This is a genomic window from Legionella jamestowniensis (genome assembly GCF_001467745.1).
GTDB lineage: Bacteria > Pseudomonadota > Gammaproteobacteria > Legionellales > Legionellaceae > Tatlockia > Tatlockia jamestowniensis.
Genome location: NZ_LNYG01000013.1, coordinates 285,422 through 343,092 on the forward strand (window position 1 = coordinate 285,422; position 57,671 = coordinate 343,092).

Consider the following 57,671-nt stretch of genomic DNA (forward strand, 5'->3'; position numbering starts at 1 on the left):
AGCTCATTTTATTGATTCACCCCATTTTTCGGCAAAGCAAATCTCTCTTAATCGACGCCGACCTGCATATTTTTTATCAGTCCCCTTTCGCTTGCCTATACCAAGCAAAGCTACCACACGTATATCTTCTGGAATACCAAGCACATTTTTAATCTTATCCTCAAAAAAACCTTCCATAGGAGCCGTGTCATAGCCAAGCACTTCAGCCATCCACATCATTGTAGTAAAAGCAATCATGACATGACGGTTTACCCAGACGGCATAATCAGGGGCAAGTCCCATGGCATTACCTGCGGGGGCATTAAACGTTTTTTTAATGATTGCCCTTGTCTTTTCGTTTTGCTCTTGACTGAAACCATGTCTCTCTGCTTCAGTCAAAACCTCCTCCAGACTATGTCCACGCGGTGCATTTAAATCACCACAAAAGACAATCACAGCCCCCGCTTCTTCAACTTTAGACTGATTCATAGCAGCTTCGCATAAAGCATGTTTTTGTTTTTGATCTTGCACGACTATAAATCGCCAAGGTTGAAGATTATAGCCACTTGGTGCCTCTATACCTGCCTGCAGAATTTTAACAAGCACGTCATGTGGGACAGATGAGCCATCAAAACTTGCAGTAGCACGTCGTTCTTTAATGACCCTATAAAAAAGCTGGTCTGCAGATTTAACATTTTTTGATATTGTGTCCATACTTGCCTCATATATTTTCTTATCCATATATTTAGTGTATCAGAGTGAATAACATCCATTTTATTTGAATAATCTTCACCTACTTCATGGTCCCTATTTCCTGAAATTTAAGGGGATAGTAATCCCAAATTTTCAAAAACTGCAGAAAATAGGCATAAACCAAAATTCGCTTTTATTTTTAAATGGCCTAGACTGATTAAGGTTAACAAACAGATTATTTTTAAGGACTATACCCATAGGGAGATCATCATGCCTCATCAAAAATATCAATCTTGTATCGATGCTTGTAATATTTGTGCTGTAGAGTGTGAACATTGTTCAACGGCCTGTTTACAGGAAAGTGATGTAAAAAATTTAACTCGCTGTATTCAATTGAATAGAGATTGTGCTGCCATTTGCAGCTTTGCAGCTAGCTTTATGGCACGAGGCTCACAATTTGCTAAAGAAGTCTGCCGACTTTGTGCCGACATTTGCAAAGCTTGCGGTGACGAATGTGCGAAACATACACATATGGAACATTGTAAACGCTGTGCAGATGTCTGTTATAAATGTGAAGAAGAATGTCACAAAATGGCTGGTTCCCTTTGATTTCTATACTCTTTCATTCGCAATTGAGATTAAAATTATTTCAATTGCGAGTACCAGCGAAGCAATCTATTACGATTTTTTGAACAAAACGTTGTTTTAAACGCTTTACAAATAAAAAATTTTGTCCTGCACAGAGCATATTAAACAATTCTTAATCCGACTTAATATTTTTTTAAGTAATAGTCGCTATAGTTAAATAAAGTCTATTGCAATTGAATATTATGCCTAAATTTAACTATTCAACAAATGTGAATGAAACAAAGTTTAAACAATTCTTAGATTTCACGGCCTATAAACTGGATGAAAGTTCTACACTGTCTGATGAGTTTAGTAAGGCAGTTATTGCTTTGATGGTGGAAAGGCATGAACGAGGTACGCCCACAGGCTGTTCTAATCTGATTGAGCAATGTGGCTTTATAACCTCCCAATCAATTATAGATTTTTTAAGGGATCCTGCCATTTTAAGAGAGCTTAATGAAAAACTTGGCCCTCCTTTTCTATTACCCGCAGAGCTTTTAACCAAAATTCAGTCCACCTATGATGAAGCAAAATATCTTCCACCTGTGGATCTCCTTGGTAGAGCTTATGGATTGGATACTTTATCAACGCTATTTCCTGTTTTTGAATTAATCAAAAATTTATCACAAGATGAAATAGCGCTTCTTGATAAAACATATTCATCTACACTAAAACCTTATCTTCGGAATAACTCGCTGCTAACGTTTCATAATGATTTAAAAACGATGCCTTTACTTAAATTTGAGGAAAAATATGAGGGATGTTTCAATGGAATGTTAGACAATGTAATTGGTTGCATTTTAGACACACAAAAACTGTCTGCCATGAGGGATAACGCCACTAAATTAGCCCCACTTAATGAGTTTGTGAAAATTATTGATAACAAAATAAAGCAATTTGAACTTGCCAGAAATAGCGATGCTTTAGATGCAGCATGGGATCTTAGGCTTAAAATAGATAGTGCCATCAATGATTTTATAGCCGGTGAATTTACAATTAACGAGTTAGTCGAGACATGTAATACTGCCATTAGCGATTCTACAACTGAACTCAGTAAACATCGTGGGTGGCCAGGTATTTTTTCGGCCATCACACTTATTATTAGTAATCTTGCGTCTTTATGGAGGAAGAAAACAGACTCTGAGCTAATATTGAAAGAAATGAAAGAGGCAGTCGATGACTTAACGCAGCAGGAAACCACTCCTTCCCCTTCGCAGTTTAAAGGTTAATTTAAGCATCGAATAATCAGGCTAGGCTATAAAGGGATTTAGCTAAATTCAACCCTGGTTATTCTTATTTTAACTACACTTTGATTAAACCTGACCATATTACTATCCCAAACCTCTAACACCTATAAATAAAGTCATTCATGAATAATACTTGGACCCTTTTATTAGTTAAGGATTAGTCATAATGAAGTTATTCTGTTATATTTGCTCGCTAATTAATTTGTTTTATCAAATTAATTCTCTATCTGACTATTTAAAAGAGCTTCAAAATGAAAAATAAGTTACTTCAACTAAAATCACATTTGTATGATTTTAAAGAGAATCAATTCTTAACAGACCTTAATGTTGTACTTGAGTCAAATATTTCTGAAATTACTATTGAAACTGCCCTCATGGCATTAGATATTTTGGATTCCATTTTACTTAATAAGTTATCTTTAAAAAAAATTAACAGCACGTTGGAATATAAAACCAAAATTTCTGAATTTTACCTCACCTTAAAAAAGCAAATAGTTGATTCTCGTTTGCAAATAAGTCGAGATTTCTTTCTCGAAATCCCACTCGGTGAACTGAATACGTTAGATCCCAAAGCTGACAAATACACGAGTGCAATGGCGAAAGATCTTAACAATTTTTCCTGTAGCATGGTTCTTTACGTGATAAAAGACATGTCTTACGAAAGAGCAATTTTAAAAGTCAATCATTTGATAGATATACTTGGTATGGCGATAGAACAAAAAAACTTTCATGATGTATGGGCTATCTCTGCGGCACTCAACAATACCGCGATACAAAAATTAATCACTCAATATAAGTTCTCTGCCTCTCGTTTGAGAGTTTTAGAACGTATGGAAATCCTTGCGAATGAATATGACGAGTTCATGAATTTGCGCCACGTAACATTTGGAGCAGCTATACCCACCCTTAGCATCTATGGGGGACAAGTCACCAAGGATGAGTTAATGTCTGGAAAAATGGGTGACTCTTTGTTTAAGCCTGTTCTTTTAGGTTTGCAAGGGATAGTTAAGCAAGAGAAAACTGATAAAAATGTGGTGGCTTATCCTTCTCCTGAATTTAATAAAACGGACGCGATAAAAGAGTTAATTCATAATGCTGGTGGATGGGAATATATCGCCGCTCAAATAGACGATTTGCCTATTCCGGCTTACATCAAAGAAGACTCCAAAGATGTATTAGAGCAAGTAAGCAGCGAACGCATTTTAAAAGAACTCGCCGACATTGAATCCGACTTGATTTCAGTGCAAGCCGAATACCATACTGGACTCGAAGAGCTGTCAAAAGAGGATTCCAGTAAATCCTTGGATGACATGAAAAAAGAAGATGGTTTTGATGTCTACGCAAAAAAATATTATGAAATAAGAAGCAGATATAATCTTTCTACGCTCGATTTGCGAAATCAGATAAAAAGAAACCCAGACGATGAGTCTTTACAAAAAAAATGGAAAGAGTTTCAGGATAATAAAAAGCAAGAAATAGAACTGCTTAATAAAGCGACACTAAATGGTGCACGATTTCATCTCGTTGCAAAAATCTGTGAATTGGAAACAACGTTAAGGGAATTAAACAATAATAAAATTTCCTCTAGAGATAATCTGGATCAAACGCTAAATAGCTGTATATCAGCCATGTCACTTTTACTTAGACAATCCAGGCCTGATAGAAGGAAAATTATGTTCCTCGGTGGGCAACACCAACATACCCAACTAAATGCCTTGGAAAAAATTGTTAAATTACTCGATCCTGAAAATACATCGACTTACAAACCTTGCGATATGAGTTATGAAAAGGCTATTCATAAGCTACATTTACTTACTCGTATTAATTACATTGAAAAAGGAAAATCCAAAAAATTTCGCGATATCGAAAAATTAGTTGCAGCCTTTGGTGAATCTGGAGAAACCAAATTAGGCAGCCGCCAAGAGTTGGAATCACTACTCGAACGGTTATTAGCCAAAGATTTAAAGACCCTGGAATTCGTCAACCAAAAACTGGACATGACGCTTTCTTTCTCCCCTGAAAACCTCAGTAAGTTTTCTAAACTGCATGAATTGGTTTTCCAGCAATCCACCTTAAAGAAAGTGCTTCGCGGATTAGAGTTTCAGTTTACGATACAGGGTAAGATTCGATACCTTAGCAGTCTTAAGCAAAATGAAGACAACCTAAGTCAAAAAGCCTGGGAACAAATTGCATTGTTAAAAGACAGTCTTAAGTCCGGCAGCCCTCTATTAAAGCAAACTGTCTCCTACAAAAAAATATGTTATGAAGACGGATTTTTTCATTGTGCCTTGAAACCGGAAGCAGCTACTTCCTACCATATTTCCCCACGCGTGAGTTAAAGCTACTATTAGGCATTTTATAAGTGACAGCCAGACCACTCTGACTGTCACCTGCCACGCTTATAAAATGAACCTAATTGATTAATAACCGCGGCTTTCTTGGAAACCTCCAAAACATCCATCCAGGGCATATAGTTGTTACTTGTATCTATATAAGAGACTGGTCTTTGTCCCATAAAAGTTTTTAATTCTTTTAATAAATTTGAGCCGATCCCTTTAAAACGATGAATAGGAGTTACACAGAGATGATTAATAAATACTTCCGATTCAAAATCCGTGAATAAGACAATGCCAACAATGCTATTCTTTATTCTCGCAATAAAGGCATATTTATAATTTTCGGGTTTTATAATGTAAGTGGCTAACTCGGTATTCGTTATTAAAATTCGATTAGCTTTAATAAAAGCAGCTGTTTCATTAAAATCTTTTGAGCAAAACAAAGAGTAACTAATTCTCGCTTTATAATCCAAATAAGTGTCATCAAAAAACATAACATAACAACATAACAACCCGAATGGCAACTATTTAATCATAAACCTCGTTAAATGTACAATCAGGTGATTAAGAATATCCGCATTATTCAAGTATTGAATCTTTATAAAGTGTATTACCATTTGTTTTTGCTTTGCAGGTAGAACGTTTAACTCACCATTTAGCTTAAGCTTACGCTAAGCCTTTGGTATAATCGGCAATTTTTATTATTTAAGTTTTCGCAAAACCCAGCAGGAGAAGCCATTCAGTGCAAGCGTATATTAAAGCGAATATGTGGATTTTATCTATTGTTGCTACCTTATTAACTACGGGTTTTTTTCATTTGGTCGTAACTCAGGCGCTTCGTCATTTAACTAATAAAATAGGGCATACCAATTTAATCATAGCCCAGGCTTTCTTCGAAGCCTTGAAATTGCCACTAATTTTTTTAATTTGGTTAGTGGGTTTATCTTTTTCTTTTTCCTTGCTTTGTCTTCATTTTAAAAATTTATTGTTACTTTCCAGTTTTTCTGAAATCAGGAAGACAGGAATAATTTTCATGTTGTGCTGGACTTTGGTTCGTTTTATTCGAGGCGTTGAAATACGATATATAGAGGCCTGCACAAAGCGTGACAAAGAAGTAGATAAAACACTCGTTCATGCTGCAGCACAATTACTAACGATTGCTGTCTGCATCATTGGCATGTTACTCATCATGCAAATGATGAATATCCCAATAGGTGGTGTGCTAGCATTTGGTGGAATTGGTGGTGCTGCAGTAGCGCTTGCTGCTAAGGAACTTTTCGCAAATTTTTTTGGCAGCTTGGTAATCTATATGGACAGGCCTTTCAAAGTAGGTGATTGGATTCGTTCACCTGATAAGAATATTGAAGGTACAGTAGAGTTTATTGGATGGCGTATGACTCGAATCAGAACCTTTGATAAAAGACCTTTATACGTACCCAATGGTGTATTTTTGACAATTAGTGTAGAAAATCCCTCCCGCATGCTGCATCGTAGAATTAAAACAATAATAGGTGTTCGTTACCAAGATGCTGATAAAATTGATACCATCACTGAAGAAATCCGACAAATGCTCATCAACCAGGAAGAAATCGATGCTTCTCAATTGTTAACCGTAAGCTTGGTTGAGTTTGGTCCCTCTTCCCTTAATATTATGGTTTCCGCCTATTCAAATGTAACGAAATGGGCTGAATTTCAAAGCGTACAGCATCAAGTTTTAATGAAAATATTAACTATTATTTCAAGAAATGGCGCGGAATGTGCATTTCCATCACAAACCGTTTATTTAGAAACTTTTCCTACAAATAATCACACACCTCAAAAGCAAATGAAGGCTTTTAATGATGTTTTATTGCAACCGGGTTAATTTTTTTATTAATAAAGACAATTACATCTTAATTACAATGCTTATGGATTTTTATGCTTAAGCCGCCTTAGAACAGTCGTCCAAGTTAATGATAATATTCTGCTAATATTTATAAAGTAAAATAGGCATCCTAAGTTATAAATTTAAGAAATTTCTAATGACGCGCACTCAATTTACTCAAGTACCACCCTATTATTTACCGCAATCACTCTTAAGCAATGAAGAACATGAGCATTATGAAAACGCTGTAGAGGACGTTAGAAAAGCAGAAAAAGCATATGATAATCAATTAAACGTAGTTCAAAAACAGTTAAGAAAAATTGTTGAAAAGTTCACAGCGGACTTTTGGGACTTCGATGATCCACCCATCTTTCTTTTAAGTAGTTTCAGTAGTGATAGTGAACAACGGCATCCACTACGTCAACTTTGTAATCAACTTGTTTCCTCGTTATCCAATGAAGAAAGACTTGACCCACTGACGATTATTCGACTATTTAATACCTGCATTGAAGCCTATACACAAAATATGCTGCCACCAGATTTTGATAGGAATTGGGATCTTAGGCTACAGTATGGAAGTATAGTGAACACAGCCAACAGCTTTGGTGAAACTCTTCGTAGTCATTTAAAACCCTTTATTGAGCAACTAGATACTATTTATAATGAAGAATTGTCACCTTATGAAAAGGAACTCGAAGAATATAAAAAAGTTGTCGAATCCATAAATCCTGAAAAAAGAATCAGTAAAAACTTGAAAACTATTTTTCACGATGCGTTAGTCTCCATTAAAACAGAAGCAGAGAACAAAGCCCAAAGAAACGATCAAGAATGTAATCAAGCACGTGGAATAAAAAGCTTATGCACTGAGCTCATAATCTGTCACGAGAAAAGGAGGTTAAATATAGACTCTGTGGAACATTTTTTAAAAGATTATACGACGCTTGAAAATCTTCCTCCAAGAAGTTTTGCTGCCCGGTGTTTGGAAAGTATAAGGCAAATAGTTAAAGCTCACATTGAAAATCTAAATTTATGCTCCAAACCTGAGTTTATAGACTCCTTTTTATCTCAACAAAATCATTCTGGTGTTTCTAACTACCAACCTCATTATATAAGTTCACAAACACGAGCTGCTTATGAAAAAGTTTTTCAAGGAAAAGATTCGTTGGAATCAGCAAGAAATTTATTGAACGATTATACGAAAGGTAATCATTTATTTTCAGGAGTAATACGTCTTCTGCATGGTCATGCAAATCGTCATTATGTTACTGAGATCGCTCAACTCGTGCGTAAAATTGATCATGGGGATATAAAGGATATCAAGGAATTAGTAGAGAAAATTAAGCAAATTGAAATAAAAAACCCCATCGGTTCATTAGCTCGCCGCTTAGCATTTATTGAAGAAAAAATTGAAGTCGAAGAGAATAACACGAGCCAACCTTCTCTTCATTAGTGATGTAATAATCATCCGCAAATAATGGTTGGCCTGTTTTGTAGGAACTACTGGTTCTAATCGTAAAATTCAACCGAACCAGTTTCAAGGTGATACAATCCACCAATCATTGCTATTTGCTTCTTTTTTAATAAATTTCGCACAATTTCACTCTGCTGGGTGATTTGCTGCAGAGTATGCTTTATATTTTGACGTGAAACCTCATACAAGAACTCATTATTTTCGGCATTTTGATCGGAATCTGGCATTTCGACGTGTTGAATAACTGGTCTTATTTTCTCCAATAGAGAAGTAAGATGCCCGAGACGAACATCTTCGCACGCCCCTTTAATAGCGCCGCATTGGGTATGCCCAATTACAGCTATTAATTTTACTCCGACAACATGACATGCAAACTCTATGCTTGCCAATATATCATCATTTAAAATATTTCCTGCAATTCGAATGCTAAAAATATCACCAAGCCCCTGATCAAAAATTAACTCAGCAGGTGTTCTGGAGTCCATGCAACTTAAGACTACCGCAAAAGGATACTGTCCTTGAGATGTCTCGTTAACTTGCTGCAACAAATTACGATTGATCTTAAGATTATTAACAAAACGTTTATTTCCTTCCTTTAGTAATTCGATTGCTTGTGCTGGGGTAATAATTTGTTGTTGTTCTTTCGTCAATGTCCACACTGATTACACTCCTATTAATTCCACATTGATATTTCGTGTTTTTGCACCTAAAACAAAATGATGAATAACTTCCTTGACATCTGGATCGATGATTTTTGAACCAGAACCATCGATGACTACAGTAGCCCCCTTGGGAAGCTGTTTCAATTCATGGATAATACTTCCTTTATTTAAGAAAGAAACTTGTTCGGCCAAATGCAGGTAATATTTTGTATCTTTTTGGGTACGAATTTTAAAAAAATCATGAGAGTTTAGATAATGGTGTCGCAAGATGATAAAGAGAGCTAGGGCAAAGCCAATTGTAACGCCAAAGAGCAGATCGCGTATTATAATACCTACCACTGTCACCAGAAAGGGTAAAAATTGCTCCCAACCTAGACGATACATTTGTTTAAACACTTTCGGGGTTGCAAGTTTGTAGCCGATTATTGCAAGAATGCTAGCAAGGGAAGCAAGAGGGATTTTGTTTAATAAGGCCGGTATAGTAACAACGCTTAGCAGAAGAAAAAAGCCATGTAATATCGCTGATAATTTGGTTTTTGCACCAAAAGTTATATTCGCAGTACTACGCACAATGACCTGGGTAATAGGTAGCCCACCCATCAAAGAAGATAAAATGTTTCCCAACCCTTGTGCTTTTAACTCACGATCGGTGGGGGTAACGCGTTTATGAGGATCAAGTTTATCGGTAGCTTCCACACATAACAAGGTCTCCAGACTAGCAATTAAAGCAATAACGATTGCCACTTTATACACATCCCAATTAGTCCATTGGGAGAAATCGGGTAAAGTCACATGATTAAACCACTCTCCAGGTCCAGAGAATTGAGGTAATCGAACAAGCTCAGAAGGTTCGAGCACAAAAGGGAGTATTTTATAACCATACAATGTACTAAATAAAATACCAATAATGACTACCACTAGAGGTGCCTGAATGATTTCAAAAATTTTATATCTTTTCATTAGCACCTTTTCCCAGAGAATCATAAGGAATAAAGATACTACACTGATTAAAATCACACCTGGATTAATAGACTCTACGGTATCCTTAAGACGAGTGATATCGAATTCACCATCAGGCTCCATCAAAAGGCTTGAAGTCACATCATGACCTAGTAAATGAGGTATTTGTTTTAAAATGATAATAATACCTATACCTGAGAGCATCCCCTTAATGACTGATGAAGGGAAATAGTAAGCAATAATCCCTCCCCTTAGATAACCGGCAAATAATTGAAGAACACCTGCAATAACACCGGCCAGTAAAAAAGCTTCCCAGCTACCTAACAATTCAAGAGAGCTTACCACAATGGCAACCAACCCAGCAGCTGGACCACTTACACCCAGTGCTGAGCCACTTACGAGACCGACAACAATTCCCCCAATAACCCCTGCAATAACTCCTGAAAATAAGGGTGCATTGGAGGCCAGGGCTATCCCCAAACATAATGGCAATGCAACTAAAAAAACCACCAGGGAAGCAAACAAATCGTTTTTGAAATGAGCAAATACATCATGTTTCATAGAATTCCTTCCTAGGAACATGTTAAAAGACAAAAGCATAACATAATCGGAAAGGATTGTTTAAACCCTGGGAATCAAATTAGCTTATACGGACAGTTTTTCTTTTTAAAGAAAAAATAATGGTTTAAATTCAACCTGTAACTACCTTACTCACTTTTATAAAGCATGATACACACGCCAACGAATAGTAAAAGGACATTTCTCATAAGCTGTCTATTGTAACTAAACCTTTTTAGAAATATCTTTATTACCTCAATAGCTATACTTAATCATATTGGCGAACAAACAGCAGCAAGACCAATGGATGAAAATGTTTTAGAAAATTTTTTGAGACAATCCCACCTTACCAATGACTTATGTGAACCTTTGTTATTGAAGTATGGCGTGACTTTTTTCAAGTACATGGAAATTCACGGGAATGGGGATTTCATATGCTTAATGAATAATCTTGATTATTACGACTACTCAGCTACCCAGTTGCAAAAAAATGAGCTCTTACTTTCTTCACCCCTATGGGTGATAAAACAATATCCCCAAAGTGGCAACTACTTATCTTATCTTGGCGAACCCAATGAATTTAATGTTTTAGAGAATTTTCGTAAACAATTTGTTTTTGGCAATTTTTTTACAATTATTGACAAGGAAGTAACCAGGCAAGGGGTTGTAATTAAAATTTTTACTTATGGAGCAAATATCAATAATACAAAGATTAATCAATATTACTTAAGAGATCTTAAATTATTTCAGGAATTTAGCCATTATTTCCATAAACGAATGTTACCTTTGTTAAGTACAATGGATAAGGCTTCACCAGGTCAGCGTGTAAGAGCTTACATTAATAAAGAGGTATGTAATTTTGACTTTGACAAAGCTACACTCGAGACAATAAACGTCAAAGATAAAATTATAAAGATTAAACAAAATGTAAAGGATTTAAATTTAACACCGCGAGAGCTGCAGATTATCGCTGAATATATGAAAGGATTAAATCATAGAGAAACTGCAGGCAAATTATTTATCTCTAAAAAAACAGTTGAGAGACATTTTGAGAATATTAGAGCTAAGTTAAGTTGTAGTACTAAAGATGAAATTGTATGTAAACTGCTGGAAAAGGGATTTTTTTATATAGAAGAGTTTTATAACCCCCTTTAATCTCATAGTTATTTCAATATTTAATCCCGCTAAAAAACGGTCATTCAAATAAATGCTAGTCGAGAGTACAGTGAGCCAATATAAGCGCAGTCACTCGTAACTAATTTCTTATCCCCCAAATTGGGTAGGTCTACCCAAACACTATTTATAATTAATTTAATAATCACTAAGTACAATTAAATCTCAACAATGTTTTTTTTGATTATTTTAGGAGTCGGTGTATGAAAACTCATCATGATATTGAGCATACATTGCATGAAGATAAATTTGAGTTCTTTGATGAGTTACCTCTGGAGATACAACATGAAACAGCAAAGAATTTATCATCCCAAGATCTGCTAAATCTTTCTTTGATATCCAGGGGACACTGGGCATTCTTTAAACATGAAATTGCTGTTCGCAAACTATTACACCATGTTGTGCATGGCGAATATGAAGCCGTGCAATCGATACTAAGAAACGATATCCATTTAATTTTTAAAAGAAGCAAAGTGACTGATTGCTCTGGACGAGTTTTTGAGATGGTTAGTGCTTTTGAATATGCACTTTGGGCTTTAGATAAACACATGTGGGATGCAATGCTTGATTGCCTACCTCAAAACGAAGAAACCTATACCATACTAGAACTCTTAAATAAACAATATAACAAGGTAAACGAGGAGGGAGTCACTTACAACCTTAATGGAAAAAATACCACTGAAAAACATTTTGATTTTAAAAATACCATTATTAAAGAACTGCGAAGGCAAGTAAACCTAGCATCCTTGTACCGCTGGGGTCTAAATTTAGGCACCATTGAAAGGCAATGGATTGAAGATGTGGGTAGTGCACAAAAGCTTTTTCCTATGCATGTAGTCTATGAATACTGCTCTAATGAGCCCTTTTGTCCAGTGCCAAATTTTACCTTAAGGCCACCCTCATCAACACAATTTTATAATTGGATACCGGATAAAAAGGAAAACTGGTTCGGGTCAACCTCTAAATTAGGCCTTGATTTTTCTGTACTTAAAGGCGTGCTCACGGAAGGCAGAGCAGCAATAGTACCGTTTATTACACCCAACCTAGTTATGCAGGATTTAGCCGCCATGATGGCATTACATGAAATAAGAACAATGGACTTTATCCATCTAAAACTGCAACTTGAAACACAGTTAATTGCAAATAACCCCAAATTTTTAAAGTCGCTTGATTAGTAGGTGATATAAAGCCGAGTAGTATAGGCCATCGTCAATGTGGGTTTAATTTTATTTAACTATACTTTATTTATATTAGGAGATTACGATGCCAAACTTAAATTTTTTAAAGACAAATCGTCCAGATTTATACCTACGGCATATAGGTCTTACCAAAGAAGAATATCAGCAGGCTGAAGACCTTACCCAGGAAGAAAAAGCAGAACTTATAAACAAAATCATTGAAAAAGCCTCGGCTAATGAAATCATAGAGATTATAAACAAATTAGCCCCTTTAGAATTGGGTGCGGCGCCCAAAAACCCTTTTGGCCTTAGCGATCGTCTTGCCCCTGCACTATTGAGCGCCTTTATCGCCAAGGTAGAAAAAGATAATTTTAATGACTTTTTCTTCCAATTACTCAAGACTAATACTTATGAAACAAAGGGTGCAAAACGAATGCATTTAAAGGATTACCCTTTTTCAACCGCTACCTTAGCGATTTGGTATTGTTTAAACAGGTTTCCCGGTTTAGATGATTCCAATAAATTATTTGAACTACCTTTCTGTTACTTCCAACAATTATTGGAGACACACTCTGAAAGGGAAGAGCAAGAAACCAGAAAATTTCTCGGGAAACAAATTAATGAATTCAACACTGAGCTGTGTAGAAAGAGTGATCATCTTCCATTTTCATCAGAGGAGGAGGACTACAACTTAGGTGAATCAGAACCCGCTCTCCTAAAAGAAAGATTCACTAAAATTAAGGAGCAAATTGAAACAATTGATTGGGATATTCCAGGTAATAGGTTTTTTCAAGGCGGCAGAGATTACAACGGTAAACGCGTTCCTCATCGAATATATGAAATTATTAAAATAATTGAGAACGTGGAAAAAAATGAATATCAAATAACTGCAGAAGAAGCCTATAGAGAAATTATTAAGCTAGCCCAGGAAGCCATTGCTAATCCAAGAACAGGCAGAAGGCCTAGTACGACTGAAGTTTACCGGCGAATCATTAATCATTGCATCTTAGATAAAGATCCTACTTTACTAGATGAGACTCAAAGAGCTCAAAAAAAAGAAGAGAGTATGGATCAGCATAAGTTAACTTATTGAGTAATGATTTCAATAACAATTCCCTCAGACTAAATAAGGTAGTTTCTAAACTACCTTGTTTTTATTGTCCTAGATAAATGTCCAAAATCGTTTTTATCATAAAAGAATATTCGTTCGGAGAGTTTGGCTACAAAAAACATCCAATTCAAAAAACAATCAATTTGATTATTTATTAATCATTTCTTAATGTTGGTTTGATATAATTTTTTACAAATTCATTGCTTAAATTGAATTATGAAAGTTAAAGTTCAAAACATTATTGGGATAGGTTATAAAGGAGAATTTGATTCAATTCCTGCATTAGAAACAGGTGACTCACTTTCTCGTTTAATTTCTCACATTAAAAACTTAATTGATTATACCAAAATCAAGCACCTAGAGATCATAGACCAAGGAGACCGTTACGAGCTTATTACCCGACTTACCTTAAACGAGTTCAGTCTTTATACACATGAGCGTCCTCTTACTTTATTGGAGTATAAAACTATCATTTCGGAAATTTCAGCCTATTCGAAAACACTGCCTTCCAATATTCATTTGATCCTGTCTTCCTTGCCTATTTTATGGCCAGATGGGGAAATTCATAATACGGTTTTGCATGTACAATCCTCAAGAAAATGTGGTAGAAATCCAATTCTTCATCACCTCGATAAAAAAGTACCAGATTTAGGTGATGCTAGATATAAAAAAGAGGGACAACCATCCCCTCTCTATCGCGATAGCCTAATGGATGATGAGGCTTTTTTAGATATCTTTTTGACCGCAGATAAATTATATCAACTATTAGAGGGTAATGATTATTACCATACAGAGTATTCGCCTAATTTACTCCTAAAAGACACGGAGGTCAGAGTCGATGATATTAATCAACATCGAGGAGCATTAAGAATAAAAACGGCATCTGGGGAAATTATTTTAGTGACGATTGAAATTTGCGTTGAACATAGTGAAACAAACCGAATAGGAATTTCTGATACGAAATATTTAATACAGCAACTTGCCCAAGCTGGAAAAAAATTACCCTCCATAGGGAATCATGTCCTTACCTCTAATAGCATTGACATTGTCAAAGAAAATTTGGTTGCCAGGGTTATCCACGCCGATCCTAAAAACCCTCCCTTGAAATACAAAGAATCAGCCCGAGAAACTCTCTCTAACTCTACCTTTGGTAATCAATGGACCTTGTTTACTTACCAGCCTAAAAAACTTAAAGCAATTAAACAAAAAAACCTAGAGAGAGTCCCCGAAATTGTTGATACTGGGGACGATGAGATTGAAAATTCTCCTTATGTGAATCCCTAATCCAGACAGATAAAATTGGGTAGTCCTACCCAACTGCTATTTATAATTCCTTTAATAATACGTAAGTAAAATAAGAACCCATAAAATATTTTTTTGGGTAATTTATGTTTTCTATATTAAACAATTCTGATAAAAATATTCCTCAACTAACTGCTGAAGACGAAGTAGAACTGCAGTTAATCAAGAATAACAACCAAGGGGGGTTCTTTCCACAACAAATCCAGCTCGCTTTGCAACGGCTCTTTCGGGATCATCCTAGTATATATATTCCACGACTACACTTTCTGCTTGACAGGAATATTAATTTACCACTTTATAGTTTAAGAAATGATTATAAGTATGTCGGATTTACTTATCCAAAAAATGACGAACATCAGGTTGCTATCTGGATAGAGCTTAGCGACCCCATTAAATTTACCTTATATGATTCCTACGATTCTAATCAAACACGATGGGATGACGCACACTATTCACGTTTGCGACGATTTTTTGATTTATATCCCAATTGTGTCATTGAGGAAGCTACTTCACCCTTTAAGCATCAAGAGGATGATTGGTCCTGTGGCGTATTTGTAATTTCTCACTTACTTTACGCCTTTGAAAATAATCATTTAAAGAACCAAGAATTAATAACGTTAAATTTGGAACGGCTGCTGAAGCACTTTTACGTTGCCTTTAAAGACCAATATAACCAAAAAGAAGAAGAAGATTACCACCAAGCTATTGAACGGCTTGATCAAATGAAAAGAGAATTACTAGGGATAATCAAAGAGTCAAATATCTCTACACTTCATCCTCTGGAAGGATTTCTCGAAGAAGAATTAAAAACTGAATGCAATAGGACTCGATCTATACTGGATTCAATACACGAATACAAACAATTTTTTAACTCTACACGCCGTGATTCACAACGAATAATGCCTCAGCATGTAACAATTTTATTGTTACAAATGATTAAAATATCGTTCGAACATGAGCTCAATATCGAATCAGATAAAGTTAAACATATCATAAATTTAAGTAAACATAATCCAGATAATATCCAACATCCACCAAAGGGTTTAAAACAGTTAATGGAAGCATTTATTCCTCAGCTTAATATGGCTCTTCCTGAGCATAATATGGATAAAAAAGCATATATTAAAAACTTGATATATACATTGTTAAACGAAAACAATCCTAATGAAGTTATTAATGAAACATTATCTATTTTAGAATGTTCCTATTTCAATGATTACGATTTAAATAGAGCACTTTTTCAGGAATACCCTAACGAAATATTATATTTTCTTATTGGACTTATTATTAATTGGACATTTGAACTGGAAAAAGATCTCGCCAGTGAAAAAATTTATCTGGCAAAGGAAACAGAATCGCGACTAATAAGTTTAAAAACCTTGTTTAATGCTTATGATTTTGACGTGTCTGAAGAATTATATTTTAGATTATGCAAAAATCCTTTAGCGCAAGTTATCTTACAGCACTATGGCAACTCTATTTTGGAAATGGCTTGTAGCAACGCGGATAAACTACTTTGTTTTGAAGCAATCAGTAGATGCCAACCTGACCAATTAAATAAATTTGATTGTAAGCATGTACAATTAATTTTACCCAACCAAGAATTGCAATACCAGTTCTTTCTTAGAGCATTTAAATCCAAAAATAAAACTGACTTATTTAATCAATTAGCACAAATTCGACCAGAAGACAGGCTATTTTTCTTACAAAATCATTTGAAAGACACAATGGAAATTTCGCTTTTAAGTGCTAATTTATTAAATTTAATCATAGCCTCAGATAATTATGGACCTAAGGTACTTTCATTATTAAATTTCCTTAGTGCAAATCATTTGCATACTCAAGAAATTTTAGAATTGATAGAACAAAAATTTGAAAAAATTCCAAGAATTCTAATATTGTGCAAAGAAGCTAGATATTTCATGAGATTAGATGAATTACAATTTAAACTTTTGGTTGATATAGCCTGTAATAATAACTGTATTAACGAGTTCGAAAGATTACGCTCTTTAATGGGCACTTTTTCGAATTTTTTAACCCATAATGCCATCGAATGCTTGTCAGGGCAAACGGGATCTTTGCTATGTCCAAATTACAATTTATTATTATTCTCCTTCAGCTATCCTCATTTAAAAAATGTATTTAAACCCGTATTAAGCCCCTATTACGGAATAACTAATCAGCTGTATTATTTGTTGGTTGATTTAAAAGAGAATAATTTACTTTCCGAAAGAAATTTGTGCTTTGTACTCCAACATTTTACAAGAGAAGCAACTTACACTGGTCGGCATTCTTATCATAGGAGTGCACTAGACAAAACGGACAGTATCTTAAAATTAGTGAGCCCTAAAACCATAGCATTAATGCAAGCACATGAAGACAATGCATTACTGTTTCTTAAAATCATGTTAGCAGGTCCCGCCTGGACATATTCTTCTGAAGCCTTGTTTTTAAAACTACATAAAAAGGGGTTGCTCACTGGTAAATTTAGACAAATGTTAATGGAACATCCCGCTCATTTTGATGGGAATGCTATAAGGTTACTGGACTTACAATTTACTAAAATTAGTTCTTCACCCTATTTCGATTGGCTGAAAAATGTTTCTGGGGATAACAGTGAATTATTTTTTAATTTAGCGGAGGTGCTTGTAAGATTGTACTATGAAGACTTATTAAATGAAGAAATTTTAGAACTTATTCAAGCCAATAGAAAAGAGGCTAAATCATTGAGTACAGGCCTGATTAAATTAAAAGAAAATGAATTAAGCCAGTTTAATCCCCTACTGGTTAAGCACCCAGGGATTGCAAGCGATTTAAGTTCTTGTATAGTCTCGCTCAGTAAAAATAACTTACTGACAGATGTCAATGTGGAGATATTAATTGCCGCTGAAAGTTATTTATCATCCATTGATTTTCTCTTATTCATTTTAAATGGGCGTCATTTATTAAACGAAGCTAACTTTGGGTTATTAATGCAACATGTAGAACACGCTAATAACTACCAGTTTTTTGTTGAGCGTTTACTTATACTTGATGAGACAATGCTGACTGATGAAGTATTGATAAATATTATTCAAAGCGGAAAAAAGGCCAACAAAATAGATAGGCAGATCAGAAAACAAAATAATTATTCTTATGGCCGTTTTTTTGAAAGTAGTAGCGACGAAGAATCAGAAAATGAAGAGAATTATGTATCACGTTACAGGCGAGAGGTAGCAATAAATCGAAATATTTTTTAATGTCCCGCTGCAGTCATAGACATTATTGACACTGAAGAGCAAGCGTAGATACGTTACAATAGGCCATATAACCGATTCACCTATTTGACAGACGTTACCAACATACTATTTGTGCTCAATAGCTTTTGCCATTTAGTAAAAAGCGGGATGTGTTATCTTTTGCAGTAAGAAAATCTTTTTTATATTTCGCACTGCTTCAGCAATATATTCAAGTTGCAATGCAGAGATACTACTGTTAACCGTCATTCGTAACAGGGTTTCTTTGGGAGGGGTAGCGGGTTGGAAAAAAGGCGACAAATAAATATGTTTGCTGTCAAAAGCCAGTCGTAAGCAACGACAATCTTCTTCTTCCCCGCAAAAAATACTTACGATGGGGGAGCAATTATCCTTTGTGTATAGTTTATATTTCTCCTCAATTAAGTATTGTCTTAATGTCGCACTTAATAAAAACAGTCGAGTTCTCAATGCATCACCTTCTTCTGCTGTAAGAATTTGCATCATCGCTTCAATTCTCGCAATATCATAATTTGGCACGGCGGAGCTAAAGATCATTGACGTTGATTGTTCTTTCATGAAAAGAATAAAATCTTCGCTTCCACAAACCAGTCCAGCCCGGGTACAAAAGGTTTTTGACAAGCTTGCTGTAATACAGTCAACTTCCGACGTCAGATTTAATTGCGCTACCAGGCCTGAGCCTTTATTTCCAAATAATCCCAAACTGTGGGACTCATCTACTACCAGAAAACAATGATGGGCTTTTTTTATTCGAACTATCTGTACAAGAGGGGCTATAGTTCCATGGGCACTGTAAACCGAATCAACAAAAATAGGCCCTGCCCCATATTTTAAAATTTTCTTTTCAAGATCATCTAAATCATTATGGCGAAAGGGAATTATTTTTGCTCTGGCGAAGCGCAACCCAAACCAAAATGAAGCATGGGCTCTTTGATCAATGTAGACAGGTGTATCAACATTGGTAATTGTCTCAGTAACACTGACATTGGCGCAAAGCCCCGACTGAAATATACATGCCTTTGCTTTTCCAAGGTAATTAGCCAATTGCTGCTCTATATCAAATTGATAGCTTCCAGCGCTTAGGAAAACGCCAGACATCATAATTGTGATTTTTTCGTTACTGAGTGAATTTATCTGTGCTTCTAAAACGTTAGGATGGGAGGCAAGCCCTAAATAATCATTATGGTTTAACAGAATGGTATTCTCACTCGGGGCAGGTTGGGTTAGTAGATAATGGAAGACGCCTTTCTTTTCTTTTGTGCGGGTATTTCGGTAGTGGTCAAATGATGCTTTCAGCTGCTTCAAATAGGACTTTTTATCTGACATATTAATTCCACTGCTGGTAGAACAACCTAGAAATAAGTATAGACAAATTGTTCAACAAATATACTGCATGTGTTTTGTAGGGTTTTATAATTTACTGATTTGGTTTATGGATGCCTCATCTGCGCCGCAAGATATTTGAACTTAGTGTTGGTTCGGATTGAATACTGCTTGATTGGTGGGTGCAGGCTCTTCTTCTTTTTGCTCTTGTTGTAATTGAGAAAAAAATAACTGAGGTGCCTGCTGCTTAAAAGTGGCATTTTTGGCCAGAATGGACTGCAATTTTTCCTTTTGTGCGTTATCCATATAAGGGTGCAATTGTTCAAATTGTTTAAATGTTTTAAATTCGCTTTCATTATCTAAAGCTTTTTTCCAACGTTTCTTCCCTTCATCCGATAAAACCATCATTACAGCGTTTAAGGATGAAGTATTTGTCTCGACACTTTTTTTTCCGATATTTTTTTCTAAGATGTGTAACAAACTGGGAATAAATTGATCATGTAAGTAAGAGCTTGTAGCATAAGAGATTTCTGAGAGAAATTCACGGTTCTTCAGAAGATCATCGATATTAGCAGATTGTTTGCGCTCAATTTTGCCTTCTTTTTGTAGAATGACTGCTATCTCATCAAGTAAGTAGTCGTTATCCTCCAATAATTCCTGCAAAGCAGATTTTAATTCCTCCCCATTCTCACCCTCATGCTTTTCAAAAAAATCTACTACAATGGCTAGTGAATCATCTGCCGGGATTCCATATTTATTTTGAACATACGGGACCTGCCTCTCTTCAGGGATTAATCCTAAAGCTAAATAAAATAAATGAGAGTCCCATGAGGAGTCAGTTTTGAGGTTCCCTTCATAGCCTCTAGCAAAGCTTTCGTTAATAATATAGCGCATTGCTGCCGTTCCAAAGCCTGTGCCTTTTACTGTTGTTTCAATTCTATCGAGATAGATGCAATTATCCTGAAGATCATTGGGATTTAATTTACTAGAGCGATAAATTAAATCTCCAGTTTGCCTTAAATCCTGAAGAGAGCGAAGGGCTACTTTAGGCATTAGAATTCCTGTAGCAAAATTTTAATATAACAAGTGTAGTATAGAGGTCCCCCTTGTCAAAGCAGGGTACAGCTTAAGTATAGGCTATTTATCTTCTTATTAAGCAATTGTCCTTTCGTGTCGAAAACACTCAAAAGCTGTGCTATACAAACTCAAAACGACGGGAGGTTTGTGATGCCAAATCGCCATTTATCAGAACGTTTGAATAAAGAGCTTGATTCCATAGGAGTTCCGCTCGTTTTGCCGGAGCGAATTTCTGCATGTGCCAAAATATTTAAACTTCCTAAGTTTAAAACGGAAGCTGTCTTGCATGGCATTGAAATTGATAAACATTCATTACAATCCATTGCCGATGAATTAGAGGTGAATGTGGATTGGCTTTTGGGAAAAAAAACTCAAAAAAACCACTAGAAGAACTCTTCTAGTGGTTTAAGAAATTAACGTTGGTATCGACCTGGTTGGTCTTTCTTTTCACCTTGTCCAGGTTGATGACCTTGTTTTTGACCACCTTGGCCAGGGGCTTGTTTCCGTTCATCGGGATTTTGTCCCATATTGCGGCCGCCTTGACCTTGCTGGTTTTGATTCATGCGTTCTTTATCATCCCTGTTCATGATTATCTCCTTTTATTGATAGGGTGAATCAAGTATAGAACAGAAAAAATAGGCTGCTTTAACAAAATAGGACAATTTCTCTCGTATTTAAAAAAGAAATGAAGACATTCAAAGAGATAGCAAAGCTGGAAGAGATGAAAAAAAATTTACACCTGTCTTTTCTATTTGTGTACAAAGATGGCTTCTAAGGGGTTAAAACCATCTTTCACGGAAAACATAAAGGCAAAGGATCAAAAGAAAGTATGGTGAGCATGCTGTTCAATGTAAAAAAAGCCTAAAATATTTTTCGTGAACCCTACCTTAAGCGATGAACCGTTACATGTTCATAATTAAACTCATATAACTGGGATAACCCCTTGATACTTATAGCGCGTTTATTTTAATCGCATCGTAATCCGTATAAATTTCATGCAAAATCTCTTTTACATTAGCACCTTTAATTGGCCAACATAAGGTTTTCCAAAATGCCCATCCTAAAGCTCGCGTCCAAGTTTCATTATCCAGCTGAATTGCATTTTTAAATACTTCTCGTTCTTTGCCAGAAAAAAAATTCCACGCGATTACTAAATCACATGCAGGATCACCTATGGCAAGTTGTCCGAAATCGATAATAGCACACAGCCTTCCGTGACGAATTAAAATATTTCCAACAGCTATGTCTCCGTGAACCCACACAGGCTTTAAGCGCCATTCAGAAGAGAGCGCTCGTCGCCATAGTGATACTGCAAGTCTTTGTTCATGGACGTTTTTAATTTTAGGAATTGCAACCTGCATTTCATGATCATAGGCCTTTAATGAACTGCCCCGATAAAAATTATGTGCGCCAGCCAAAGGTCCATCCGTAGCATCTAAAGATTGAAATTCTTTTAAGCACTTACCCAATGCTTTCGCAAACCCTTTTTTATCATGAATATTCTGCCTTGAAGCAGTTTTCCCTTCAATCCAACGATTGATACTCCAATGCAATGGATAATCTGATGATGGTTTTCCAAGTGCAATCGGTTGCGTAATTTGAAATGAGAGCTGTTTAGAGAGCCACGGCAACCATTGATATTCTTTCTCTATCTGTGGCTCATACTTCTTATCACTAGGCAAACGAATTACCATTTCTTCACCTAAATGAAACGTTCGATTATCCCAACCACTTTGAGCAACTGGATGTATGGGCAATGATTGCCACTGTGGAAATTGCTCGGCAATCAGTTTTTGGACTAAACTATTGTCAATTTTTACTATATCCATAAGACCTCTATAGTTTCTTTATTGTAGGTTTTCTATGAAACTTGTGAACAATCCCTGCATGCTCAAAATCGAACTCAAATTTAAAACCTAATTTTTCATAACGCGCAATGATGGATAATTATGGTATACGGTAAAAATATCTTTCTGATAGCCTTGCGGCGTCTTCACGGGCGCACCACGAAGTTTGAACCATTCATGATAATCCCCCACGATTTTTTAAGGTCAGGATGAAAAATTCTCCAATATTCAGATCGCGGCTTCTGCTGCCTAATTTTATAATTTCTTTTATTTTAAATAATAAATTTCGAAAAATCATAGTACAAATACAAATAATTGATAATTTTAATTTTTCTGTTAAATAATTTTAAAATTTTTCTATATTTAAAATATTTTTAACCTTTTCAGAGGAGAAGCATGTAGTCATCCTGTATTCTTTTTTTGGGTCTTGTGGCATTCGAAATTCGACCAACAACTTAATAATAAATACATTAATGCACAATCTAAATACGCTTACCCTCTAATTTAGTCTAACTGATTTAATTAATTGCTTCATGCTATAATAATGACGTCAAAAAATGAAAAAAACTTGAAAACTTAAGAAAGCATTAAAAATCAGAAGATAAATGATGAATGTGTAGCTGATAATAACAATTGAGAAGGCGAAAAATTGTGCAAGCTAAAAAGGCATTTAGTTGTTATCTCATAGGAGATGATAATATAACCCTACAATGTGCTTCGATTATCTTAGCAAAAAATCATCAATTATTAGGTTTGATATCTTCATCAAAAAGCATCCAAAAATGGTGTCAAACAAATGCCATACCTTACATCAAAAATCTAAAAGAATTTGCAGAACATCATATGCATAACTCATGTGATTTCTTATTTAGTGTTGCCAATGGTTTCATTCTTCCCCCCTCCATACTTACCTACCCACGTTTTTACGCTATCAATTACCATAACAGCCCCTTGCCCAAATACGCAGGCTTATATGCCACATCCTGGGCGATTCTTAATAATGAAAAGGAGCATGCGATTAGTTGGCATATCATGGATGAGAAAGTCGACGCTGGGGATATCTTAAAACAACCCTATTTTTCAATCGAAGAAGATGAGACAGCGCTTAGTTTAAATTTAAAATGCTATGAACATGCAGTACGGGCATTTGAGGAACTTGTGGACGAACTCAGTATAAACTCTGTAAACCTGGCTAAACAAAATTTATCCTTTAGGTCTTATTATGGCTTGAGACATAAGCCAGATAATTTTGGTTTTATTTCATGGAATAAATCATCCAATGAGATTGACCGACTGTGTAGAGCTCTTACTTTTGGTCATTATAAAAATGAACTGGCCACCCCTAAAATAATTGTTAATGACGAGGTATATGTTATCAACTCCTATCGAAAGCTAGGTATATCTACAGGAGAACCGCCAGGAACAATAGTACACATCTCGTCAACTGATATACAAATCACCACACAAACCACTGACATTGTTCTTTATGAACTCATGAATCTTGCAGGTGTTATGGTTCCTATCGACCGATTGATTGAATTACATAAACTTGCCCGTGGCCAAAAACTTCCTGAAATTGATAAGGGTTACATTGAATGTTTAATGGCCCACCCTGCTATAACCAATCCTAAATATGAACAATTCTGGGTGAAAGAATACTTACAATGTATTCATGGCGGTGTTTCATTTTTATCCCCCCTCATAAAATTAGATGATGAACATTCATTGTCCTGTCAAACACACAAAAGGATAAAAATACCTGAAGAGTTACAAAAAAAGGTAACGTTGTACTCCCAAAAGAAAAATTCACAAGTGAAAACTATTATTTTCACACTTCTTTTAACTTACTTATACCGCCTCAATAATTATGTAAACTTTTCCTGGATCTATAGCTCTTCATCACTCAAAGAAAAGGTTGGCTTTTTAGGTAAAATTCTCGAAAACTATCTTCCCTTAACCTCACATTTGACCGCTGAGATGGTTTTTAGTGACGTTTTATCGTTTATTGAGAAGGAAAACGAACGACTTATATCACATGAAACTTACTGTAAGGACATTTTTTGTCGTTATCCAGAATTAAACGGATTAACTAATGAAATAGATATCAGTATTTCCTTTTTTAAGCCAAAGGATAGTCCTACCTTTCTTTCTAATAAAAAATTAAATTTCTACCTCTCAGAAGATGCCTCCTGGATTCTTGTCCATAATCAAACCAATTATAAAGTCCATGAAGAGTCGTTCGCTTTTTTTAATAACATGGAACAGCATCTTTGTTATTTATTAAAAGATGTACTGAATCATCCTGATAAAAAGCTTTTTGAATTATCGTTCCTCAGTGAAAATGAAGAAAATTGCCTTTTAAAGGTGTGGAATGATACCAAATGGCCCTATGATACCAGCAAATTGTTGCACCAATACATTGAAGCGCAAGTCGTTAAAACGCCTCATTCTTTAGCGGCTATTTTTAATGAGGAGACGATTACTTATGAAGAATTAAACAAAAAATCCAATCAAGTAGCCCATTGTTTGATTTCTAATGCAATAAAACCTAATGACATCATTGGAATTTATCTCCATCGAAGCATGAATATGTTAATTAGTATTCTTGGAGTTTTAAAATCAGGCGCAGCTTATCTGCCCTTGGATCCTCATTATCCTCATAAACGAATTAATTACATGCTGGAAAACAGCCAATCCAAAATTCTACTGACTGATGAGAAATCCGTTTCTAAACACATTCATGACTACAAAGGATTAATCATCGATGTGGAAAAGATTTTAAAAAATGAAGAGTACCCCTCAACTACTCCGCTCATTTCGACCAAATCTTCTGATTTGGCTTATGTCATTTATACCTCAGGAACGACAGGCACTCCCAAAGGTGTAGCGATTCCACAAAAAGCCACCTGCAATCATATGGTATGGATGAAAAATGCTTATGATTTCAATGAACAAGATGTTTTTTTGCAAAAAACTCCTTTTTCGTTCGATGCCTCCGTATGGGAATTCTTTATGCCGCTTTTGGTAGGCGGAAGATTAGTTCTAGCACCCGATGATTCGCATGCAAGCCCTAAGGAATTAATTAATCTAGTTATCAAACACAAAGTGAACATACTTCAGCTTGTTCCTTCAATGCTTCGTGAGATGACGCTGACAGAAGGATTTGATAAATGCACCTCATTACGACATATCTTTTGTGGTGGCGAGGTCTTGTTACCAGAAACCATCCATACCTTTTTTGAACACAATTGGTTTGGTTGTTTACTTCATAACCTTTATGGCCCCTCAGAAGCAACCATAGATTCAGTCACTCAAACCTGCTCACCTAACGATGCACTTCTACCTGTCAGTCGTATTGGAAAACCAATATCGAATGCGAAAGTCTTTGTCTTAGATGAAAAAATGCAATTGGTTCCTATGGGAATTTTAGGCGAACTTTACATCTCTGGTGATGGGTTAGCAAAGGGCTATCTCAATAATGAAGCACTCACCCAACAAAAATTCTTACCCAACCCATTTGGTACTCAACAGGATGAATTGGTTTATAAAACGGGGGATTTAGTCAAATGGCAGAGCCATGGGATTCTAGAATACCATGAGCGTCGAGACAGTCAGATAAAAATTCGTGGTTTTAGAATTGAGATTAGTGAGATTGAATCTTGTCTTGATAAAATACCTTGTATTTATCAATGTCTAGTTAAACCTGAATCAGCACCTAATGGTGCACTGACCTTATCTGCATACCTCGTTCTCATTGATAATGAACAAATAACAGCTGCCGAAATTCGTTCTTTTTTAAAAAGTGAACTTCCTGATTATATGATTCCAACGCGGTTTTTTGTTGTAGAAAAATTATTAACAACACCCAGTGGTAAACTTGATAGAAAACACCCCCCTACCCCTTTAAGACAACTCAACCTTGCTCAAGAACATCTAGCCCCTCAAAACGAACTAGAGAAAGGGCTACAAGAGATTTGGTGTTCTGTTTTAAAAACAAACGACTTAGGTATTTATGATGATTTCTTTGAAATGGGCGGCCACTCTTTAGCGGCGATGAATATTATCTCGCAGATTAAAGAGAAATTTTCCATTCACTTAAGTATGAGAAAATTATTTGATTTTTCAACCATTCATTCCCTGGCTATTGAAATAGAACAATTACTGCAAGTTAATGAGAATTGTAATAGTGAATTATCGCTTTCTGAACGTATTATCATCCCAATTAAAGAATCAGGGAATCAAACGCCTTTGTTTTTAATTCATCCTATTGGGGGAAGCATATTTTGGTATAAATCCCTTGGCAAATATCTTCATGAAGATGTGCCCTTATACGGTTTACAAGATCCTGGCCTTGAAACTCAAGACTTCTTTTTTCAAGATTTGGAGCAAATGGCAAATACTTATATCAAAGCAATCCAAACGATTCAACCTAAAGGGCCCTATCTTATTGGAGGAGCTTCCTTTGGAAGCACTGTTGCTGTTGAAATTGCCAAACAACTTCAAGACAAAAATGAGAAAATACTCGCAATCCTATCCTTGGATGGCTGGGCTGAATACCCTGCGTTACAAAGGAATGAGGAGCACTTTAAAGTGCTCATGCAAGAACAAAATAAACGAATATTAGAACAACATCTACAAAATAAAATTCAGCATCCTGAAAATTTATTAGAACTTCAATGGCAACGAGAAAAAATGCTGATGCATTATAAATTGCCTAGAATTAGGTCAAAATTCATTTTATGCAAAGCCGAAACACTGACTGATTTATTTAACTACGATGCACCTTTAAACTGGTGGGAAAATTATTCGGAAGAAAAAATCACCTGTTATTTGGTGCCAGGTGATCATGAAACTATGTTTTCTGAACCTCATATTAAAGTTTTGGCCAATAAACTGAATGAATTGTTAAACTCGATACATAATACTATGTTATAGAATAAGAATTTATTGATAATTCTTTCACGAATATTTACCTATTTCATGGAATTGATGCCTATGACTACTGTGGATGGACAAGCACTATCAACGCTTCTTCAAATGGCTCAAGAACCCATTCTTTTAGTATCAGAAGAGTATATTATTCTTGATGTAAATCACGCTCTGGAAGATAAATTAATCCTTAAAAAGAACCTTCTTATTGGAGCTTCGCTCACTAATTTCTGCTCGAAGGAGGATTTAAAGAAAATAAGTAAATCTAATCTTAAAAAAATTACCTTAAAGACAAAGAAAAATAAGTGTATTTGTTATGCCTTAATCATCGAATCACTCACCCAAGATAAAAAAGAAACTGTTGCTAGACCTCACGAGGGCAATTCTCAGGCGACACCAATTGAAAAGAAAATAGAAGATTACAGCAACACCAATTATCAATACCTTGAAGCAATCATTTCTGAAATTCCTGTGAGCGTGTACTGGATGAATAAAGATTATATCTATCTTGGCTGTAGTAATAGCATGGCAAAGCTACTTAATCTGCAATCACGGCATGATATTGTAGGTAAAACCTATGCTGATTTATATGATAAAAAATCGGCTGACTTTTATAAAAAATCCGATAAGTCAGTCATTGAGAAAGGAATTTCATTAAGCTTAGAAGAGCCGCTTTATCAACCAGATGGCACAAAACTTATTTATTTATCCAAGAAAGTACCCTTGCATGATAATAATAGGAAAATCATAGGTATGCTAGGAATTTCAACCGATATTACCGAAAGAAAACAAATGGAAATTGATTTAAAGTTGGCTAAAGAAGCCGCTGAAGCAGCAGATCGCGCTAAAACAGAATTTATTGCCAACATGAGCCATGACCTGCGCACACCGATTTCTGGGGTAATTGGTATGGCAGAAATTTTAGAAGACGCCTTAGATGACAACGAACACAAAACAGAAGCTCATATGATCCACGACAGTGGTGAAGAGCTACTGTCTATGTTTAATGATATTATTGATGATATAAAAGCTGGCAACATTAATTACGAAGAATTACAAGAAGAAGCATTTGATTTGTACGAAAGCATTAATGATTTAATCAAACTAGAGCTCCCTACTGCCATTGCTAAGCAGTTAGGGCTGCATTTAAAAATCGATGAAACAGTCCCACGAAATATTATAAGCGACCGTAAAAAAATTCAACGCATTCTTTTAAATTTATTAGGAAATGCCATTAAATTTACCAAAACAGGGAGTATAACTGTTGAAGTAAAATGTGTCGAACACAATAATGACCGGGCTAGGGTTCAATTTAGCGTGTCTGACACAGGTATTGGGATCCCGAAAGAATGGCACAGCAAAATATTTGAACGTTTTTTTCGTTCCACCCCTTCTTATAAAGGAATTTATAAAGGCTATGGCTTAGGGTTACACATAGCGAGCAGCTACGTTAAATTGCTAGGTGGACGCATAACACTAACCAGTATAGAAGGAAAGGGCAGTACGTTTCAATTTGAAATACCATGTCAAATAGCCAACATCTCTGATAAAAAAAGCAAACCTTCTCTACCTAGTACACAACGCTCCTCAAACTCTCTTCTTTGTTTACTGATAGAAGATAATGTAGCAGCTTTAAAAGTTTTGGAAGCACTAGTCACAAAAGCAGGTTTTAGCTATAAATCAGCTACAAGTGGTGAAGAAGCACTGAATTTAATTAAATTGATATCATTTGACCTAATCGTAACTGACATCGGATTACCTGGTATTTCAGGTACTGAATTTTGCTCACTAACCCGGCAATGGGAACATGATAACAAGAAAGCACCTCAACCTATTATTGGATTAACTGGTCATGCTCGTGAAACAGCCTATGAGGAATGCATTGCCTCGGGTATGAACGATGTTTTTACAAAACCAGCCAACTTAGAACTCATCCACAGTTTAATTAAACGATTCTCATTAGGAGATTCTTCGATAGAACAGGAAAAAATGGATACTACTCCTGATATTGTGTTGCATGACCTTCCCGCAACAGAAGATGAATTATTTCAATTAGAAAAATACGCATTGCTTGATGTCGAGGAAGCACTAATCAACTGCGGAAATAACAAGGCATTGTTAACTGAATTACTTACTTTAATGACTCATAAAGAAGTACCAGAAGATTTAGAAAAAATGAAGAATGCTTATGCTATCCACGACTTTTCTATGGTGGAAAAACTAGCTCATAAGATAAAGAGTGGTGCTGTTTATGTTGGCGCCACACGGATGAAATATGCTTGCCAATTTCTCGAGCGTTATTGGAAATCTGGACAACGCGATTTATTTGAAAAATTGTATCAACAAGCACTCTTGGTTATTGATGAGAGCATTCATGAAATTAGCCATTGGTTAGATAACCAATAATTTATTTGTAGTTAATAAAAGCTAATTAAAACACCATCTATTTGAAAGAGTAAAGATCTAGTTAGGTGGAACGAGGTTATCGTTAGTAGTATGCAGATTCTAGTTCTTTAAAAACGTAGATAGCAAACTATCTAATGTTGAAATCTTTTAGTGACTTCATTTTAAATAAATCCCATCTCTCCAATTGGAACCTATTAATTTATAGTTTATAAATTTTATGGAAAAATTATCGCTAAAAATTTATTAAAATCTTCCTTTCACTAAATTTTGACCAAATCTGTTTTAAACGTTAAAATGTGGCATTTATATGGGCACCTCGATCGCAAAATGTCTTTATTTCATGTTAAAGGATTGTAATGCGTATTAAGATTTCCGAACTAGAAACCCTGCAAGCTCCTGTTATTGCTAAAAAATACTCTCAGCCACTTTCTTCAACATTGACACTTATTGGAAATTTTGAGAATGCTACGGTTGCACAGAGCTTAGCAAGTCTTCCAAGAACTATAGCAAATGTTGCTTTCATCTATGAAGCGATTTACAAAGAGGAAACAGGTCGCATACAAGCGGGGCCTGACACTGATGTTGAGATACCCACGGGCTTTTACCTGGTTCATGTTAGCAATAACTTGCCCCTTTATACCGCCAATCTCCCTTTCACTGTCAAAAGCCTTACCATTAAATTAAATCACAATAACGGCAATTACCCTTTACATGAATTTGAAATTGATAATTTAGTGAAAGCAATTCAATCACTTCGTCCTACTATTCAATCCCTTGATTTATCAAATGTTTATTTAGATTTTAATCCTGGCAATAGCTCACACTCCTACTATGCAGAACTTTACAGACAATACCTGTTAAAAAGAAAGCAACTTTTCAAGGGCATCCCTGAAACGGTTCTTTCTGTAGCCCTTTCCTGGCCTGAAGGATTAAAATTTTTACACAAAAAAATAGAATTACTAACCCTGGTACAAGCTAATCTATTCAGCTTGCCTCAAAAAAAGCTAATCGAATTATTTGATTGTATAAGCCCGAACTTAAAATCCCTTAGTCTTAAAGGTAATCAACTCTATCGTTTGCAAAGAGAGCTCCTTTCTGTTCTTTTTCCTAAACTGCCACAAAATCTGCAACAGCTTGATTTAAGTGAAAACCAGTTATGGCAAACCACTCCAGACTTTGTGGTGACCTTATTTAAAAATCTACCCCCTGGTGTGCAAGTTTTGGATTTAAGCTTTAATGGTCCTTATGCTCCTGGTTTTAGACAGAATGAATTAATACGTTGTCTTAAAGAGATTCCAGAATCAGTGGAAGAGTTGGATATTAGCGGTAATGGCATTCTACAATTAGAGCAAGAGAAGGTTAAAATCATTTTTAACGCTCTTCCTAACACCTTAAAACGGCTACGATTTTCCGAACAAGGCCTTCCCGGTTTAAATCCAACACAATTAAAAGTCAGGTTTAGCCTTCTGCCAGCCCATATTGATACTTTAATTTTTAGTGGGAGCAATCTTTTTGGGCTTACCATAAAAGATTTCCTCATTTTATTATCGGAAGTTCCGAAAACAATCACTACCCTCGATTTAAGCAATACGAATTTAGGGGAAAAAACTCAAGAGGAGCTAACAGAATTATTGTCTAACCTTCCTCCTCATGTTAACAAAGTTAAATTGAATAACAACCAACTGATAAAGTTAGGGAACAGTCGCTTTCAGGCTGCTTTAAGTGCTTTAACTAAAACAGTCACTGACGTTGATTTTTCTGACAATGGATTTGATGCGTTATACCCTGAACAATTCGCACGTTTATCCAACGTTATCCCTCAAAACATTAAAAAAGTCACTTTCGATGCACACAAATTTGGGTTTAGGCTTGACGGCAGTTTAGTACCTTACTCCAACAACCGTTATACCCGCCTTTTTAAACCAACCAGTGAAGTAGTTCATCAAAAAGAATTTGCGCGACTTCGGATCGTATTAATGCAGTGGATGGAATTAGTCTTGGCCCATCAGCTCGATAATGACATTCTTTTCATCATATTTAAGCATCTTTTTAATGCATCAACGAAAGAGTTTTTACATATGACTAGTCAATTGTCAATAAAACTTATTTCGACCATTCCACCGGATAATATTAATGATGAAAAACAGCAAGAAGTAGTCAATGCAGCTCTTCAACGAATTCAGCTCCTGGAGGAAGAAGCCTATCATTTGGACTTGGGCCGTTGTGGGCTTAATAGGCTTGAGGAAACTGACCTTATTAAAACTGTGTATGATAAAATTCCTCAGCGAGTTTACTCAGTTAGTTTGAGAAGCAATGGCTTTCAATTTAATAAAAAAACAATGAAGCGGTTATTTGAAATTTTAGTACATCTTCCCAAAAAAATTAATATTTTAGACTTAAGCAACCACGGATTTGAAAAATTTCATGCTGCCCAATTAACCCTTCTTTTTTCTCATTTACCACCATGGATAAAACGGGTCTCTTTAACTGATGAAAAACCACTTAGCCCCAAATCTCAAGTCGCTCGAAGAGTTTGGCCGCAATCGTATCGCAAGTTAATCACTCAAATTGACGATGATTTATTGAAAGCTTATTGTATTCTTAAAGATTATACCAAAGACGACTCTCCTTTTTGGCGTTTCTTATATGGTCACTGGAATCGACATTTTTCGGCTGAAATCACAAATTTAGTAAAGAAAATTGAGTATGGTAACATTACCTCCCTGCCTCAATTGCTGTTTGAACTGGAACAAATTCCTTTACAAAATTTCGCAGGCTCATTAAGCAGAAGATTAGCTTTCTTAAGCTATGCATCTAAAGAGACATTTTCCTTTAGTGATGATCCAACGCATTTGGAGATGGAAACACTGGCCTTATGAGGATTCTAACTGATGACTAATTTCTATATTTGCCTCGATGTGACATCCGATGCTTCTCAGGCTACCATTAAAAATGCTTACCAGCGTCTACTCCTGCGCCACCAGCAAAACGAAGATACCGGCTGTGAATTTGAGTTAATCCAGGAAGCCTATGACACCTTAAGGGATCCCAAAAAGCGAAGACTTTATGATATTTCTTTGTGGGGCCCAGACGCTGCCCATTATTTGCGATTTGAACGCGAGGGGCTTCGTTTTGCGTTAATCACCAATCCTCAAAAATGTAATTACTATGCCTATATTTCTGCTGTATTTCGATTGCCAGAAGAGGAACACCTAATTCCAGGAACAAATCCTCCCTACATTTTTGACCAAAAGCTAGACTATGTCGCTTTTCGCATGTATGAAAGAGAAAATTATTTAAAACGCTTTCCCAAGTTAAATGCCAAGCAAAAAAATGAACTCGAAATTATTCGCCTTAATACTGAGTTAAACATTGCAGTCTCAACTGTTCTTTTTGGAATTAAAGAAACAAAGCAACTTTACGATTTATCACTTGGGATTGTTAGCAACTCGGAAATGGCTGAAATTGAAAAACTCGTTGGTGGACAGGATAAATTAGTTAAACACGTTAAAAAGGATCCTAAACTTGATATAACCCTGGGCGTTTTGGCGCTTAAAAAAGCCAACCTATTAAACCCTGAAAATTTTTTAAAACTCAGCCAGGCAAACGGTGAATTGGCATCAATTTCCATAGTTCTTGAAGACTTATATCAAGCAGGACTATTAACCCAAGCCAATTTTCAACTCTTGTTACAGCATGAAAAACATGCTCTTGCCTATGAAAACGGATTAAGCCGGATGGGACGAGTTGGGCTTGTCAATCAGAAATTTTATGAAGTATTAGTTCATACAAATCAATTCGCCGGGGAAGTAGGCACTGCCTTAGAGGATTTATCCATCCTAAGTATTTTTAATGAACTCACCTGGCAAGTCATTGCTTATAACATTCCAGGAGCGGGTATCTGGGAACCTCTTCGCCAGATGAAATATGAAGCAACAATTAAAGTCGCCTCACTACACTAAAAGATATGCCCTTCAAGGTTATCGATTTTATTTATTTTTTTCAGCGATCGGATTACCTCCAATAGCAGTATTAGGACGTTCATTATGGTAGCTTTTCGACGCTCTTCCGCGTAAATTTTTTAAACGGCTATTCTCTGCCCCACTGTCACTAAATCTTGATTTTTTCATGCAAAATCTCCTGCGTATAGATTACGAGAAAACTCTACTTTTGACAGCTGCTATTTTTCGGAAGGATTACCATATCTTCATCTGCGTCATCAGAAAAAAACCAATCTTTCAGGGAACTTTTTTCATTTAAATGTTTTTTCGAAATAGAGTATTGAACAGGAGTATTGTTTTCCTGATTATTCTTAATTAGTTTAGCAGCAATCAAAATTGTTTCGTTGTCTGTTAATAAATATTCTATGGTTTTAAGAAAATTTGTACGTTGTTCTTCAGCAAACATCCATTCGCCAATATTGCTTACATAGAGCGTATCAACTTGAAAGAAGTTAGTTATTAATATACTACGTATAGTAAAGAAAACGCTGTTATTGCATATGTCTTCTGTAATAATAGCGATTTTATCTTGTAAAGCTAGTTTTCTAATATGGGCATAACGCTCTTTTGTATATAACCAACTGGTTTCTCTTTTTTCTTCAAGGGCAATCTCTTCCAAGATAGAAGTATGATCAGAATAGGGATATTCATCGCTAACATTAAAGCTGAATTTAATACTCTTTGGACCTATAGTGCCCAGATAAGATTCTCTATCAACGTTAGTTCGGGAACCCTCATATTTATATTTTCTAACAAATTCTGTCATTTTAACAATGAACATTGATTTGTCTTCATATAACCTGATGTATTTTAATGCAGTAGAAAGGAAAAGCGTATTTTCTGGATTAACATCACAAATAAAAGCACGAGATGAAAGGCGCTTTGCCATAATGTCAAAATTGTGCCACCCAGAAAAACCGACGTGTACTGGCTCGGTAATAAAAGGAAAAAAAGTTAAAGCTTTGGACGTATTGACTACGCCACTTTCATTGGTATTGATATATATACCAGACGCATTAGGAAATGGGAATTTTATTGCAGGATTATCAAATTGGCGTAATTTTTTGGAGAGAGCATCTTCTTTTTTGATACCACTTATAGGTCTACGTAGAACAGGAATTTGGCTTTCAATTTTTTCTTTTGACATAAATAAAATCATCATTAAATTAAAATGTGTAAATTTTAACCTATGATGCTTAAGGAAATATTAGATCCAGTAAGCAAGATTAGGGATTAAGGGATACAAATAAATCCCTTAACACCAACTTACTGACGCCTTGCCCACCTATACACCATAAATAACTGCAGGCAGATTAAAAAGCACAATCTGTGGGCATTACTACTAAATCTCTAATACATATCCTCTGTGGTAACTTCCAACAAAACATAATTATCTCCGCTAACTCTTCTGGCATAATAAATGTCGGGTTACCTAACATTTCACAGTATGTTTCGAAACTAATTCCCATGGTGGAGTGAATATTGGTTTTAACTAACCCAGGAGCGATATTCATAATTCTGACATTATTTTTAGCTTCTGCCATTTGTAAGCTTTCGCTAATACAACGAACAGCATGTTTACTTGCATGATAAGTAACGCCCAAAGGGCTTGGCTTGCGATCGCCTATAGAACTAATATTGATAATGGTACCTGATTTTCGAGCGGACATATCAGGTAAAACGATTTTAATACCGTTAACAACTCCTTTTATCAATACTTCTATTTCATAATGAATTTTATCAATGGGAAGTTCTTTGAATTCTCCCACATTAATGAGACCAGCATTATTAATCAAGCATCCTGTTTTCCCGTATTTTTGCTCTGCCTTGCCTATTTCTGCTTCAAACCGCTCATAATCCGTTACATCCAATGCTGCATAAATAACGTCATGGCCCTTGAACTCAGCTATAGCTTCCATATGGCGACTTATTAAAAGACAAGGATGACCAGCTAACACAAATTGTTTCGCAAGGGCTAAACCAATACCTGCACTCGCACCCGTGATAACTATAAGAGATTTTTTAGAACTCATTTCTTCCCTTTTTTTACATGAATTCAAAGCTGAATATACACTATGTATAGGATCATTACCCAAATGGAAGCGAAATAAAAGGTGCTTAAATTATTTATTACATAACTATTCCCGGTTGCTGCAAGCGTCAACTAGGCTACGTATGCTACCTTGTCCTTGAGATAGAACCAACATGAGTAAATATTAAATCGGTCAAATTTCTCTTGTATTAAGTATGCTTTGCACTTCATTATCGATTACTAAAGCAGGGCTTAATTGAGACAATTGATATTTCTTACCTATCTTCTCAAACAAATCCTTTTGGTTCTTAAAAAATGCATTTAGTCCGGAAATTGAAGTACTATTTAAGGAGAGCTCATTGTTGCGTTCTGAAAGTTCTGCGATGGCATTTTCTACTGTTTTATGAAAAGAAATTTTTATATCTGTGTCAGATATAGATTCTCTAAAAAGATTTGCTGCATCGTTAAAATTCCAATAACGTAAAAATTTTACCACCAAATGATCTTCTGGATTCATAAATATCACCTAACTCATCAGTTATAAACATCGCCGTCACTGTATCATATAAATACATTTAATTTAAATTAAAAGCATCTTGTCCATGGTTCTCAATGTGGGAGAAAGACATTTGTCCATTATCGGGTATTTCCACTCGGTGTTCATCACGTTTAAGCATCGTTCGTATCTGTTTGCAAAATAAAGCTTCTTTGTAACTGTCATTGCTCGGATTAAGAAATGTATAAATGCTCAGAATATAATTGATACTTGTATCATCAAGCTCACTTAATTTAAACCCTGTATCTAATTTTATGAAACATCGATTAATAAACTCAACAGCAATATACTCCTTATTATCTTTAAATTGATTATACAAATGTTCAATAATGAGTTTTTTATCTTGCAACACGGCTTCTTTGTAGCTAGGGAACTCTTTGAAATTATCATTCGCCATTTTCACAATCGCTGAAAAAGGTGTGGTATAAAGCTGGTGAATGGTTTCAAAAATTTCGCATTTTATATGCTGTGATTGTAGGAACTGCCTAGGAAGAGGTGGTTCAACATATCGTTGCTGAGATTGATGATAAAGAGTCGAGTTACCTAAATTACTATATTGTTGAAATACCGCGTTAATAATATCGAAGGGATTTGTAAAATTTAACCAATCACTGTCTTCTTTAATTCTGGCGTTTGTTTGCTCTGTAAGTGTTGGAACTTGGACATCTATATACTCGACGCTCTCAGTATCCTCTATGCATTCCTCAACACAGTCTATCTCTTCTTTTGATCTCTTCAGTACTTCTTGATCCTGTTTATCTAAGTGAGTTGAACTAGTTTCGCTTGAAAAAAGAGTAAATTTAACAAGGCATTGCCCAAAATCAATTAAAGTAACTTGAAGGTGTGTGTCATATTCCACTATTCCCCAATTAGTATCTCCCCTATCCACTCTACCAAGAACTGTTAATAAAACAGCACATGTACCAAGTCCGCGTACAGGTTTTGTTTTTCCTGTTTGAAATTCAACATTACCTTCAGAATGAATTTTGTAGCCAAGGATTGTCTGCGCACTATGGTTATAGGAGGCCTTCCAGGTTTTAAAATGATCTATAAAATCTGATCCTAAGAACAATTCGTTTAAATCTTTTCCATAATACCGTTTATATTTAGGGGTGCAATACGGATTAATAGCACGTATTAAATCCCCACAAAATATCTCGCGTGAGATCGCAAATAGTTCTTCATTGGCTTCAATTTCATCAGCATATGAGCTGTCATAGAATGATTCATTACCACCAAGATCACCTACCTTTATCAAGGTTTTTTTTGCACTATTTTCCTTTTGAGCAAGACAAACAACGGAATTACCTTTAGGTCCATCTGAAAAACGAGTAAGGCGAGTTGTCTTTTGTGGATTTTTTTTAGATAGTTTAAAAAATTGCAAGATACACCTCTATACGTTAGCAATCTAATGACCCACTTTAAGTAGTGTTGCTAGTCAAATGCTTAGAGATGCGCAGCATAACAAAATTTTTTATATCGTCAAGGCTTCTACATTCCGCGCCGTCAAGGAGCGGAATGTGTAAATATTGGCTTTAAAACCCCATATACTAAGGGTTCAGAATCTTATTCTTAATATATACACCCGCTTCTTTTAAATTACTGTCTATCCATGCACCACTGGCACAGGTATTCGTTTTCCAAATTGCCCCTGAACGAAAGTCATCCGAATAATTCCAGTTTGTCCAGCCGATCTGCTTATTGGCCATAAGCTGCATGTAGCGATCAGACATGGCAAAATCATTCGCCCCATCCCCGCTAAAGGTTTGGGTGCCAAATTCGGTGACAAAGATGGGTAATACTTGGGAGGCATTATCCAATGCACCCAGATAGTTATCTCTGTGGGAAGCAGCATAAAAATGAAAGGTATACATCACATTAGGAAATTGTACGGGATTATTCACTATTTCTTGGTAAGTTTGCCCCTCTGATACCCCTAGAGAGCTCCATCCTCGAGTACCTATAAGAATGGGCGCTTTGGTGTCGATTGCCCTAATAACAGGAATAATTTGGTCGGCATAACTCTTAATGGTTGCCCAACTTACACCATTCGGTTCATTGGCAATTTCATAGAGAATATTATTTTTATCTTTATGAATAGTGGCTATCTCAGTAAAAAACTGCTTCGCTCTTGTGAGATTGTAATTCGGATCACCGGGGTTTAATATATGCCAATCCACTATTACATATATACCTCGGTTATAAGCCTCATTGATCAAAGCACTTACTTCCTGGGTGAATTTTGTTGGATTTGTTTCATAACCTCCTTCCTGGACGTACAAAGCGACTCGAAATACATTTGCTTTGAAGTTTTCAACCAGCACATCCAAGGATTGCGGAGTAATGCATTTACCTTGGCCATACCATTGCAAACCATGGGAACTCATTCCTTTTAGCTGAATAGGATTGCCATGCTTATTGCACAACTTGGTACCACAAACGGTCAATTGCCCATTTACTGCGACAGGAGTACCCGTGCTATCCGGACTAAGCGTTATGGTTTCTTGCGCATTAGCGACAACCGTTAATGGTTGAGGAGAAAACTCTATCGTATAACCTGCAACCGTTTCTGCGGATATTGTATAAATTAATCCCTCAGTAAGTAAGATTGAATTTGAGCCAGCTCCGTTATTTAAATTAATCGTTTCGATTACAGGAGCTGAGTTGTCGTTAGGTGTGAGGGTGATTTTCAAAGAGGCCAGCGTTGACGGTGCACCGGTTACATTGAAGGGAACAAGATGCTGATTAACCTGGATACATTGGTAGGTTAGCTGACTTGCCGGAGCGGTATTGGCATTGGCAGTTAGACTATCAGGCGTAAACGTTGGGCTACATGTATAACCATTGTAACTTATTGCCTCAGTGGAAAGATTATAGACACTTCCCTCTTTTAATTGAGAAACAGTGGTAGAAGAATTCCAGACTACTGGTTGGGAAATAGAATGACCTGTCTGATTTTGAGTCAACAAGACAGTAGGATTTTGCGTATAACCAGTAAGTTCAGAAGAAAGTTCTTGTACGTTAATTACTACTTTCCCCAACTGTTCGACAAGCGTGTAGCTCACTGTAGCGTTGACTGTTTGCTGGTTTTCTATATTGACATTACTGGGTTGTACTGTTCCCTGGTAATTATTGCCATTGGTAGTGGATACCGTTTCGGCGGATAAATGATAGTTTCCAGCAGCTACCCCTGGCAAAGTAGTGCTTGATGCCCAAGGTAGTTGAATAGTATTAACAACTTGTCCGTTCATGGATAAATGGACAAGCGCATAATTTTGCGCCACATCAGCCGGTTTATTCGAAGTATTGTTTAATACCAGTGTCCCTGCCTCTACTGTTGTACCTAAATACACATGAGCACTACCATCCACGTGGTTATCCGTACTAACACCGTATTTAATATGAATGGAGCTACCGGCTGGTAATTTGGAATTAGCCCCAGGATAAGAAGGAAAATGCAAATTGAATGTGGCTAAAAAAGTGCCATCACCTTGGTTTTGCGAGCTGATGTTTAATGCATTATCAGGATACGATAAAGGTGAAAATTCACCCCAAAATGAGGTGTTAATCGCTGTTGTACTTTTAAAAGTGACCGTTGTATTTTGAAAATCAACCGTTTGGCTGCAGTTATTGGTTAATTTTAAAGTAACGGTTTTCCAATACTGATCACCTATTGCTGTAAATTGTGAGGTAACACAGGGCGTGGGTTGAGCTATAGGGTGAGCGGAAGTCACTTGACTAAGCGCTAAAAAGCTTAAACCGAGTAAATAGTTTCTCAAGATATTGCTTCCTTTCAATAAATTGATAATCAATAATTCAGAATTTTAAAAGAATCTGAATTACCTGACATCGAAGTAAACTTTAAAAAGTATCCCAATTTTTACTTAAAGTAAATTCATAAGGATACAATTGTTAATATATAGTGGATTATTTTATCCCTTTATGGTTAAATATTGCTCATTCATTTAGAGCCATAGATAGATAGAATTATGCCAAACAACATACGAACTCCTCTCACTGCCCAGGACTTATTGAATTTTCATGGATGTTTAATTGATTTGCAGTCTAGGCAATTAGCGCAGCATTTTGCAAATTATCTAGAACGAAAGGCAACCCATCAGAATGACAATATTGATGATGCGGCTATGTTTGCCCCTTTTGAACATACAATTAACCATGTTTACCGAAAACTTGGTAATGATGTTGTAAGACAAATTATTGAAGACATTAAAGACAATAACGGTTTACTCATTGAAGAAATAGTAAAAAATAGCGACTTTCAACTACTAAAGAAAATACTAGAAGGTCAAATACAATTAAATACCCCTCTACCATTTAGTCCTTCAGTGACTACTGGTGAATCTTCAGATTCAACAAAACAATTACTAGCTCAATTAAACCAAAACTCTAATGCATTCTCTGAAGAGATTACAGATCTTGATAGTTTTAACCACAATTCTAATACACTCTCTCAAAATTTTTATGAAGAAATTACAGGTCTTGCTGATTTTAATCCCAGCTCTAATACATTCTCTCAAAATTTTTATGAAGAAATTACAGATCTTGATGATTTTAACCACCATTCTATCGATGGAATATCGAAATACCAAACCGTTAAGTTAATTGTTTGGTGTATCAATATGGGTGCAAGTGAACAGGCTATTATCGACAAAATACACACTAAGTTATCTGAACTATGTTTAGATAAAAACATTACGATTGAGATTGAAGCCAGATTCTTTTACGGTAGTTCCTTATTGGATGATAAAGGTCCTCATAAACCAATTATTGAAGATAATAAAATTTTTAAAGAGTATGGCATCACCATTGAGCAATTAAAAGACGCAGTTGCCTATGAATCTCAGAAAAACGATAATGTATTAGAAATAAAAATACTTTTTTCTCAAACTGCCTCATGCGGTGGTTATTCTTCTGCGAGCCGTGGTGCAAAAGATACCAAAAACGACGTCATTTTTATGCAAGATTTTAAAACCGCCTACGCACTCTTGTTGCCCGATATTGTAATTGCTGAAAATTTACCACAGGCAGCAACCCAAGCAAAAGTACATGAGCAGATCAGCGAATTATTTAAAGTCCGCGGCGAAAATTGGTTCTCCCAAAGCACTTCTTTCAAACACGCTGATTTTACTGCAACGGACCGTGAACGTAATTACGTTATTGCAACTAATTTTCTAATGAATAAGATAGAATTACATCCAAAACCGCGTCAACCCGAACAATATTTATTTTCGCAAAATGAAATTAAAAAATATGAACCATTACGTCAAATTATGACAGAAAAAACAAAAGTAACAGGGTTACGTTTACCAATTAATGATACAGAATCATTCCTTAAATTATTACGTACATTTCTTCTCTGTAAGCATAGAAATGATGATTTTAAAAAGCATTATCTGATTATTTCAGGCAGAAAATGTCTTGAAGTTTTTCCAAAGTTAAATGGTGAGAAGAGAAAAGATTCTAAACTACAAAAAGGCTTATCTGTTAAATTGAAACCAAAAACTGGACGTATTACCTTTACAGGTTATTTAAATGGAAAAAACAAAAAGACAGATATTTTTGAAAAACACCGATTGATGCACTCCAAATACAAGACTCCTACACTCTACGGTCATGTTTTAAATTTTAGTTTTTGGGACAAACTTCGTGCACCTTATATTCCTGAACTGTGTTTAATGCAAGGCATGTCAAAACGGTTCACTGAAAAATTGATGCTCTCGATAGAACAAGATGACAATTTTGAGAGTCCAAGCAATTTAATTGCAATGCTTAGTCATAGTTTATCACCTAAAGTTGTTACCCCATTATTATTACATTGCATTTTGCAAAAACTGGTATCCGAGAACATTTTACCGCCTGAAATAACGGAATTTAAAAAGCTCAATGATCAAAATCAAAACTATTCTGAAAACAATAACAATAATAACAACAACTCAAATAATAAACTACCAGAAAAAATTGAACCCTCAATTCTTTCTTTAAGTGAGGATATTGATCTCGATCAATATGACTTGGTTGAAGCTAATCTTTATGCCCAGGATCAACATGGAAATATTTTAAAAAATATAGAGGCAGAAACCATTTATTTATTACGTGATAAACGCAGTGGTAACCTTTTATCGAAAGATATATTTTTCTCGTCTAAACCATTACATGCTTTATTTCAGAAAGGATATTTAGGACACTATTCAGAAGAAACAGGAAGAAAAAGAAAAGCATCAAAAGTCATACCTCAGCTAATGATATCTCTTAAAGAGGATCAAAACGAATCTACCTTGTATAGTGAGACTCATCTCGCAAACGTGGAGCTTTTAGATGACGCGGAAAGAGATACTACGAGCATCGAAATGCGAAGTAGCCTTGAAACTGATCTTGGTTTTTTTAATAAACGTAATAGAACTGAAGCGAATAACAACAATTATCATTTGCAGGGGGACGATTTGAATAATCCCCCGATGTTCACGTAATTATGAGCTTTGGAGTGGGGTCTCTGCGTATTTGAGTTTATCGCAAAACCTTATTAGAAGCTGGCAAATACAGGCTCCAACTCCATTATAAGAAACCTTATTTCAGGCTGTCATTAAGTATGGGATGTTTACAATTATATGTTATTCCCTATAAAGCCTCTGCCTGATGCCTCAATAGAAACTGTTGCCGAAGAGTAAAAAATAAACTGAGTCGTTGCCTCAAAATAAGTGTTGCTTTTTAGAGGATTTACTTTAGTAAAAAATAATTGCTGTTGAGCCTGGTGGATATGTGGGCGAGAAGCCTGTGAGTGTGGGCAATAACTGAGAATAACGTTTTTTTGTTATTCATAGTTTTGCCCACACGTTCCGTAGGGCACAGGCTGGTACGAAGGACTCGTCCCATCATATCCACAGGCTATATTGTTAATTCCTAAGGTCTTCACTGCCGTTACAGAGCCTCTTTGTTTTATATTCTGAACATTCACCAATCTAAATAATAATTTTAGCTTTTTTTGAATCTTCTTTTGTAAAATAAACAGGTCGAGTGTATTAAATTTATCTTACAATTGCTTTTTCTGAATAGGATTAAGGCAATTAGAAGCCATCAATCGCTGATAAGGTGTTTGAGACGGGTCGTACTTTTTTCTCACATGAGATTGAATCCGTATCAGGTATGGGCAACTGTCTTAGCAAACGTGCTGCCGCTTTGCGATGATAATGATGAGTTTCGCAAAATTCATCCAAAATGCGTTTCTTTAACGCTCTATTGCCACCCTGGTACCGTATACGCTGTATTTTTAGATATAAATCCATGTTCCCTTGCCCCATTTCTGTCCCTCTCCTTCGGCAACAGCAATTTTGAGGCAACGAAGCAATTTATGCGCTTATTTAAGAGAGCATTCGGCAACAGATAATTTGAGGCAATTCGGGCAAATACAGGTTTCAACCCTATTAAGAAAACTTTAATTATTGGTTGCTATAATCTTTATTATCGAATTAAAGAGTATAATGACATGAAACTGAGTGAGTTAATTAGTAAGTATTTAAATAATTCCTATAGTAAGTCTGAAGCGCAGTCCTACATTAGAGGGTTAAGGATAGATACTCCAATTCCTGTAGAAATTACTACTTTTATAGAAAAATTTGCAAGCAAAGAATTGATTAGTGAAAAAGAAGCCCGTAATTTTTCCATGCAATTAACAACACTTAATAAAGAAATACAAAATTGCATTATTCATCTACTTTATAATATGAGCTTAAATATTTACAAGGAATACGAGCAAGAAATTAGGGAAATAGTTGAGAATGAAATTGATGGTAATTTGAAGAAAGGTAAAGAAATTCCAATCAGTTCCGAAAAACATGCTAAGAGCTATATAGGACTATTAAACTGTTATCAACTTTTTTCTTGTCCCCTCCCTAGAGGGGATTTTACTTTCTCCTATCCGGGAGTTTATGACCCACAAAGAAATATTATTAATTATGATGTTCCATTTGCAATTAATGCACTCCGGCTAGTTGGGAAATTGCCGACTACTGACAATTTTATGGGTATGGATTTAAGCAAACCGTTTTACCCTTTAAAATTGGAAGTCGTTAAACAGGAGAAAGTTCCTTTAAAAAAAGGTGTTAAAGAAGGTGACACTTTTTACCCTTACAAAGCGGTAAGTAAAATTGCCAAGGGAGATACTGGAGATAATACTTTTTTGGCCACTAATGGCAAAAAAATTCTTTTCATTCGCGGGGTAGAACGTTATTCTCCAAATGCTATTTTAGCCTCCAAAATTGCAACCTTAGTTAGCCCAGCTCACTTTTCTTCAGAACGCTTATTAGATAATCGTTTAGTTGGCTCTAAAGCAATTCCAAATTACGCAATTTCTGTCGCTGATCGTCGAACTCGGGATGCCCGAAAAGAGTATATAGAGACAAAAAAACAAGTATTTCCCGGCTCAGGGATTATTGACGAAGTGACTAATTACATTGTTGAAGGGGACCCTAATATTGAAAATTTTGGGTTTTCTTCTGAAGATGTAGCTAAAAGCCATCTATCAAAAATTGATTTCGACCACTGTGCTATTGCTTCGGAAACGTTACACGAAACTTATGAACGTGACGTATTAACAAAGCCCTGGGGAGGAATTTATCACGGAGCCGAACATGTGCAAATTGACCCCGACTACATCAAGGAGAAATTATTTGCCCGCTTAAAAGTGTCTATGCTTACCCCACCCTTGCTCAGTATGCTTGCAGACAAAGCCTATACACCTGAAGATGAAAAAGCTAAAAACAAGGCCGTTACACAATGTATTAATAGAAGCAATATTGCCTTGGACTTATTTTTTGAGCACCCATCAGTAAGAACGTTTCTTACTGAAAATCCTACGGTTCTTAATCAATGTTATCAAGAAATTGCCGTCTATATATCAACCCATTTTGAAGAAAAAGATCAAAACTTTTTATTAGAGTCACTAAGAAACCGCTTAGAAATTATTAAGAATAAAGTGAATGATAGATTAAATATAGATCTACCGATATCTGACTATTCCCCAGATACTCCCGTCGTTGAAGAGACACTATTTACCGTAGCACAAAAGCAGCAACCCAAGTCTTTGAAGGTAGAACCTTCTTTCGAAGTGAAGTCCCTAAACTTAAATCAAGACCATAATGTCGAAGTTAAAAAGCCAGAAACTACTTTTTTATCGCGCAATTGGCTAAAATTACTTGGTATAGCCACCCTCACATTAATCGGAGTGGGAGTTGGTGTAGCACTAACCGCTACAGGCGTTTTTGCACCGCTTGGGATTGGGATAACCGGATTTACAGTTGCTGCCGCAGTTGGTTTGGGTAGCGGGTTAGTCGTTGGAGGTGCTACTTTTGGTGCAAAAATAGCCTATGATGAATATCAATTCCAATCATCCAACCCTGTTGAGATTGTCGATGAAAAGAAAGGAGAATTGAGACCTTCACCCAGTGTTCAATCTTTGATAGAGCAAGTCCAAATAAGCCATCAAGCGATTGAAAAAGGAGCGGTTAAAGTAGAACAAACCCTTGATAGAGTCTTGGAAAAAACGCAACCTAAAAAGCCTGATGCAGAACAAACCCATGAATTATCTAAGTTTGAAATTAAATAGGATTTAGTATGAGTAAGTTAACATTTTTTAACAATTTTAAGCAAAAACTTCATGTCCTGGAACAACAAGCGACGTCTTTGGTTAATGTTGAGGATATTGCTCATTTACGCCAAATTAGCAATCAATTGCAAAGTGAGCTGGATAAATATAAGCAGTTAATGATGAATAGCTTTGATTTATTGTGGGAAAAGCGAAATCAATATAATCAATTATTAGCCGATAACCTTAATTCAAATCCTCTTAGTTCTGAAGAATACAAACAGGTGGCTAAAAAATTTAAACAATTTGATTGTGATATCGAAGCGTTAAGCAAACTCATCAAGACAGAAAAACCTCAAGAAACAATTGAGCTCTACGAGGCTAAACTAAGCACTATCAATGATCGAATTCATGAACTTGAACGAGGACTATCTCTCACAAGGTAAATTCCTGCGCACGCGAGTCAAATATTATCCTAAAATTGATAGAAAAATCAATTTATATGGAAGCGAAGCTATCATTGATGAATGAGGATCGGATCAAACCATCCCTTGATTAGAGCTGATAGTTTTAAGCAATAAATTATCCATATTTAATAAAATGAATTTAGTTTCGACTTAATCTGAACCATAAAGCTAGCTGGGCGCTTAGTCTCTTTGGAAGAAGCTCAAATTCATAGATTTCGGATAACTTATTGCTTTTGAGTTATTTCCAAATATGTTCAACAAAGGATTAAACAAAAACAATTTTAAGATTACTTTTTTGGGCAGAACAACTGATACCATTCAAGTAGGTACAGTAATAATTGGTCTTGCGAAACTAACTTTTCTGTCTAGAGAGCCCTCTATTCTTCTATTTAAATTAACTTTACCAATCATACCTCTATGTATACCTTCAACTACTGCTTCAATAAGTGTACTACAATCGAAAACCTCGCGAACATGTTTTAAATATTTTTCAACAGTGTAGGGACTAATTTTAAGAACTTGAGCAATTTGTTTCGCGGAGTTACCTTGTGCAGCCAGCCATAAGCATTCTTGTTCACGAACGGGTATTGATGCTTTTTCAGAGTAACCGCCTCTTATTACTGCATGCCGATGTGCTTTATTAGTCAAAATAAAAGAAAATTTGTACTTCGCATTGCAGTAAGTAATTAATTCAAGAAAAGTATCAACAAAATTAATACAGAAATTTTCAAAAGATCGAATTGTTTTCTTATAAAATTGTTCTGAATCTGTCAGAGTATTCCGTATGGCACTGAACACAAAAGTACATTCTGCGCAGCGTCTAATAATGTTATAAACTGGATAAATATTATATTGTTCAGTTAATATAGTTTTTAATCGAGGAGAAATAAATTGGACTTTATCACATAAATAAAAATCACCTTGCGTAAAAGTAATCATTCCAGGCGTGTACGTATAATCCTCTTTATACAAAGCTTCCTGATAATAGGATAAAATAATCGGATAGACATTTGATAGAATTAGCAAATCCCCATCATTGAAAATCAGATACATTACAAAATGTTTAAGCCCCATACTTCTTAAAGGTCTACACGCCTCATCAATTTGCTTTCTATAAGCTAGACTTAAAATGTAGGGTACATCCTTCATAATTCCATTTCCTTTTTAAATTTATGACCTCAAAATTAATACAAGCATCGCCATATAATTAATAGTGATATGTCAGCAATTATAATTACACTTTTTATCAAGTCAATGGTGTATTTACACTTTATGCGCACTTTTTTTGTTAATTAGTTCTACTAGGAATTATTTCATATATAATGGCTCAATTTGAATGTAAGATTTTTAGAGAGACTAAATGTTAGCAATTGCAAAACCTAAAATAGTCTTATTAGATGACGATCAATCCTTATTAGAAGTTATCTGTTATTATTTCCATGAAAAATTTAAAGAAACCGTTTTGGTGGAGATCTTTTCGAAAAGCCAGGACTTTTTTCTTTATATTCAAGAAAATTGTTATTTATCAGAGTCACCCTCCGATATATTAAATTCATTTTATGCTAACACTAAAAGCAAAGAACAAATTAAGAAAACGTTGAAAGATTTATCAGAGCTATCAGCAATACTTGTGATAGACCAAGAGCTCAGAGAGGAAAATGTTACAGGAATAGAATTAAGCAACCAAATTAGGCAATACTTCCCATCGGCTTATATTAGTATGCTGACGAGCAATATTCCTACCGATAAGGCGGTCGAGTTACATAATAACCACAGTATAGACTTGTTTATAGATAAAAAAGACATTAATGCCATACATAATCTATATGTATATCTATCAAAACAAATAGATGAAATCAAAAATGAATACATGATAGACCCAATAGATATTTTTGAGTATGCAGATATCTTTGAGAATGACGAATACCTAAACAATAAAAATATACTACTAGAAAGAAATAACCCTATATCATTTTTAACCCTTAATAATGATGGCGATATTGCGTTTATGAAAAAAAATAAACAAATATCTTTCTGGAAATATAATTCTCAATCGAAACAATTTACTGAATATGAATAGTCAAGAAATCTCAAATATCTTAATAAATCTTTCACCTGCGAAAAGAATTAAATTTATTAGGCAAAAACTTCTTAAGCAGAATCAACAAACGTTTTGTGAAGACGGCATTATTAGATCTGGAACTTTAAAATCAATCGAAATAGAAAGAATCAAAGTTGGTCCTAAAATCGCCGAAAGACTTGTGCATAAATTAAATCTTGAGGGTATTATATGTGATGTCAGTCTCTTTTTAGAGCAGAATTCCCCTTGTACGATAAAAATCGACTCATCCAAAAAAGAACTTGCAGGTAGCTCAATGAGCTACTTAGAAGAAATTAGACAAAAAATAACCCAGCTTACTCCGATAAAAATTTCTACTAGTGAATACGCACCACAGTTTCCAGCCCAATCTACATTACTAGCATATGAAGCAACAAAAGAACATTTAAAGGACTTTGACAAAACTTTATGTTTTATTCAAGGTAATAAATCTTCCTTATATTATTTGACTTATCTTAATGAACATGAGCTAGAAGGAGAAATAAATAACAAAAAAATTAAAATCTCTACTAACATTATTGAGTTCTGTACAATATTTATTGTTGAAATAATTTATTTGATAAGCAATAAAAAATCAAATTTATAGATTTTTAATAACCTTTTATACGGATTATACTAATTGAAAATATCTTAAGATTAGAGAAAATTCAAATAAATCGACTTTTAGGTTCTCAACAAATCAAGGACTAGAAATCATATCGAATAAAGTAATGATACTCCTTCCAAATAATCTTGATTTTAAGTATTTCATTTACTACCATCCCGGCAACACAAAATGTCTAATTTTTGGTTTTCTCATGATATTAAGGTATTTCCTTTATAGTATTATAATTTTTTTTTAAGCAACCCGCATATGGAGAAGCATTACTAATAGTTCCTTTTGACTCGAAAAAAGGCCAGCAATATTTGCTAACTAGCAATCTAAATACTAATTTTTTTAAACTTATTGAAAACTACACTAGTCAAAAAAATCAAGTATATTGTGGTATAGCCAGTGCTGTTATAATTCTTAATTCACTTGAGACTATCCCGGATTCGTTATTGTTTGATAAATATTATTTTTTTACTCAAGAAAATGTTTTTCTTTCTGACTTTAAAAACAAAAAATTTATGGATGAAATTTATAAGCATGGAATAACATTAGATAAATTAGGAGAAATGCTAAAAGAAAAAAAAGTTGATGTCATAATCAAACATGCTAGTAGTAAAGGATATTTTAACTTTATTCATGATATTGAAAATACTTTACATCATCAAAATTTTATTATAGTGAATTTTTTTAGGCCAAAAATAAATCAAGAAGGAGGAGGACACTTTTCTCCTATAGCCGCATACAATAAAAATAAAAACTCTGTTTTGATTTTAGATGTGGCGAGATATAAACAAAAACCTTTTTGGATTAATGCAGATAGATTATGGAAATCTATGAATACTTTAGATAAAAGAGCTCATAAAAGCAGAGGTTATTTAATTATAAAAGGTGTTCCGCATGAAAAATAAAACAGTTATTATTACGGGGGCAAGTAAAGGTATTGGGGAAGAATTAGCAAAATATTTTGCTCAGAAAAAATATAATCTTTTTTTATTGGCAAGAAATGCTTTATTGTTACGAAACTTAAAATATAGCTTAGAAGAACAATATGCTGGTGCTTGTGTTGAATATCGAGAATTGGATATCACTGATACAGATGAATTAAATTTTGTTTTAAAAACATACTGCAAAACACATGAATCTATTGACGTTCTAATTAATAACGCTGGTTTTGTAAAAAGAGGAACCTCTGAAATTGATAATTCTGATTTAAATGAAATGGTTGAGGTTAACCTAAAAGGACTTATGAATACAACAAATATTGTTGTTCCGTTCATGAAAAAGCAAGGATATGGGCAAATTATTAATATGTCCTCTAGAAACGCTAAAATATCACGCGTTTTTTTAGGTGTTTATGCTGCAACTAAAGCTGGTGTACTAGCTTATAATGAAGCCTTATACAAGGAATTGATGGAGTATGGCATTAAAGTCACTGCCCTTGTCCCTGGATTTGTAAATACTCAAATGACATCGGATGTTCCTTTAGATAAAAAATTGCTAATTCAACCAGAAGATATCTCATATTTTGTAGATTTTATTCTGGGTTTACCTGATAGAGTCGCGTTAAAAGAAATATGCTTTGAAGCAAAACCTCAGGTTGGCAAGTATGCGTAAGTTATTATTGCTTATAACTATTTCTTTGGTAGTTATTAGTCACTATGGTTTCTCCCAGCATCTTCGAATAGGAATCTTAGATAGTTTCTCATATCAAAAATATGTTTCCGTAAATTATGAAAAATATTATATGGATGGCTTTAACCTTGCCAGAGTAAATGCTTTAAAAAAAGGAGTTGAAATAGAATATAAAATTTTTCGATATCGATACGATGGACTTTCAATAGTTAATGCTATAAAAAACTGCAAAAGTGGAAGCCAGATGCCATTATTGGCCCTCGAGACTCTAAAAGTTTTCTTACTTTGGCTGGATATTTAAAAAATACATTATGTGTATCCCCATTCGCAACCTCCCTTAAAATTAAATCATTACCATCTAATTTTCACAGCATGACCTATCTTGATGATTATACTTCTCAAATATTCATTTATTTCTTTGAAAAAGAATTCAAATCAAAACCGATTTATTCTTTAGTTGAATTAGATTGTCGAAGTTGTAAAGATTTAGCAGACGAAGTTGAAAGGAATTATCATGGTGCTTTTAGAAAAAATTATTTTCTAAAAGCAGATATTGAAGATGACGATCTGGAAAAATTATTGACGAATTATAACGGAGAAGATTACATATTTCTTCCCGATACAGCACACTCTACAGCCGTTTTAATGATAAGGCTATCTAATTATCTGAAAAAGAATTTAATTTTTATAGGTGGTGATGGTTGGGGTACATGGGGAGACTCAGAGGTGGGGCGCACAAGTTTAAAGTATCCTATGAAGGCATTCCATATTACTCCTTGGTCTCTAGAAATTGAAACGAAAAGAACAACGCATTTTAAAAAGAATTATTCTAAATTTTACGGAAAGAAGCCAGAAAATAAATTGTCATTTATTATATATGAAACAACTAACTCTCTTGTTGAATCATTTTTACTTATTCCTTCGAACTGCAATCAAAAACTTAATACCCAAGAACAAATAAAGTGCTCATATAATTCCAAGCTCATTCATAAACCTGCTTGGCGCAAACCTGATGGATATGCGGTTTTCAAAATAGAAAACAATATTAATCAATTATTTGCTGTAATCAATAAGGATGTTTCATATGGAAGTATCTTTAAAAAAGAAAATTAAACAGAAAATTAGCTCACGAATAGGATTTAGTCTTTTTTTGTCAGCTTTGCTGATGATGTCGTTAACTATCTCTGATATACACAATGTCTTAATTAGTAAAGAACATGATTTAAAAAGATTTTCTAGAAACTTAGATAATTATATTGTCAGTCAGTTAATTATAGGAAATAAAGAAGCTATTCTTTATAAATTGAAAAAAGAGGAAGATAAAAGCCACATATTTATTCATTGGAAAGAAAACTCTCAAGAGAATAATAATAAAATCTCATTTGTGTGGCCATACAATTGGAAAATAATTCATCATATTGAATCAATAGTTGATGGTAATTTTGGAGAATACATAATTCGGGGATCGCTTTTAGATGATAAAGAATTGATTAGAAGTATTTTTACCCGATTTTCTGTATTTGTATTTTTTCTAATATTGGTTGTATGGATTTTATGGCCATTATATTACCGAATTCCTCATAATATCATTTTAAAACCAATAGCAGAGTTGTTAGCAACCATTGATGAAACTGAAAAAAATAATGCTCCTTATGGAAAGAGTGAGCCGAATATAATAGAAATAAATTTGCTTAAAAATAAAATTATTTCAATGGTAAATGAAATAAGATACAGAACACGTGAAAGTGTAGCTTTAAATATTGCTCAACAGGTAGCGCATGATATTCGTTCACCTATATTGGCTTTAGAGTCATTACACTCTATTTCATTTGAGTTATCCTTAGAAAAACGCAATATGATACGCACGATTGTGAAGAGAATGAATTCAATTATAAACAATTTATCTGACATCACCCATCATAGCGATTTATGTATTGATCCTCAGAACAATAATGATTGTTTTATTTATAATCTATTAAGTAATATTCTGGAGGAAAAAAAATTAGAATACTATAGTCGAGATATTATTTTTTCAATTAATATTTCTCGTGATTTGATTGGTGTATCCTCTAACATTGACGAAGAAAAATTTGAACGCTGTATTTCAAATATTTTGAATAATTCAATTGAAGCCTTAAATCCTGGCGGCGTAGTTATCTTGGCAGCAGACCTTCACAATGAATGTATACATATATCTATATCTGATAATGGAAAAGGTATTCCTGCTGATCAAATAGATAATATTTTTTTAAAAGGTTTCAGTTTTAATAAAAAAAATGGCAAAGGGCTAGGTTTAACATTTGCTAAAGAATGTATTGAGAGTTTTGGAGGAAAATTACAGATAAAATCTTGCTTTGAGCAGGGAACTGTTGTTGATATTTTTTTAAATGCCCGTCCCTCTCCTGATTGGTTGTGTAAAAGAATTGATCTCTCAAAATACAATCACATATGCGTTCTAGATGATGAGGAAGAAATACATGAAATATGGTACAAAAAGTTGGTAGGTTCTATTAATAAAGAAAAAATTATGTCTTTTTATGATAGTTCAAAATTTATTAGGTATTTAAATAAAATAAATAAACATGAGACTTTATTTTTAATTGATTATCAAATAGCGAAGAATGAATTGACTGGTTTGCAGATTATTACTGATTTTAATCTACAAGATGATGCTTTTTTGGTAACAAGTTATTATGCTGATAAACGCATAATCAGTGAATGCGTTAAAAACAATATTAAGATAATTCCTAAAATTTTATTAAGTTATATTACAATTAATTGAATTAGGTACTGAGGTGGACTAATAGATTTATTTCTTATATAGAGAGGTTCTTTTATAAAAACTTCATGTATTCCAAAATGGAATTTCATACCCCCCTTTATTCGTTTGCCCTTTCAAAAATAGAGCGATTAAAATGTAAGCTATTAGATAAATATTAGATCTATTTTGAGTGAGGTATCGCCATGAAAATTGAAGTATATAATGAATTAATCCGGTTACATCGAGTAGCCAATGATGCCAATCAAACCGCTGACGTTCGAAGGCAAGCAACAGAAGATTTTGAGAGACTTTTTCAAGCTAGCGATGAGACGATGAAACAAATCGTCCAAGATGCCATTGCTCCCGCTTCCTCTACACAAGGTTCACTACTATATACCTATCGCGCTGCCCTAACAGATTATTCAAGAAGTCATTCCATATTTTCAGCGGCGGATACTTTTTTTCGTGTAGGTGGTACAAGATTGACAAATCCCGAAGAACCCACTCCCGGAAGCTCCTTTTCTCCTAATAATTAATAATTCTCTCCTTATAAATTAGTGAGTTTACAAAAAATCAGATAGTAGATTTAATTTAATAAGCGCCTGATTTAGTTAAGAATAGAGTATCCTTGCTATAATAACTTTTAAACTCTCTCATAATTTGGAGACTGAAGTGAAGGAACTTGTAAGGAAATTTGAGGCTAAAAGTGATGAAGGTAAATCTGTACTCATTTTAGAATATCGAGGAATTAAAGATATCCTCATTCCGCCAGATAAGGAAGAGATGCCTATGTATGGTCTACCTACTTATACAACGGCTAATGGACAAGAAGTCATTAAAGTAAATGGAGGGTATCAAATCCTTGGTCTTGATACGCTTTTTTATGAAAATGATTAATTTGCATGGTTCTCTACTGCATGCAACAACAGCCTTCAACTGATGTCAATAACCTACATTAATCTATGCATTTAAATCTGTTATAATTAAGTCCTTTTTGTATCAATACTAACATAGGATCTTTCCATTGAACGCCATTCGCTGGACAGAAAAGCAAAGTCTTGTTCGCTTGTTCCCGTTAATTATCAGCATTTCTTTTGCGATGGATGTTTTTGTGCCTGCTATTCCGGAAATGAGTCATTTTTTTAATACCACAAATAGAACCATGCAAGCTAGTCTTTATATGTTTATGCTCACAGTCGCGATCGGTCAGTTGCTAGTAGGTCCGTTAGCAGATCGTTTTGGTCGCAGACGTGTTGCCCTTGGCACCGCAATTCTTTTTTTTGCAGGTTCCCTTCTTTCATCGCTGGCTCCTTCTGTCCCAACATTGATCATCGCACGAGTCATTCAGGCCGCTGGAGCCTGCGGTACTTATTTGTTGTCTTTCATTATAGTCAGGGATAATTTTTCAACCACGGCCTGTGCTCGACTGTTTAGCATGCTAAATGGCACTAATTCGATAATAGCGAGCGCTGCTCCCATAATAGGTGGATTATTGCTTGATTTAACCCAGGATTGGCATAGTGAATTTTATTTTTTAACCTTGCTCGGATTTTTGATGAGTATTGTCGTATTTCGCTATATCCCTGACTACAATTATCCTAAGGCCAATCAATCAAAAGCAAATTTATACAAAACTATCAGAAAAATGATAGTTAATCCTGATTTTCGCAAGTATACGCTTATTGCTGCTTCCTCTTTATTGGGTTTGTATTTATTCTGTGCTTTATCACCGGAAATTCTAATCACAAAACTTCACCTGTCACCAACAACATACGGCCTTTTTTTTGGTCTGAACGCAGTGACGGTTTGTTTTTCCAACATGATTGCAGCACGTCTCACTTATTCTTATCCATTGGAAAAAATTGTCTTTTGGGGGTTAGTATTGATGCTACTTGCCTGTTTTTTCATGATAATTTTTAACTTGCATCAATCCAGTGTTTTAACATTTATGCTCCCCATGCTTTGCCTAACGGTAGGGATTGGTACGTGTATGGGTTCGGCAGCAGCGCTTGCATTAAAGGATTTTGAACAGCAAGCCGGGATTGCTACTGCTTTATTAGGTTCCTGTCAATTTGGTTTGGCAGGTTTAATTGGCATTCTGGTCGCTCAACTAATACCAGGACCATTGAGCCTTGCGATTCCTGTCTTTTGCTTCAGTGCAATAGGATTTGTCAGTCTCACCAAATTTAACCTAAAACTCTTGCGGGCATAATCAATATCAATTGAAAAAGAGCTTCTTGAATCAAGAGAAAAAATAAACCGAGTATCGCAAAGCTTTTGTTGTTAATGAGGGAAGTTACCCAGGTCATCATGGGGAATCATCGCATACCAGTAAAGCCTCTCTTAGCAAATATAGCAATATCTGCAACAGGAATAGGGTTACTCTTTGTCATTGGTAAATTACTGGCCACCGGAACCGGCGTTTTCTCTGAAACAAAGAGGCAGGCAAAAATTAACTCTATTAAAGATGCCTTGCAAGAAACTGAAGCGTTTTCCAAAAAGCATCGATGAATTATGCACTATGTTTAAATGACGGCGCGACACTCAAAAACCCAGTATCACTAACGTCGCTTATAATCTTCCCGTTGCATGGAATATTAAAGTTGAGAATACATCCCCTTAGAGTGTACACTGAATTTTTTATTAAACATTAAAGTTAATGAATAAATCCGATTCTTTTTATAACCTTGAAACGATTGGAGGTCTTCTTTTATTTCTTGCTGCCGTGTTAGCAATTATCGTAGCTAACTCACCCTATCGCACTGTATATGACCATTTTTTAACCATTCCTGCCAGTGTTACGATCGGTAATTTCAACATTAAAAAGCCCTTACTTTTGTGGATTAACGATGGATTAATGGCTATTTATTTCCTGTTAATCGGTCTTGAAATTAAACGCGAGATCAAACGCGGTATTCTAAGCAGCAAAACCAATCTTTTAGTACCGGCTATTACAGCCTTAAGTGGTTTGGTTTTTCCTGCCTTGATTTTTGTCGCGTTTAACAGACACGATACAGTATTTTTACACGGTTGGGCGATACCCACTGCCACAGATATTGCTTTTACACTAGGTATTATCTCACTTTTGGGTTCCCGTGTGCCCCTTTCTTTAAAAATTCTGCTGACTGCCATTGCTATTTTTGATGACATTGCCGCTATTGTGATCATTGCCCTTTTCTATACGCAAAAGCTTTCGCTCTTTTCTTTGTCATTAGCACTATTATTCGCCTTCATTTTGGGGGCGTTAAACTATTTTAACTGCCGTCGTGTGTCTGTCTTTATGTTTTTTGGCATTGCCTTATGGATTGCGGTGCTTAAATCCGGAGTTCATGCTACCCTGACAGGAATCATCCTGGCCCTGGCTATTCCTGATATAGAAAAGAAATCCATGCTTAGCCGTCTTGAAGACAGTCTTCACCCGTGGGTTGTCTTTTTTATTCTACCCCTTTTTGCTTTTGCCAATGCAGGCGTTACTTTTATTGGTCTTAATCCCTCTATGTTTGTTCATCCCATTGTCTTAGGGACAGCCTTGGGTTTATTTATTGGCAAACAAGTTGGGGTATTTTTACCGCTAGCCTATTTTGTTAAATTTAAACAACTTTTACGACGGGATAAAATTAATTTCACACACCTCTACGGTATAGCCTTAATTTGTGGTGTGGGCTTTACCATGAGTTTATTCATCGGCTCACTCGCTTATTACAATAATTTAAACTTAATTCCCATGGTAAAAATCGGGGTGGTTTGCGGCTCTTTAATTTCCGGGATAGCAGGTTTTTTTGTTCTAAAACGAGCAGTTACAGGATAATTACTTATTAAATTTTTTAAGTTTTAACCCATCCAGGGTATAAAAGTGAATATATCCTTTATAAGGTATATCTATAAAAATTCAGTTCATCTCTAAACTACAAATCAT

The 57,671-nt window shown here is 35.1% G+C and carries 47 protein-coding genes (1 of these 47 cut by a window edge); 30 read left to right on the plus strand and 17 right to left on the minus strand.

Annotated elements, in window-relative coordinates; all coding sequences use genetic code 11:
- Positions 1-3: 3 nt before the first annotated feature.
- Positions 4-693, minus strand: a complete 690-nt coding sequence (locus tag Ljam_RS05675) for a nitroreductase family protein (protein WP_058449157.1) — start codon at positions 691-693, stop codon at positions 4-6.
- A 249-nt stretch (positions 694-942) separates the two neighbouring features.
- Between Ljam_RS05675 and Ljam_RS05680 the strand changes: the two genes are divergently transcribed.
- The 3 genes from Ljam_RS05680 to Ljam_RS05690 all read left to right on the plus strand — a co-directional run bounded on the left by Ljam_RS05680 (position 943) and on the right by Ljam_RS05690 (position 4,885).
- Positions 943-1,281: a four-helix bundle copper-binding protein gene (locus tag Ljam_RS05680; RefSeq protein WP_058449158.1), complete on the plus strand. Its 339-nt coding sequence runs from the start codon at positions 943-945 to the stop codon at positions 1,279-1,281.
- Between the two features lie 221 nt (positions 1,282-1,502).
- Positions 1,503-2,528, plus strand: coding sequence for a hypothetical protein (locus tag Ljam_RS05685; protein ID WP_058449159.1), 1,026 nt, complete (start codon positions 1,503-1,505; stop codon positions 2,526-2,528).
- 269 nt (positions 2,529-2,797) lie between these two features.
- Positions 2,798-4,885: a RasGEF domain-containing protein gene (locus tag Ljam_RS05690; RefSeq protein ID WP_058449160.1), complete on the plus strand. Its 2,088-nt coding sequence runs from the start codon at positions 2,798-2,800 to the stop codon at positions 4,883-4,885.
- 47 nt (positions 4,886-4,932) lie between these two features.
- Here the strand turns inward: Ljam_RS05690 and Ljam_RS05695 are convergent, their stop codons facing one another.
- Positions 4,933-5,376, minus strand: coding sequence for a GNAT family N-acetyltransferase (locus Ljam_RS05695; RefSeq protein WP_058449161.1), 444 nt, complete (start codon positions 5,374-5,376; stop codon positions 4,933-4,935).
- A gap of 248 nt (positions 5,377-5,624) precedes the next feature.
- On the opposite strand from Ljam_RS05695, the gene Ljam_RS05700 reads away from it, so the two are divergent.
- Both Ljam_RS05700 and Ljam_RS05705 read left to right on the plus strand, forming a co-directional pair.
- Positions 5,625-6,746, plus strand: coding sequence for a mechanosensitive ion channel family protein (locus Ljam_RS05700; protein WP_238583699.1), 1,122 nt, complete (start codon positions 5,625-5,627; stop codon positions 6,744-6,746).
- A 157-nt stretch (positions 6,747-6,903) separates the two neighbouring features.
- Positions 6,904-8,196, plus strand: coding sequence for a DUF5617 domain-containing protein (locus Ljam_RS05705; RefSeq protein ID WP_058449162.1), 1,293 nt, complete (start codon positions 6,904-6,906; stop codon positions 8,194-8,196).
- 56 nt (positions 8,197-8,252) lie between these two features.
- On the opposite strand, the gene Ljam_RS05710 is transcribed toward Ljam_RS05705, so the two are convergent.
- Both Ljam_RS05710 and Ljam_RS05715 read right to left on the minus strand, forming a co-directional pair.
- Positions 8,253-8,876 (minus strand): carbonic anhydrase family protein, encoded by a 624-nt coding sequence (locus Ljam_RS05710; RefSeq protein WP_058449163.1) that lies wholly within the window; start codon positions 8,874-8,876, stop codon positions 8,253-8,255.
- Between the two features lie 3 nt (positions 8,877-8,879).
- A complete protein-coding gene (locus Ljam_RS05715) occupies positions 8,880-10,400 on the minus strand; it encodes a SulP family inorganic anion transporter (protein WP_058449164.1) in 1,521 nt (506 codons plus the stop codon).
- Between the two features lie 300 nt (positions 10,401-10,700).
- Here Ljam_RS05715 and Ljam_RS05720 point away from each other — a divergent pair, with 300 nt between their 5' ends.
- The 5 genes from Ljam_RS05720 (at position 10,701) to Ljam_RS05740 (ending at position 18,400) form a co-directional block, all read left to right on the plus strand.
- Positions 10,701-11,552 carry a helix-turn-helix transcriptional regulator gene (locus Ljam_RS05720; RefSeq protein WP_058449165.1) on the plus strand — a complete coding sequence of 284 codons (852 nt, stop codon included), beginning with the start codon at positions 10,701-10,703 and terminating at the stop codon, positions 11,550-11,552.
- Positions 11,553-11,773: 221 nt separating this feature from the next.
- Positions 11,774-12,745, plus strand: a complete 972-nt coding sequence (locus Ljam_RS05725) for a hypothetical protein (protein ID WP_058449166.1) — start codon at positions 11,774-11,776, stop codon at positions 12,743-12,745.
- 88 nt (positions 12,746-12,833) lie between these two features.
- Positions 12,834-13,841 carry a hypothetical protein gene (locus Ljam_RS05730; RefSeq protein WP_058449167.1) on the plus strand — a complete coding sequence of 336 codons (1,008 nt, stop codon included), beginning with the start codon at positions 12,834-12,836 and terminating at the stop codon, positions 13,839-13,841.
- Between the two features lie 234 nt (positions 13,842-14,075).
- Positions 14,076-15,143, plus strand: coding sequence for a hypothetical protein (locus Ljam_RS05735; protein WP_058449168.1), 1,068 nt, complete (start codon positions 14,076-14,078; stop codon positions 15,141-15,143).
- Positions 15,144-15,247: 104 nt separating this feature from the next.
- Positions 15,248-18,400: a hypothetical protein gene (locus Ljam_RS05740; protein ID WP_058449169.1), complete on the plus strand. Its 3,153-nt coding sequence runs from the start codon at positions 15,248-15,250 to the stop codon at positions 18,398-18,400.
- Between the two features lie 132 nt (positions 18,401-18,532).
- Here the strand turns inward: Ljam_RS05740 and Ljam_RS05745 are convergent, their stop codons facing one another.
- On the minus strand, positions 18,533-19,741 hold the full coding sequence (locus Ljam_RS05745) for an aminotransferase class I/II-fold pyridoxal phosphate-dependent enzyme (protein ID WP_058449170.1): 1,209 nt from the start codon (positions 19,739-19,741) through the stop codon (positions 18,533-18,535).
- A 141-nt stretch (positions 19,742-19,882) separates the two neighbouring features.
- A complete protein-coding gene (locus Ljam_RS05750) occupies positions 19,883-20,791 on the minus strand; it encodes a hypothetical protein (protein ID WP_058449171.1) in 909 nt (302 codons plus the stop codon).
- Between the two features lie 174 nt (positions 20,792-20,965).
- Here Ljam_RS05750 and Ljam_RS05755 point away from each other — a divergent pair, with 174 nt between their 5' ends.
- Positions 20,966-21,202 (plus strand): hypothetical protein, encoded by a 237-nt coding sequence (locus tag Ljam_RS05755; protein ID WP_058449172.1) that lies wholly within the window; start codon positions 20,966-20,968, stop codon positions 21,200-21,202.
- Positions 21,203-21,228: 26 nt separating this feature from the next.
- Here Ljam_RS05755 and Ljam_RS15145 read toward each other — a convergent pair whose 3' ends face one another.
- Positions 21,229-21,402: a hypothetical protein gene (locus Ljam_RS15145; RefSeq protein WP_156411911.1), complete on the minus strand. Its 174-nt coding sequence runs from the start codon at positions 21,400-21,402 to the stop codon at positions 21,229-21,231.
- Between the two features lie 363 nt (positions 21,403-21,765).
- Positions 21,766-22,644 (minus strand): aminoglycoside phosphotransferase family protein, encoded by an 879-nt coding sequence (locus tag Ljam_RS05760; protein ID WP_058449173.1) that lies wholly within the window; start codon positions 22,642-22,644, stop codon positions 21,766-21,768.
- A 669-nt stretch (positions 22,645-23,313) separates the two neighbouring features.
- Here Ljam_RS05760 and Ljam_RS05765 point away from each other — a divergent pair.
- From Ljam_RS05765 to Ljam_RS05780, 4 genes are all read left to right on the plus strand, one after another.
- Positions 23,314-27,597, plus strand: coding sequence for an amino acid adenylation domain-containing protein (locus tag Ljam_RS05765; RefSeq protein ID WP_058449174.1), 4,284 nt, complete (start codon positions 23,314-23,316; stop codon positions 27,595-27,597).
- A 69-nt stretch (positions 27,598-27,666) separates the two neighbouring features.
- A complete protein-coding gene (locus tag Ljam_RS05770) occupies positions 27,667-29,997 on the plus strand; it encodes an ATP-binding protein (protein WP_218151924.1) in 2,331 nt (776 codons plus the stop codon).
- Positions 29,998-30,353: 356 nt separating this feature from the next.
- Positions 30,354-32,876, plus strand: coding sequence for a DUF5617 domain-containing protein (locus tag Ljam_RS05775; RefSeq protein ID WP_058449176.1), 2,523 nt, complete (start codon positions 30,354-30,356; stop codon positions 32,874-32,876).
- A gap of 12 nt (positions 32,877-32,888) precedes the next feature.
- Positions 32,889-33,959, plus strand: coding sequence for a J domain-containing protein (locus Ljam_RS05780; RefSeq protein ID WP_058449177.1), 1,071 nt, complete (start codon positions 32,889-32,891; stop codon positions 33,957-33,959).
- A 27-nt stretch (positions 33,960-33,986) separates the two neighbouring features.
- On the opposite strand, the gene Ljam_RS15150 is transcribed toward Ljam_RS05780, so the two are convergent.
- From Ljam_RS15150 to Ljam_RS05805, 6 genes are all read right to left on the minus strand, one after another.
- Positions 33,987-34,127 carry a hypothetical protein gene (locus Ljam_RS15150; protein ID WP_156411914.1) on the minus strand — a complete coding sequence of 47 codons (141 nt, stop codon included), beginning with the start codon at positions 34,125-34,127 and terminating at the stop codon, positions 33,987-33,989.
- A 34-nt stretch (positions 34,128-34,161) separates the two neighbouring features.
- Positions 34,162-35,145, minus strand: coding sequence for an LIC_10091 family protein (locus Ljam_RS05785; protein WP_131762428.1), 984 nt, complete (start codon positions 35,143-35,145; stop codon positions 34,162-34,164).
- Between the two features lie 166 nt (positions 35,146-35,311).
- Positions 35,312-36,031 carry an SDR family oxidoreductase gene (locus tag Ljam_RS05790; RefSeq protein ID WP_058449179.1) on the minus strand — a complete coding sequence of 240 codons (720 nt, stop codon included), beginning with the start codon at positions 36,029-36,031 and terminating at the stop codon, positions 35,312-35,314.
- Between the two features lie 192 nt (positions 36,032-36,223).
- Positions 36,224-36,547, minus strand: coding sequence for a hypothetical protein (locus Ljam_RS05795; RefSeq protein WP_058449180.1), 324 nt, complete (start codon positions 36,545-36,547; stop codon positions 36,224-36,226).
- 58 nt (positions 36,548-36,605) lie between these two features.
- Entirely contained in the window at positions 36,606-37,970 is a 1,365-nt protein-coding gene (locus tag Ljam_RS05800) for a hypothetical protein (protein WP_058449181.1), read from the minus strand.
- A gap of 166 nt (positions 37,971-38,136) precedes the next feature.
- Entirely contained in the window at positions 38,137-40,365 is a 2,229-nt protein-coding gene (locus Ljam_RS05805; RefSeq protein WP_058449182.1) for a glycoside hydrolase family 5 protein, read from the minus strand.
- A gap of 252 nt (positions 40,366-40,617) precedes the next feature.
- Between Ljam_RS05805 and Ljam_RS05810 the strand changes: the two genes are divergently transcribed.
- Positions 40,618-43,074, plus strand: coding sequence for a hypothetical protein (locus Ljam_RS05810; RefSeq protein ID WP_131762430.1), 2,457 nt, complete (start codon positions 40,618-40,620; stop codon positions 43,072-43,074).
- Between the two features lie 594 nt (positions 43,075-43,668).
- On the opposite strand, the gene Ljam_RS05815 is transcribed toward Ljam_RS05810, so the two are convergent.
- Positions 43,669-43,887 (minus strand): hypothetical protein, encoded by a 219-nt coding sequence (locus Ljam_RS05815; protein ID WP_238583700.1) that lies wholly within the window; start codon positions 43,885-43,887, stop codon positions 43,669-43,671.
- A gap of 200 nt (positions 43,888-44,087) precedes the next feature.
- Between Ljam_RS05815 and Ljam_RS05820 the strand changes: the two genes are divergently transcribed.
- Positions 44,088-46,205 (plus strand): hypothetical protein, encoded by a 2,118-nt coding sequence (locus Ljam_RS05820; RefSeq protein WP_058449185.1) that lies wholly within the window; start codon positions 44,088-44,090, stop codon positions 46,203-46,205.
- Positions 46,206-46,213: 8 nt separating this feature from the next.
- Entirely contained in the window at positions 46,214-46,630 is a 417-nt protein-coding gene (locus Ljam_RS05825; protein WP_058449186.1) for a hypothetical protein, read from the plus strand.
- A 339-nt stretch (positions 46,631-46,969) separates the two neighbouring features.
- Here Ljam_RS05825 and Ljam_RS05830 read toward each other — a convergent pair whose 3' ends face one another.
- A complete protein-coding gene (locus Ljam_RS05830; RefSeq protein WP_058449187.1) occupies positions 46,970-47,800 on the minus strand; it encodes a response regulator transcription factor in 831 nt (276 codons plus the stop codon).
- A gap of 211 nt (positions 47,801-48,011) precedes the next feature.
- On the opposite strand from Ljam_RS05830, the gene Ljam_RS05835 reads away from it, so the two are divergent.
- The 12 genes from Ljam_RS05835 (at position 48,012) to nhaA (ending at position 57,563) form a co-directional block, all read left to right on the plus strand.
- The gene (locus Ljam_RS05835; protein ID WP_058449188.1) at positions 48,012-48,731 is read left to right on the plus strand and encodes a hypothetical protein; all 720 of its coding nucleotides are present in this window, start codon (positions 48,012-48,014) and stop codon (positions 48,729-48,731) included.
- The gene (locus Ljam_RS05840; RefSeq protein ID WP_058449189.1) at positions 48,724-49,356 is read left to right on the plus strand and encodes a hypothetical protein; all 633 of its coding nucleotides are present in this window, start codon (positions 48,724-48,726) and stop codon (positions 49,354-49,356) included. Before Ljam_RS05835 ends, Ljam_RS05840 begins: the two co-directional genes overlap by 8 nt.
- A gap of 284 nt (positions 49,357-49,640) precedes the next feature.
- On the plus strand, positions 49,641-50,270 hold the full coding sequence (locus tag Ljam_RS05845; RefSeq protein WP_082651582.1) for a phytochelatin synthase family protein: 630 nt from the start codon (positions 49,641-49,643) through the stop codon (positions 50,268-50,270).
- The gene (locus Ljam_RS05850) at positions 50,260-50,976 is read left to right on the plus strand and encodes an SDR family NAD(P)-dependent oxidoreductase (RefSeq protein ID WP_058449191.1); all 717 of its coding nucleotides are present in this window, start codon (positions 50,260-50,262) and stop codon (positions 50,974-50,976) included. Before Ljam_RS05845 ends, Ljam_RS05850 begins: the two co-directional genes overlap by 11 nt.
- The gene (locus Ljam_RS05855) at positions 50,969-51,295 is read left to right on the plus strand and encodes a hypothetical protein (RefSeq protein ID WP_058449192.1); all 327 of its coding nucleotides are present in this window, start codon (positions 50,969-50,971) and stop codon (positions 51,293-51,295) included. Before Ljam_RS05850 ends, Ljam_RS05855 begins: the two co-directional genes overlap by 8 nt.
- Positions 51,280-52,107: a hypothetical protein gene (locus tag Ljam_RS05860; RefSeq protein ID WP_058449193.1), complete on the plus strand. Its 828-nt coding sequence runs from the start codon at positions 51,280-51,282 to the stop codon at positions 52,105-52,107. The genes Ljam_RS05855 and Ljam_RS05860 overlap by 16 nt, the downstream gene beginning before the upstream one ends.
- Positions 52,079-53,776, plus strand: a complete 1,698-nt coding sequence (locus Ljam_RS05865; RefSeq protein WP_058449194.1) for a sensor histidine kinase — start codon at positions 52,079-52,081, stop codon at positions 53,774-53,776. The genes Ljam_RS05860 and Ljam_RS05865 overlap by 29 nt, the downstream gene beginning before the upstream one ends.
- A 182-nt stretch (positions 53,777-53,958) precedes the next feature.
- A complete protein-coding gene (locus Ljam_RS05870) occupies positions 53,959-54,291 on the plus strand; it encodes a hypothetical protein (protein WP_058449195.1) in 333 nt (110 codons plus the stop codon).
- Between the two features lie 136 nt (positions 54,292-54,427).
- Positions 54,428-54,652 carry a hypothetical protein gene (locus tag Ljam_RS05875; RefSeq protein WP_058449196.1) on the plus strand — a complete coding sequence of 75 codons (225 nt, stop codon included), beginning with the start codon at positions 54,428-54,430 and terminating at the stop codon, positions 54,650-54,652.
- A gap of 127 nt (positions 54,653-54,779) precedes the next feature.
- Positions 54,780-55,967 carry a multidrug effflux MFS transporter gene (locus tag Ljam_RS05880; RefSeq protein WP_058449197.1) on the plus strand — a complete coding sequence of 396 codons (1,188 nt, stop codon included), beginning with the start codon at positions 54,780-54,782 and terminating at the stop codon, positions 55,965-55,967.
- A gap of 74 nt (positions 55,968-56,041) precedes the next feature.
- Positions 56,042-56,266, plus strand: a complete 225-nt coding sequence (locus Ljam_RS05885; RefSeq protein WP_131762434.1) for a hypothetical protein — start codon at positions 56,042-56,044, stop codon at positions 56,264-56,266.
- A 148-nt stretch (positions 56,267-56,414) separates the two neighbouring features.
- On the plus strand, positions 56,415-57,563 hold the full coding sequence (nhaA, locus tag Ljam_RS05890) for a Na+/H+ antiporter NhaA (RefSeq protein WP_058449199.1): 1,149 nt from the start codon (positions 56,415-56,417) through the stop codon (positions 57,561-57,563).
- A gap of 97 nt (positions 57,564-57,660) precedes the next feature.
- Here nhaA and Ljam_RS05895 read toward each other — a convergent pair whose 3' ends face one another.
- Positions 57,661-57,671, minus strand: the final stretch of a protein-coding gene (locus Ljam_RS05895) for an FUSC family protein (RefSeq protein ID WP_082651584.1). The gene runs 2,074 nt beyond the window's last position; the window shows 11 of its 2,085 coding nt (coding positions 2,075-2,085); its start codon lies off the right edge, out of view; it ends in the stop codon at positions 57,661-57,663.

What these genes read in the sequence shown, in the direction of transcription:
- Ljam_RS05675 (WP_058449157.1), bottom strand. Translation starts at nt 693, where the DNA reads ATGGACACAATATCAAAAAATGTTAAATCTGCAGACCAGCTTTTTTAT.
- Ljam_RS05830 (WP_058449187.1), bottom strand. Translation starts at nt 47,800, where the DNA reads ATGAAGGATGTACCCTACATTTTAAGTCTAGCTTATAGAAAGCAAATT.
- Ljam_RS15150 (WP_156411914.1), bottom strand. Translation starts at nt 34,127, where the DNA reads ATGAAAAAATCAAGATTTAGTGACAGTGGGGCAGAGAATAGCCGTTTA.
- Ljam_RS05775 (WP_058449176.1), top strand. Translation starts at nt 30,354, where the DNA reads ATGCGTATTAAGATTTCCGAACTAGAAACCCTGCAAGCTCCTGTTATT.
- Ljam_RS05815 (WP_238583700.1), bottom strand. Translation starts at nt 43,887, where the DNA reads ATGGATTTATATCTAAAAATACAGCGTATACGGTACCAGGGTGGCAAT.
- Ljam_RS15145 (WP_156411911.1), bottom strand. Translation starts at nt 21,402, where the DNA reads ATGAACAGGGATGATAAAGAACGCATGAATCAAAACCAGCAAGGTCAA.
- Ljam_RS05820 (WP_058449185.1), top strand. Translation starts at nt 44,088, where the DNA reads ATGAAACTGAGTGAGTTAATTAGTAAGTATTTAAATAATTCCTATAGT.
- Ljam_RS05835 (WP_058449188.1), top strand. Translation starts at nt 48,012, where the DNA reads ATGTTAGCAATTGCAAAACCTAAAATAGTCTTATTAGATGACGATCAA.
- Ljam_RS05760 (WP_058449173.1), bottom strand. Translation starts at nt 22,644, where the DNA reads ATGGATATAGTAAAAATTGACAATAGTTTAGTCCAAAAACTGATTGCC.
- Ljam_RS05730 (WP_058449167.1), top strand. Translation starts at nt 12,834, where the DNA reads ATGCCAAACTTAAATTTTTTAAAGACAAATCGTCCAGATTTATACCTA.
- Ljam_RS05780 (WP_058449177.1), top strand. Translation starts at nt 32,889, where the DNA reads ATGACTAATTTCTATATTTGCCTCGATGTGACATCCGATGCTTCTCAG.
- Ljam_RS05825 (WP_058449186.1), top strand. Translation starts at nt 46,214, where the DNA reads ATGAGTAAGTTAACATTTTTTAACAATTTTAAGCAAAAACTTCATGTC.
- Ljam_RS05705 (WP_058449162.1), top strand. Translation starts at nt 6,904, where the DNA reads ATGACGCGCACTCAATTTACTCAAGTACCACCCTATTATTTACCGCAA.
- nhaA (WP_058449199.1), top strand. Translation starts at nt 56,415, where the DNA reads ATGAATAAATCCGATTCTTTTTATAACCTTGAAACGATTGGAGGTCTT.
- Ljam_RS05735 (WP_058449168.1), top strand. Translation starts at nt 14,076, where the DNA reads ATGAAAGTTAAAGTTCAAAACATTATTGGGATAGGTTATAAAGGAGAA.
- Ljam_RS05850 (WP_058449191.1), top strand. Translation starts at nt 50,260, where the DNA reads ATGAAAAATAAAACAGTTATTATTACGGGGGCAAGTAAAGGTATTGGG.
- Ljam_RS05795 (WP_058449180.1), bottom strand. Translation starts at nt 36,547, where the DNA reads ATGAATCCAGAAGATCATTTGGTGGTAAAATTTTTACGTTATTGGAAT.
- Ljam_RS05720 (WP_058449165.1), top strand. Translation starts at nt 10,701, where the DNA reads ATGGATGAAAATGTTTTAGAAAATTTTTTGAGACAATCCCACCTTACC.
- Ljam_RS05745 (WP_058449170.1), bottom strand. Translation starts at nt 19,741, where the DNA reads ATGTCAGATAAAAAGTCCTATTTGAAGCAGCTGAAAGCATCATTTGAC.
- Ljam_RS05785 (WP_131762428.1), bottom strand. Translation starts at nt 35,145, where the DNA reads ATGTCAAAAGAAAAAATTGAAAGCCAAATTCCTGTTCTACGTAGACCT.
- Ljam_RS05690 (WP_058449160.1), top strand. Translation starts at nt 2,798, where the DNA reads ATGAAAAATAAGTTACTTCAACTAAAATCACATTTGTATGATTTTAAA.
- Ljam_RS05755 (WP_058449172.1), top strand. Translation starts at nt 20,966, where the DNA reads ATGCCAAATCGCCATTTATCAGAACGTTTGAATAAAGAGCTTGATTCC.
- Ljam_RS05855 (WP_058449192.1), top strand. Translation starts at nt 50,969, where the DNA reads ATGCGTAAGTTATTATTGCTTATAACTATTTCTTTGGTAGTTATTAGT.
- Ljam_RS05740 (WP_058449169.1), top strand. Translation starts at nt 15,248, where the DNA reads ATGTTTTCTATATTAAACAATTCTGATAAAAATATTCCTCAACTAACT.
- Ljam_RS05685 (WP_058449159.1), top strand. Translation starts at nt 1,503, where the DNA reads ATGCCTAAATTTAACTATTCAACAAATGTGAATGAAACAAAGTTTAAA.
- Ljam_RS05790 (WP_058449179.1), bottom strand. Translation starts at nt 36,031, where the DNA reads ATGAGTTCTAAAAAATCTCTTATAGTTATCACGGGTGCGAGTGCAGGT.
- Ljam_RS05725 (WP_058449166.1), top strand. Translation starts at nt 11,774, where the DNA reads ATGAAAACTCATCATGATATTGAGCATACATTGCATGAAGATAAATTT.
- Ljam_RS05715 (WP_058449164.1), bottom strand. Translation starts at nt 10,400, where the DNA reads ATGAAACATGATGTATTTGCTCATTTCAAAAACGATTTGTTTGCTTCC.
- Ljam_RS05885 (WP_131762434.1), top strand. Translation starts at nt 56,042, where the DNA reads ATGAGGGAAGTTACCCAGGTCATCATGGGGAATCATCGCATACCAGTA.
- Ljam_RS05840 (WP_058449189.1), top strand. Translation starts at nt 48,724, where the DNA reads ATGAATAGTCAAGAAATCTCAAATATCTTAATAAATCTTTCACCTGCG.
- Ljam_RS05865 (WP_058449194.1), top strand. Translation starts at nt 52,079, where the DNA reads ATGGAAGTATCTTTAAAAAAGAAAATTAAACAGAAAATTAGCTCACGA.
- Ljam_RS05680 (WP_058449158.1), top strand. Translation starts at nt 943, where the DNA reads ATGCCTCATCAAAAATATCAATCTTGTATCGATGCTTGTAATATTTGT.
- Ljam_RS05750 (WP_058449171.1), bottom strand. Translation starts at nt 20,791, where the DNA reads ATGCCTAAAGTAGCCCTTCGCTCTCTTCAGGATTTAAGGCAAACTGGA.
- Ljam_RS05870 (WP_058449195.1), top strand. Translation starts at nt 53,959, where the DNA reads ATGAAAATTGAAGTATATAATGAATTAATCCGGTTACATCGAGTAGCC.
- Ljam_RS05695 (WP_058449161.1), bottom strand. Translation starts at nt 5,376, where the DNA reads ATGTTTTTTGATGACACTTATTTGGATTATAAAGCGAGAATTAGTTAC.